General features: G+C 70.4%; 52 protein-coding genes (1 of these 52 cut by a window edge). 19 read left to right on the forward strand and 33 right to left on the reverse strand.

Translation table 11 applies throughout. From position 1 onward, the window contains the following. The 8 genes from NBZ83_RS00005 to NBZ83_RS00040 form a co-directional block, all read right to left on the reverse strand. Window positions 1-1,103: CaiB/BaiF CoA transferase family protein (locus tag NBZ83_RS00005; RefSeq protein ID WP_261574086.1), on the reverse strand; the 1,103-nt coding region annotated here is incomplete at its 3' end. Window positions 1,104-1,175: 72 nt separating this feature from the next. After that, window positions 1,176-2,471, reverse strand: coding sequence for an amidohydrolase family protein (locus NBZ83_RS00010; protein WP_261567338.1), 1,296 nt, complete (start codon window positions 2,469-2,471; stop codon window positions 1,176-1,178). A gap of 73 nt (window positions 2,472-2,544) precedes the next feature. Beyond that, on the reverse strand, window positions 2,545-2,967 hold the full coding sequence (locus NBZ83_RS00015) for a Zn-ribbon domain-containing OB-fold protein (protein ID WP_261567337.1): 423 nt from the start codon (window positions 2,965-2,967) through the stop codon (window positions 2,545-2,547). Between the two features lie 106 nt (window positions 2,968-3,073). Continuing rightward, complete coding sequence (locus NBZ83_RS00020; protein WP_261574087.1) at window positions 3,074-4,528, reverse strand: aldehyde dehydrogenase; 1,455 nt, start codon at window positions 4,526-4,528, stop codon at window positions 3,074-3,076. After that, entirely contained in the window at window positions 4,525-5,340 is an 816-nt protein-coding gene (locus NBZ83_RS00025) for a mycofactocin-coupled SDR family oxidoreductase (RefSeq protein ID WP_261567335.1), read from the reverse strand. The genes NBZ83_RS00020 and NBZ83_RS00025 overlap by 4 nt, the downstream gene beginning before the upstream one ends. A gap of 197 nt (window positions 5,341-5,537) precedes the next feature. Beyond that, window positions 5,538-6,188 carry a TetR/AcrR family transcriptional regulator gene (locus NBZ83_RS00030; RefSeq protein ID WP_261574088.1) on the reverse strand — a complete coding sequence of 217 codons (651 nt, stop codon included), beginning with the start codon at window positions 6,186-6,188 and terminating at the stop codon, window positions 5,538-5,540. Window positions 6,189-6,320: 132 nt separating this feature from the next. After that, window positions 6,321-7,535, reverse strand: a complete 1,215-nt coding sequence (locus NBZ83_RS00035; protein ID WP_261574089.1) for an ABC transporter substrate-binding protein — start codon at window positions 7,533-7,535, stop codon at window positions 6,321-6,323. Between the two features lie 896 nt (window positions 7,536-8,431). Beyond that, a complete protein-coding gene (locus NBZ83_RS00040; RefSeq protein ID WP_261567332.1) occupies window positions 8,432-9,139 on the reverse strand; it encodes a GntR family transcriptional regulator in 708 nt (235 codons plus the stop codon). A 365-nt stretch (window positions 9,140-9,504) separates the two neighbouring features. Here NBZ83_RS00040 and NBZ83_RS00045 point away from each other — a divergent pair, with 365 nt between their 5' ends. Next, window positions 9,505-10,317, forward strand: coding sequence for an enoyl-CoA hydratase-related protein (locus tag NBZ83_RS00045; RefSeq protein WP_261574090.1), 813 nt, complete (start codon window positions 9,505-9,507; stop codon window positions 10,315-10,317). A 66-nt stretch (window positions 10,318-10,383) separates the two neighbouring features. Here NBZ83_RS00045 and NBZ83_RS00050 read toward each other — a convergent pair whose 3' ends face one another. After that, window positions 10,384-11,496: an acyl-CoA dehydrogenase family protein gene (locus NBZ83_RS00050; protein WP_261567330.1), complete on the reverse strand. Its 1,113-nt coding sequence runs from the start codon at window positions 11,494-11,496 to the stop codon at window positions 10,384-10,386. Between the two features lie 250 nt (window positions 11,497-11,746). Here NBZ83_RS00050 and NBZ83_RS00055 point away from each other — a divergent pair, with 250 nt between their 5' ends. Both NBZ83_RS00055 and NBZ83_RS00060 read left to right on the forward strand, forming a co-directional pair. After that, the gene (locus NBZ83_RS00055; RefSeq protein ID WP_261574091.1) at window positions 11,747-13,099 is read left to right on the forward strand and encodes a thiamine pyrophosphate-binding protein; all 1,353 of its coding nucleotides are present in this window, start codon (window positions 11,747-11,749) and stop codon (window positions 13,097-13,099) included. 65 nt (window positions 13,100-13,164) lie between these two features. After that, entirely contained in the window at window positions 13,165-14,838 is a 1,674-nt protein-coding gene (locus tag NBZ83_RS00060; protein ID WP_261567328.1) for a FadD3 family acyl-CoA ligase, read from the forward strand. Between the two features lie 84 nt (window positions 14,839-14,922). Here NBZ83_RS00060 and NBZ83_RS00065 read toward each other — a convergent pair whose 3' ends face one another. From NBZ83_RS00065 to NBZ83_RS00090, 6 genes are read right to left on the reverse strand one after another with little or no spacing between them, the layout of a single operon-like run. Continuing rightward, window positions 14,923-16,503: a class I adenylate-forming enzyme family protein gene (locus NBZ83_RS00065; protein WP_261567327.1), complete on the reverse strand. Its 1,581-nt coding sequence runs from the start codon at window positions 16,501-16,503 to the stop codon at window positions 14,923-14,925. Further along, complete coding sequence (locus NBZ83_RS00070; RefSeq protein WP_261567326.1) at window positions 16,500-17,345, reverse strand: enoyl-CoA hydratase/isomerase family protein; 846 nt, start codon at window positions 17,343-17,345, stop codon at window positions 16,500-16,502. Before NBZ83_RS00070 ends, NBZ83_RS00065 begins: the two co-directional genes overlap by 4 nt. Continuing rightward, complete coding sequence (locus tag NBZ83_RS00075; RefSeq protein ID WP_261567325.1) at window positions 17,342-18,253, reverse strand: enoyl-CoA hydratase/isomerase family protein; 912 nt, start codon at window positions 18,251-18,253, stop codon at window positions 17,342-17,344. The genes NBZ83_RS00070 and NBZ83_RS00075 overlap by 4 nt, the downstream gene beginning before the upstream one ends. 1 nt (window position 18,254) lies before the next feature. Then, a complete protein-coding gene (locus NBZ83_RS00080) occupies window positions 18,255-19,589 on the reverse strand; it encodes an acyl-CoA dehydrogenase family protein (protein WP_261574092.1) in 1,335 nt (444 codons plus the stop codon). Window positions 19,590-19,592: 3 nt separating this feature from the next. Next, on the reverse strand, window positions 19,593-20,405 hold the full coding sequence (locus NBZ83_RS00085) for an enoyl-CoA hydratase/isomerase family protein (protein WP_261574093.1): 813 nt from the start codon (window positions 20,403-20,405) through the stop codon (window positions 19,593-19,595). Beyond that, window positions 20,402-21,721: a hotdog family protein gene (locus tag NBZ83_RS00090; RefSeq protein ID WP_261574094.1), complete on the reverse strand. Its 1,320-nt coding sequence runs from the start codon at window positions 21,719-21,721 to the stop codon at window positions 20,402-20,404. The genes NBZ83_RS00085 and NBZ83_RS00090 overlap by 4 nt, the downstream gene beginning before the upstream one ends. A 270-nt stretch (window positions 21,722-21,991) precedes the next feature. On the opposite strand from NBZ83_RS00090, the gene NBZ83_RS00095 reads away from it, so the two are divergent. The 4 genes from NBZ83_RS00095 to NBZ83_RS00110 all read left to right on the forward strand — a co-directional run bounded on the left by NBZ83_RS00095 (window position 21,992) and on the right by NBZ83_RS00110 (window position 27,305). Then, complete coding sequence (locus NBZ83_RS00095) at window positions 21,992-23,209, forward strand: acyl-CoA dehydrogenase family protein (RefSeq protein WP_261567321.1); 1,218 nt, start codon at window positions 21,992-21,994, stop codon at window positions 23,207-23,209. Window positions 23,210-23,212: 3 nt separating this feature from the next. Beyond that, a complete protein-coding gene (locus NBZ83_RS33165; RefSeq protein WP_261574095.1) occupies window positions 23,213-24,211 on the forward strand; it encodes an acyl-CoA dehydrogenase family protein in 999 nt (332 codons plus the stop codon). Then, window positions 24,208-25,068 carry an enoyl-CoA hydratase/isomerase family protein gene (locus NBZ83_RS00105; RefSeq protein ID WP_261567319.1) on the forward strand — a complete coding sequence of 287 codons (861 nt, stop codon included), beginning with the start codon at window positions 24,208-24,210 and terminating at the stop codon, window positions 25,066-25,068. The genes NBZ83_RS33165 and NBZ83_RS00105 overlap by 4 nt, the downstream gene beginning before the upstream one ends. A 74-nt stretch (window positions 25,069-25,142) precedes the next feature. Beyond that, window positions 25,143-27,305, forward strand: a complete 2,163-nt coding sequence (locus NBZ83_RS00110; RefSeq protein WP_261574096.1) for an acetate--CoA ligase family protein — start codon at window positions 25,143-25,145, stop codon at window positions 27,303-27,305. Between the two features lie 153 nt (window positions 27,306-27,458). On the opposite strand, the gene NBZ83_RS00115 is transcribed toward NBZ83_RS00110, so the two are convergent. From NBZ83_RS00115 to NBZ83_RS00150, 8 genes are all read right to left on the reverse strand, one after another. Continuing rightward, window positions 27,459-28,124: a GntR family transcriptional regulator gene (locus NBZ83_RS00115; protein ID WP_261567317.1), complete on the reverse strand. Its 666-nt coding sequence runs from the start codon at window positions 28,122-28,124 to the stop codon at window positions 27,459-27,461. Between the two features lie 184 nt (window positions 28,125-28,308). Continuing rightward, window positions 28,309-29,580, reverse strand: a complete 1,272-nt coding sequence (locus tag NBZ83_RS00120; protein ID WP_261567316.1) for an amidohydrolase family protein — start codon at window positions 29,578-29,580, stop codon at window positions 28,309-28,311. Next, window positions 29,577-30,509 (reverse strand): SDR family oxidoreductase, encoded by a 933-nt coding sequence (locus NBZ83_RS00125; RefSeq protein ID WP_261567315.1) that lies wholly within the window; start codon window positions 30,507-30,509, stop codon window positions 29,577-29,579. The genes NBZ83_RS00120 and NBZ83_RS00125 overlap by 4 nt, the downstream gene beginning before the upstream one ends. 1 nt (window position 30,510) lies before the next feature. Beyond that, on the reverse strand, window positions 30,511-31,716 hold the full coding sequence (locus NBZ83_RS00130; RefSeq protein ID WP_261567314.1) for a cytochrome P450: 1,206 nt from the start codon (window positions 31,714-31,716) through the stop codon (window positions 30,511-30,513). A 187-nt stretch (window positions 31,717-31,903) separates the two neighbouring features. Then, the gene (locus tag NBZ83_RS00135) at window positions 31,904-32,362 is read right to left on the reverse strand and encodes a cupin domain-containing protein (protein WP_261567313.1); all 459 of its coding nucleotides are present in this window, start codon (window positions 32,360-32,362) and stop codon (window positions 31,904-31,906) included. Window positions 32,363-32,390: 28 nt separating this feature from the next. Next, entirely contained in the window at window positions 32,391-32,774 is a 384-nt protein-coding gene (locus NBZ83_RS00140; RefSeq protein ID WP_261567312.1) for a nuclear transport factor 2 family protein, read from the reverse strand. Window positions 32,775-32,891: 117 nt separating this feature from the next. Then, window positions 32,892-33,578, reverse strand: a complete 687-nt coding sequence (locus NBZ83_RS00145) for a GntR family transcriptional regulator (RefSeq protein WP_261567311.1) — start codon at window positions 33,576-33,578, stop codon at window positions 32,892-32,894. Between the two features lie 187 nt (window positions 33,579-33,765). Further along, window positions 33,766-35,049, reverse strand: coding sequence for an ABC transporter substrate-binding protein (locus NBZ83_RS00150; protein ID WP_261574097.1), 1,284 nt, complete (start codon window positions 35,047-35,049; stop codon window positions 33,766-33,768). Window positions 35,050-35,418: 369 nt separating this feature from the next. Here NBZ83_RS00150 and NBZ83_RS00155 point away from each other — a divergent pair, with 369 nt between their 5' ends. From NBZ83_RS00155 to NBZ83_RS00180, 6 genes are all read left to right on the forward strand, one after another. Further along, window positions 35,419-35,601: an ABC transporter ATP-binding protein C-terminal domain-containing protein gene (locus NBZ83_RS00155; RefSeq protein ID WP_261567309.1), complete on the forward strand. Its 183-nt coding sequence runs from the start codon at window positions 35,419-35,421 to the stop codon at window positions 35,599-35,601. A gap of 9 nt (window positions 35,602-35,610) precedes the next feature. Then, window positions 35,611-38,505, forward strand: a complete 2,895-nt coding sequence (locus NBZ83_RS00160) for an ABC transporter permease subunit (RefSeq protein ID WP_261574098.1) — start codon at window positions 35,611-35,613, stop codon at window positions 38,503-38,505. Window positions 38,506-38,545: 40 nt separating this feature from the next. Beyond that, the gene (locus tag NBZ83_RS00165; RefSeq protein ID WP_261567307.1) at window positions 38,546-39,418 is read left to right on the forward strand and encodes an LLM class F420-dependent oxidoreductase; all 873 of its coding nucleotides are present in this window, start codon (window positions 38,546-38,548) and stop codon (window positions 39,416-39,418) included. A gap of 10 nt (window positions 39,419-39,428) precedes the next feature. Then, entirely contained in the window at window positions 39,429-40,358 is a 930-nt protein-coding gene (locus tag NBZ83_RS00170) for a DUF7064 domain-containing protein (RefSeq protein ID WP_261574099.1), read from the forward strand. Next, complete coding sequence (locus NBZ83_RS00175; RefSeq protein ID WP_261567305.1) at window positions 40,355-41,257, forward strand: LLM class F420-dependent oxidoreductase; 903 nt, start codon at window positions 40,355-40,357, stop codon at window positions 41,255-41,257. The genes NBZ83_RS00170 and NBZ83_RS00175 overlap by 4 nt, the downstream gene beginning before the upstream one ends. Before the next feature lie 163 nt (window positions 41,258-41,420). Next, window positions 41,421-42,965 (forward strand): acyl-CoA synthetase, encoded by a 1,545-nt coding sequence (locus tag NBZ83_RS00180; protein ID WP_261574100.1) that lies wholly within the window; start codon window positions 41,421-41,423, stop codon window positions 42,963-42,965. A 58-nt stretch (window positions 42,966-43,023) separates the two neighbouring features. On the opposite strand, the gene NBZ83_RS00185 is transcribed toward NBZ83_RS00180, so the two are convergent. Beyond that, window positions 43,024-44,172, reverse strand: coding sequence for a thiolase C-terminal domain-containing protein (locus NBZ83_RS00185; RefSeq protein ID WP_261567303.1), 1,149 nt, complete (start codon window positions 44,170-44,172; stop codon window positions 43,024-43,026). Between the two features lie 94 nt (window positions 44,173-44,266). Here NBZ83_RS00185 and NBZ83_RS00190 point away from each other — a divergent pair, with 94 nt between their 5' ends. From NBZ83_RS00190 to NBZ83_RS00200, 3 genes are read left to right on the forward strand one after another with little or no spacing between them, the layout of a single operon-like run. Then, window positions 44,267-44,692: a MaoC family dehydratase gene (locus NBZ83_RS00190; RefSeq protein WP_261567302.1), complete on the forward strand. Its 426-nt coding sequence runs from the start codon at window positions 44,267-44,269 to the stop codon at window positions 44,690-44,692. After that, entirely contained in the window at window positions 44,689-45,105 is a 417-nt protein-coding gene (locus NBZ83_RS00195; RefSeq protein WP_261567301.1) for a Zn-ribbon domain-containing OB-fold protein, read from the forward strand. Before NBZ83_RS00190 ends, NBZ83_RS00195 begins: the two co-directional genes overlap by 4 nt. Window positions 45,106-45,143: 38 nt before the next feature. Continuing rightward, window positions 45,144-45,632 carry an FAS1-like dehydratase domain-containing protein gene (locus tag NBZ83_RS00200; protein WP_261574101.1) on the forward strand — a complete coding sequence of 163 codons (489 nt, stop codon included), beginning with the start codon at window positions 45,144-45,146 and terminating at the stop codon, window positions 45,630-45,632. A gap of 92 nt (window positions 45,633-45,724) precedes the next feature. On the opposite strand, the gene NBZ83_RS00205 is transcribed toward NBZ83_RS00200, so the two are convergent. Beyond that, window positions 45,725-47,356: an AMP-binding protein gene (locus tag NBZ83_RS00205; RefSeq protein WP_261574102.1), complete on the reverse strand. Its 1,632-nt coding sequence runs from the start codon at window positions 47,354-47,356 to the stop codon at window positions 45,725-45,727. A gap of 207 nt (window positions 47,357-47,563) precedes the next feature. On the opposite strand from NBZ83_RS00205, the gene NBZ83_RS00210 reads away from it, so the two are divergent. Continuing rightward, the gene (locus NBZ83_RS00210) at window positions 47,564-47,704 is read left to right on the forward strand and encodes a hypothetical protein (protein WP_261566011.1); all 141 of its coding nucleotides are present in this window, start codon (window positions 47,564-47,566) and stop codon (window positions 47,702-47,704) included. Between the two features lie 37 nt (window positions 47,705-47,741). Here the strand turns inward: NBZ83_RS00210 and NBZ83_RS00215 are convergent, their stop codons facing one another. The 7 genes from NBZ83_RS00215 to NBZ83_RS00245 all read right to left on the reverse strand — a co-directional run bounded on the left by NBZ83_RS00215 (window position 47,742) and on the right by NBZ83_RS00245 (window position 54,750). Next, window positions 47,742-48,395: a GntR family transcriptional regulator gene (locus NBZ83_RS00215; protein WP_261566012.1), complete on the reverse strand. Its 654-nt coding sequence runs from the start codon at window positions 48,393-48,395 to the stop codon at window positions 47,742-47,744. Window positions 48,396-48,786: 391 nt separating this feature from the next. Continuing rightward, on the reverse strand, window positions 48,787-50,088 hold the full coding sequence (locus tag NBZ83_RS00220; RefSeq protein ID WP_261574103.1) for an ABC transporter substrate-binding protein: 1,302 nt from the start codon (window positions 50,086-50,088) through the stop codon (window positions 48,787-48,789). 239 nt (window positions 50,089-50,327) lie between these two features. Beyond that, window positions 50,328-50,585 carry a ferredoxin gene (locus NBZ83_RS00225; RefSeq protein WP_308203290.1) on the reverse strand — a complete coding sequence of 86 codons (258 nt, stop codon included), beginning with the start codon at window positions 50,583-50,585 and terminating at the stop codon, window positions 50,328-50,330. Between the two features lie 233 nt (window positions 50,586-50,818). Then, window positions 50,819-51,505 carry a GntR family transcriptional regulator gene (locus NBZ83_RS00230; RefSeq protein ID WP_261574104.1) on the reverse strand — a complete coding sequence of 229 codons (687 nt, stop codon included), beginning with the start codon at window positions 51,503-51,505 and terminating at the stop codon, window positions 50,819-50,821. A 117-nt stretch (window positions 51,506-51,622) separates the two neighbouring features. Further along, window positions 51,623-52,612 (reverse strand): phosphotransferase family protein, encoded by a 990-nt coding sequence (locus NBZ83_RS00235; RefSeq protein ID WP_261566015.1) that lies wholly within the window; start codon window positions 52,610-52,612, stop codon window positions 51,623-51,625. A gap of 41 nt (window positions 52,613-52,653) precedes the next feature. After that, the gene (locus tag NBZ83_RS00240) at window positions 52,654-53,448 is read right to left on the reverse strand and encodes an SDR family NAD(P)-dependent oxidoreductase (protein ID WP_261566016.1); all 795 of its coding nucleotides are present in this window, start codon (window positions 53,446-53,448) and stop codon (window positions 52,654-52,656) included. 15 nt (window positions 53,449-53,463) lie between these two features. Next, window positions 53,464-54,750, reverse strand: a complete 1,287-nt coding sequence (locus tag NBZ83_RS00245; protein ID WP_261574105.1) for an acyl-CoA dehydrogenase family protein — start codon at window positions 54,748-54,750, stop codon at window positions 53,464-53,466. 252 nt (window positions 54,751-55,002) lie between these two features. Here NBZ83_RS00245 and NBZ83_RS00250 point away from each other — a divergent pair, with 252 nt between their 5' ends. Then, complete coding sequence (locus NBZ83_RS00250) at window positions 55,003-56,460, forward strand: class I adenylate-forming enzyme family protein (RefSeq protein WP_261566018.1); 1,458 nt, start codon at window positions 55,003-55,005, stop codon at window positions 56,458-56,460. 24 nt (window positions 56,461-56,484) lie between these two features. Then, on the forward strand, window positions 56,485-57,228 hold the full coding sequence (locus NBZ83_RS00255) for an NIPSNAP family containing protein (RefSeq protein WP_261566019.1): 744 nt from the start codon (window positions 56,485-56,487) through the stop codon (window positions 57,226-57,228). An 80-nt stretch (window positions 57,229-57,308) separates the two neighbouring features. On the opposite strand, the gene NBZ83_RS00260 is transcribed toward NBZ83_RS00255, so the two are convergent. Beyond that, window positions 57,309-57,472, reverse strand: the 3' portion of a protein-coding gene (locus tag NBZ83_RS00260; RefSeq protein WP_308203292.1) for an enoyl-CoA hydratase/isomerase family protein. 694 nt of this gene lie beyond the right edge of the window; only the last 164 of its 858 coding nucleotides appear in the window; its start codon lies beyond the right edge, outside the window; it ends in the stop codon at window positions 57,309-57,311.

Consider the following 57,472-nt stretch of genomic DNA (forward strand, 5'->3'; position numbering starts at 1 on the left):
GCGCCCGTGTCGGCGCCGACCTCCGGGGCGGGCTCCAGCGCGCGGCCGCTGAACTCGCCGATCCGGTAGGGCACCCGAGGCTGCTGGAAGGTCCCGTCGGGATGCGGGATGAACGCGCCGCGCGCCACGAACTGATCGATGGAGGTGACGGTGTCCGGCGCGCCGATGGGCGCGACCGGAATCCGCAGTGCGGAGGCGCTTTCGATGATCTCGTCTGTGGTGTGTTTGAGGGTCCAGGCGTGGACGGCGGCGAGGAACTCCTCGCGCCGGGCCGTCCGCCCGGGCATCGTCGCCAGGTTCTCGTCGGCGAGCAGGTCGGGGCGCTCGATGAGGATCAGGAAATCCTGGAACTGCTGCGCGGTGATCGTGCAGAAGCCGACCAGTCCGTCCGAGGTCGGCTCGATCGAGGGCAGCTCGAGGCTGCGCGGCGCCGGCCGGCTGCCCATGACGGCGGCGCCGACGGCGGTCAGGCCGCCCATCGTGACGACCATGCACTCGAACATCGAGATGTCCACCAGGTCGCCCCGGCGCTCACTGTGCTCGCGCTCGTCGCGGCGCGCACCCCGCAGCGCGGCCAGTCCCACGGCGGCGCCGTAGACGCCGGTGACCCACTCCCCGGGCCGCCCGCCCGCCTGCAGCGGCGGTGTGCTGCGCAGGCCCCGCCAGGCGGTCGAGCCGCAGATCGCCTGCAGGACGAACTCGGTGGTCGGGAGATCGGCGTCCGGCCACGGCCCGGTCAACCCGAACGGCGTCAGCGAGACGACCACCGCGCCCGGGTGGGCGGCGTGCAGTTCCCGGATGCGTCCGGCCTCGACGCCGCCGTCGACGATGATCAGATCGGCGGCGGCGGCGAGCTCGTCGACGGCCGGGGTGTCCAGGTCACCGACGACGGAACGCTTCGAGGTGTTCAGGAACCGGAACAGGGCCCCACGACCCGACGTCGGCGCGCCCGACGCGCTCCACGAGCGCAGCGGATCGCCCGCCGCGGGCTCGACCTTGACCACGTCCGCGCCGGCGTCCGCGAGCAGCTTGCCGCAGTACGGGCCCGAGATTCCCGTGGCCACCTCGAGAACGCGGATGCCGGCAAGGGGGCCGGAGTCCATGGCGATTCCTTCCTGGGACGGTGCGTGGGCCGGGCGCGGCGCCGGCGACGGTTGTGGAGGCCGGCCGTCCACTCAGCTCGACGTCCGCCGGCCGGCCGAGGTCATGGCCTTCCACGCCTGGAGGTCACGCTCGCTGGCCTCGTGGCCGACCCGGGTCACGACGTCGACGTCGGTCGCCTCGGCCCGCAACGCGCCGGCCGTGCACGCCTCGCGGGGTCGGGTCGAGAAGGGGTCGAACTGGTAGAGCTTCATCGCGTTCTCGTGGGTGATCTTGTTGATCAGTTCGTCGGGGAGGTGGCCGAGATTCGCGATGACATCCTCCGGAGCCGACGGCCAGTTGGTGTCGGAATGGGGGAAGTCCGACTCCCAGCAGACGTGGTCGGTGTTGAACCAGTCGAGGAGGCGAGGGCCGACCGTGTCACTGATGAAGCAGGTCAGGATGTGCTTGCGGAAGACATCGCTCGGGCCGTTCATCCCGGCCGGGAAGGTCGCCTTCGTCCAGCCGGAATGGCGGCGCTGAACGTGCTCGGAACGCCAGAGGAAGTATGGTATCCAGCCGATGTCGCCCTCCGTCAGCGAGAACCGGAGGTCCGGGAACTTCTCCCAGAAATCGGCCCAGATCAGTTCGATGAGCGAGAACGTCGACATGAGCGACGACATCGACATGGCGACGCTCGGCGGCGCGTCGGTCGACGCCATGGACGACGTCGACCGGGATGACGATCCGACGTGCAGGCAGAGCACGGTTCCGACGTCGCTCGCCGCCTTGAACAACGGGTACCAGTAGTCGGTGTGGATGCTCGGCATCTGCAGCGCCTCGGGGTTCTCCGAGAACGTCACCGCATGCACGCCCTTGCCGGCCAGCCGGTGGATCTCCTTGGCTGCCTCCTGGACGTCGAACAGCGGGAGGATGCCGCAGGGGATGAACCGGTCCGGGTAGGCCCCGCACCATTCGTCGACGTGCCAGTCGTTGTACGCCTTGATCATGACGAGATTGACGTCGCGGTCCGGCCCCTGATTGAGAACCTGTCCGGAGAACCCCGTCCAGTTCGGGAAGTTCAGGCCCGCCAGCTGACCGCCGGCGCTCATGTCCCGGACCCGCTCGTGGACGTTGAAGCAGCCCGGTCGCATCTCGTCGTAGCTGCTTGCGTCGATGTTGAACATCTCCCGCGGCTTGCCCGCGACCGCGTTGAGACCCAGGTTCCGGCCGCGCCGGTCACCGTAATACCACTGCTGGGTGCCGTTCGACTCCTCGACGACCCGCGGCGTGAACTGCTTGTACTTCGCCGGCACGTGGGCGTCGAACATATCGGCCGGCTCGGCGATATGATCGTCCACGCTCACCAGGATGAGATCCTCGGGGTTCATCGGTTCCTCCAGACTGGATGTGATTGAGCTGGTGACGCCAGGCGCGACGCGGGGCGTCGACGGGACGGCTCGGTCAGGCTCGGGCCCTCGGCATGAAGTACGGCAGCGTCAGCGCGCCGTCCACCCGGTGAAACGTGACCTGTAGCGGCATAGCCGCGACGATGTCCTCGAGTTCGAGCCCGACGAGATTGGTCAGCATCTGAAAGCCCTCGTCGACGTCGACGATCGCGGGGACGTACGGCGCCTCGAAGGCCTTCGTCACCGGTCGCCAGACGACCGTCCAGCTGTAGAGCACCGCATGCCCGCTGCTGGCGACCCACTGCAGGTCGCCACCGAGACAGGATCGACAGTTTCCCGAGGGCGGAAAGACGGCGGCGCCACATCCGTCGCAGCGCTGGAAGCGCAGCTCGCCTGCGTCGCAGCCGGTCCAGAAGGGACGACTGCGTTCGGTTGCCGCCGCGCTGGGAGCTGCGGCCACCTGGGGTTTCAAGATCACGAACCGGTTCCCCTCTACGCAATGTGGCCGCAGGACGGCAGGCTGGCGGCCACCCGGCCCGGGGGCAACGGCTGCGGGAAGGGCTCGGGAAGCAGCGCGGCCGTCATCAGTCCGGGACGCCGACAATCGTCTTGATCTCCACAAAGTGGTCGAGCGCCTCCGGCCCGAACTCACGGCCGATACCGGACTGTTTGAAGCCGCCGAACGGCGCTGCGAGATCGATCCCCACCCGGTTGATGCCGAAGTTCCCGGTCCGGACCCGGCGGGCCACCGCCAGGCCGCGATGCGGGTCGGCGGTCCAGACCGAGCCGGCCAGCCCGAACGGCGAGTCGTTGGCGATCCGCACCGCCTCGGCGTCGCCGCCCTCGTAGCTGATCACGCTGAGCACGGGACCGAAGATCTCCTCGCGGGCGATGCGCATGTCGTTGGTCACCGAGGTGAAGACCGTCGGCTCGACGAACCACCCGCGCTCCAGGTAGGCGGGCCGCCCGCCCCCGACGGCGAGCCGCGCTCCCTGGGACAGCCCGCTCTCGACGTAGCCCAGCACCTTGCCCCGTTGACGTTCGGTGACCAGCGGCCCGATGTCGGTGGCCGGGTCGAGCGGGTTCCCGACCACCAGGTTGCCGACGGCCTTCACGAGCGCGTCGACCACGGCGTCGTGCCTCGCCCGCGGCACGAGCACCCTGGTCGCGGCAGCGCAGGCCTGGCCGTTGTTGGTCATCCCCACGTCGAGCAGACCCGTGGCGATCGCGGCGGGGTCGGCGTCGTCGAGCACGATCGAGGCCGACTTGCCGCCCAGCTCGAGCACCACCCGGCGCAGGTCCGCGCCGCACAGGGCCGCGATCCGCGCCCCGACGGCGGTGCTCCCGGTAAAACTGATCTTGTCGACCCCCGGGTGACGGACGAGATGCTCGCCCACCTCCGCGCCCCCGGTGACGATGTTCAGCACGCCCGGCGGCAGCCCGACCTCGACAGCGGCGTCGGCAAGCAGGAACAACGACAGCGGTGCTTCCGGTGGGGCCTTCACCACCACGGTGCAGCCGACGGCCAACGCGGGCGCAAGCTTCGCCACCGCGATCATCAACGGCACGTTGAACGGGACGATCGCCCCCACGACGCCGACCGGCTCCTGGCGGACCGTGATGGTGGTGCCACGGCCTGGCCGGGTGGCCTCGCCCTCCCGGTCGGCGAGCGTCCCGTAGTAGTCGAGAAGCGCGATCGGCGAGTAGGCCTGGCCGCTCATCGCCCAGGTGATCGGCGAGCCGTTCTCCCCGGCGACCGTCGCCGCGATCTGCGCGGCGCGCGGTTGGAGGGCGGCGGCGAGGCGACGGAGGTAGCCGCCGCGCTCGGCACCGGTCAGCGCCGGCCACGGGCCCTCGTCGAAGGCCCGGCGGGCCGCGGCGACCGCCGCGTTGACGTCGGTCGGAGAGCCGGCCGGCACCCAGCCGACCGGCTCCTCGGTGGCGGCGCCGACGACGGCCACCAGGTCGTCCGACGCGGGGGCCCGCCAGGCCCCGTCGATGTAGAGCCGGGTGCGGCGGGCCGGCTCGACGGCGGTCATCGGGCGAGGGTGCCGAAGTCGACGGGAAGAGCGACGCCGGTGATGTGCCGGGCCTCGTCCGAGAACAGGAACGAGCTCACGCCGGCCACCTCCTCGGTGGACATCGGCGTGCCCGACAGCGACGACGTGAAGATCGGGCCCAGGTGCGGATTTTGCGCGACCATCGTGTGCAGGGCGTGGTCACCCTCGCTCATCCCGCTGTGGACCCCCCAGGGATGGATCGTGTTGACCCGGATGTCGTGCTCCCCCAGTTCGTTGGCCAGCACCTGCGCGAGACCGACGACGCCGTACTTCGACGCCGCGTAGTGGCCCATGAACGGCAGGCCCTTGCCCCCGGCGACCGAGCTGGTGATGACGATCGCGCCCCCGGTCTTCTGCTCGATCAGAGTCGGTATCGTGGCCCGCACGGTGTGCCACACGCCGGTGAGGTTGATGTCGACGACGGTTCGCCACTGTTCCGGGGTGAGTTCCCAGACCCGGCCGTAGCTGATGACGCCCGCGTTCGCCGCGACGTAGTCGATCCGGCCGAGCGCCTCGACGCCGTCGCGGACCGCCTCCTCCACCCCGGTGAGATCGCGGACGTCCACCGGCCGGGCGACGATCTCGCGGCCCAGGTCACGGACGAGCTTCTCGGTCTCGGCCAGGTCGTCGGCGGTGGCCACCTCGTACGGCAGCGACCCGACCGGGGCACAGATGTCGAGCGCGATGATGTCGGCGCCTTCCCGCGCCAACCGTGCGGCGAGCGCCCGGCCCTGACCTCTGGCCGCGCCGGTGATGACGGCGACCTTGCCTGCGAACCGCTGCTGTGCCACGTCTTTCACACTCCAAAAGGGCGACGGGGTGACCGGACCGAGCGGGCCAGCACCGTCCGCCCATCCCGCCGCCGCTCCGACGCCGCGGTACCGGTCTTCACACCCCTCTCGACTGCCAAGTCGAATATATCATGTATATAACATCCGCGATTCTGCGTGTAGTGAATCCTGCCCAGGCACGGTGCGGAGCTGGTGGGTCAGCACCGACCCGGGTCAAGACGCACCTCGGCCAGAGCGGAGACGGCCCAGGCGACCTCCGCCGGAGGCAGCGGACTCAGGATGTTGCGCTGCACCGCACCCAGCAGGTAAAGATGGATGGCCCGGGCTCGCTCGGCGCCGCCGGCGACCTCGCAGCGGGCGAGCGCCGCCTCGAACAGCGCACCGAAGGTGTCGAAGCAGGTGACGACCGCGGCGCCGGCGCCCCGCGACCACGCGTGCGTCGTGTAGTCGGACCACAGCATAGGGTTCTTCAGCGGGGTGGGTTCGGACAGCGTGACGGTGTGCGCACCGCGACCCATGAACATGCGTACCAGGACGCAGAGAGCTTCCGGGCCATCGGGCGCCTCGTCCATGCGCGCCTTCATCTGGTCGGCGAGCTGCTGAAGAAGGGTGAGCACCGCGAGGTCGACGAGTTCGTTGGAGTCGCGGACGTAGTAGTGCACGGTGCTCTTCTTGAGCTCGGACTCCTCGGCGACCGATCGGATCGTGCAGGCGGACAGGCCTTCCCGGGCCACCAGGCGCGCCGCCGCATGTGCGATACGCAGCCGCACCGCCTGCTGGTTCGGTGACCATGGAAACGTCTGGTAGCCGTCCGCAGTGGGCACGGCTGCCGCCGGCGCGTCGGTCATGGGGTGGCTCAACTCCGATCCGGACGTCCGTCCGAGATTACTGGACGTGTGTCCGACAAGGATGCCACAGTTCGCCGCACGCGGTGGGACTCCGGTCCCGGTGGCCGCCCCCACCCAGCAAATCGCCTGGTCCTACAGGGCAGACCCGCACCACTGCGTCTGCGACGGCCGTGTTGCATTGGGCGGCGGTACGATGTCGAAACCATTTCCCTGCTGATTGACCCGAACGAAGGAGTAGCACAGGCCAACCTTCTGGTTTCCCTGCGCCAGATTGATCGGGCCGGGCAGTATTCCCCCCGCGTCATAACCTTTAAGTCCGCTTAGCGCGGTCATGAAACTTTTCCGGGTCGGACACGGACCGGCCGCCTGCAGACCCGCCACGAACATGTCGGCGACGACATAGGAGAGCAGCGCGATCTCATCATCGGCCGACGTCATTTCCGGGGCGTAGCGGGCTATGGCCTCGAGATAGCGCTGATGGCCACTCGTGTGCGCCTCGAACGGCACATAGTTGAGGAAAATGGAGACACCGGCCAGCGCCCGACCGGACTGGTCCAGCAACGCACGCGTGTATCCCGTCGCCCCGAGGACGACCTTCAACTGAGACCGCGCGGCTCCCATGCTGCCCAGGATGTCCGCCCATCCCTGACCCGAAATCGCACCGACGGCGGCATCGGCGCCGGAGTCACGTATCTTTCTGGCCAGTCCCACCAGATCGGGTACGGTGTGGTTGTAAAGGAAGGTGCCGGGGATGAGCTGTACCCCGGCCGCGGCAAGACTCTCCTTCAGCTTCGCACTGATTCCGGTCGCCGCCGCGTCGAGGTCGTTTCCGATGATGACGGCCTTGGTGCCGCCCTGGGCCGCGACATAGCGACCGAACGTGTCGACCGAGGGGCCGGCGCTGGTGAGGTAGACGGGCGCGAACATGTTCGGCTTCTCGGTCCAGACGTTCTCGGCCGGCAGCCCCACCACCGGCACCTGTTCACCGGCGAGGTACTGCGCTCCGCCGGAGGCGGCCGTCGTGGCCTCGAGCAGGCCGAAGACCCCGCTGTGGGCGACGAGATCACGGGAGACCTGGGCGTTGGAAGCCGGATCACCCACGTCGTCGCGCCAGTCGAGGGCGAGGCGCCGACCATGTACGCCGCCGGCCGCGTTGGCCTCCGCTATCCGCGCATCGACACCGCTGCGCGCCGAGCCCAACGCCTTCGCGAGCACTCCGGAGTCGGGATATACGAAGCCGATTTTCACCGTGTCGGCACTGAAGCCCGGAGTCCCGCACGCCGCGGCGCCGACGCTGTCCGATGCCGCCGAGCAGCCGGCGCCGAGCAGCACGGACACGACGACCATGGCGACCGCCCTGGTCTTCCGCCGCCGGGCCGTGCCCGCCTTCGCTCCACACCGGAATCCCGGCTCGCAAATCGGACATAATCGCATCACGAATCTATTCCCAAGGCGGTCAGACGGGTTTCGCCGCATGCGGCCTCCCAGAATTCCGGCTGGCTTCCGCACAGCGCAGTCAGGTCATTATGGACGACTCTTCCGGATCCTAGGGTCCTCGCGAACATGCCAACCGGAAATTGTTTTGATGTAGTCAGAGGTTGCCGACTTCCCGAGCGTCGCGGGCACTAACTGCGGGATCGTTATTACTGTCTGCTGAAATCGCTATGACCGTATGAGAAAAAGCGATAGTTTCACAACTGCGCGGACGCCTCCGCATCAGGCCGGCGGCCCGGCGTCGCCGAAGTCAGCCAGCGCGGTTCCCGGGCCGCTTCCCGGGCCGCAGTTCCCGGGCAAAGGCGGCCGTCGATGCTCCATGAACGCCGTCACCACCTCATGATGATCCGCGGCGGCCAGCGCGACGCCTCTGGCCAGGCTTCGGACGGGCGCGGTCGCCTGATCCACGGCCTGGCCGACCGGCACGGCGCGGTTCACCGGTCCGGGCCGCCCGGCATCGATCCGGGAGCGGGCTGCGGGACACCATCATCCGGTCCGGCCCGGCCCGTCGGCCAACCATGTCTGTCCACATCGTCCCACCCAGAGGGTTCCATCGCCGGGACCGCCGACGTCACGACCAACTGGTTGAAATATATATAATATTCAATACCCGCGCCAGCAGGCTCCTGGGCACCCGCGGTCCTGACCGCAACCGGGTCACCGCCGGATGGATCGCGACGAGCTCCCGCCGCGGGGCCACCGGCTCCGCGGCCCCGCGGCGGTATCCCCGCGAGAGCCGTCGGGGCCGGTCAACCAGCCGCCCGGATGCCACTGTCGGCGGGGAACATGCCGCGTTCACGGAACAGCGCGATCACCCGTTCGCCATGACCACGCATCATCGTCACGTACGCCTGCGCGGCCCGGTCCCCGTCGCCACGGCGCAGGGCCCGAACGATCGCCGCCGAGCCCTTCTTCTCGAGGTCCATGGAACCGGGCACCAGTTCGAAGAAGTTTCCCGGCACCACACCGGACAGAGCACCCAGCAGCGGACGTAGGCGCTGAGACCGGGCCATGTCCACGACTGTGCCGTGGAAGGCGCAGTTGAGCCGCCAGGTGGTCAGCGGACCAGCCGCCGCCATGATCTGCCTCTGCAGTTCGATGAGTCGATCAAGCTGCTCCGGGGCGCCCCGCTCGGCGGCTCGGATCACCGTGAAGCTGTAGAAGCGCCCGTAGAGCTCGTAGTGATCCCGGATGGTGCCCTCGTCCAGGGCCCCGATGAAGGCACCCCGGTGCGGCCTGATGGTGACCCACCCTTCCCGTTCCAGGCTGAGCAACGCTTCTCGTACCGGGATGCGACTCAGACCCAGCTTCGCCGCAATCGCGTCCTGGGGAATGCGATCGCCCTGGCGCAGCAATCCGTCGAAGATCAGGCGACGAATGTAGAGCGCGACCTGCTCGCCACTGCTCAGACGCACGAGCGCATTGTCGGGGGCGGGTAGCGAGCCGGGCCCGGTCACGGCAGTCATCTTGGCGGCTCGGGCCACCCCGGAACCATGGCGCGCTTTCGAGCTGCGGCTGGACGTCGGGCTCACATGGTTATCATATCTTGTATCCAAGCACTTTCCGTGTGCTTGGCGTCACCTTCGGAGCCGGCCGCACCCGGTCGGCGAGTCGCCACCCGACCTGAAGGCACAAAAGCAGCACGAAGATCCGCGGCTTCTCGGACTGGCCGGAGAACACCCCGTGACGCAACGCGCTCAGCTTCCGCTCCGGCATCCGACATCGTTCTTCTCGACGTGGCCCGTCGAGAAGAAGTCCTCGGGCCACGCCGCAGACCAGGCGAATATATATATTCGATACATAGTGAGACTCGATCCCGCCCATGGAGGCCGCCCTGACCACCCAGCACGCAGACAACCCGGCGGGCACTGGCGAGCCCGGGGCGCTGGTAACCGTGGAGCACACCGGCGAGGTCGCGATCCTGCGCCTGGATGACCCGAAGCGTCGCAACGCACTGTCGCCCGCGATGAGCTCCGCGCTCGCCGGGGCGGTCGACACCGCCCTGGCTGCCGGGGCGGGGGCGATGGTCCTGACGGCCAGCCCGCCCGTCTTCTGCTCCGGCGGCAGTCTGGACGATCTGATCAGCCCGGTCGTCCCGCTCCGGGACTCCTACGCCGGCTTTCAGCGGCTGGCGGATGCTCCCGTGCCGACGATCGCCGCGGTGGCCGGGGCGGCCATCGGTGCCGGCGTGAACCTGCCGCTGGCCTGCGACGTCGTGCTCGCCACGCCGTCCGCCTCGTTCGACCCGCGTTTCCTCGACGTCGGCATCCATCCGGGCGGTGGGCACCTGTGGCGTCTGGCCGGTCGGGTCGGCGAGCAGGGCGCGGCCGCGCTCGTGCTGTGTGGGGATCGGCTGACCGGCGAGGAGGCCGCCGCCGCGGGGCTGGCCTGGCGCTGCGTCGACGACGACGATCTGCTGGAGACGGCGCTGGTCCTCGCCCGGCGCGCGGCGGGTCGGCCACGTGACCTGGTCATCCGGACCAAGAGCACGCTGCGCGCCGGCCGTGCGGTGACGAGCCCGGCGCAGGCGGCGGAGCTCGAGCTCGCCGCCCAGGAGTGGTCGGTCACCCGACCTGGATACACCGAGCACCTGATCGAACTGCGCGACCGTCTCCGGTCCCGCGGTCGCGGCTGAAACCCCGGCGGAGCGTCGCCGACCTCGACGCGCGGCGGCCCGGGGACGGCCGGCCGCCGGGCAGGCTCAGACCGGCAGGAGACGGGCCACCCGTTCGCGATGCGAGGCGGGATCACCGAACATCAACCGCGAGCTCGTCGCCCGCTTGTAGAACAGGTGGGCGCTGTGCTCCCAGGTGAAGCCGATTCCGCCGTGAATCTGGATGTTCGCGGCAGCGGCATGCACGTAGGCGTCCGAGCAGTACGCCGCGGCCAGGCTGGCGACGAGGGGCAGCTCGGGGTCGCCCGCCGCGGCGGCCGCGACCGCCTGGTACGCAGCGGACCGCGCCGACTCGACCTCGATCAGCACGTCGGCGCACGTGTGTTTGATCGCCTGGAAAGAGCCGATCGGGCGGCCGAACTGCATCCGGGTTCCGGCATATGCCACGGCCATGTCCAGCACCCGGGCGGCGCCTCCGGCCTGCTCGGCGGCGAGCGCGACCACGGCGAGCTGGCGCATCTGCTCCACGACCGCGGCGCCCTGGCCTTCGGCCCCGAGCAGGCGGGCGCTGACGTGGTCGAAGTCGACCCGGGCCTGCTTACGGGTCTGGTCGAGAGTGGCCAGCGGCGTGCGGCGCAGCCCCAGCGCGGCCGCGTCGACGGTGAACAGGCCCACCCCGGCCCCGGTTCGGGCGGCGACGACGAGCAGATCCGCGGCGCAGCCGTCGAGGACGAACATCTTGGTCCCCTCGATCCGCCAACCGTCGGCGCTGGCCGTGGCCCGGGTCGTCCCGGCGGCCTCGTCCCAGTCTCCGTTCGCCTCCTGGACGGCAAGCGTCGCGATCGTCTCGCCGCTCGCGATCCCGGGCAGCAGATCGGCGGCGGCGCGGTCGTCCCCGATGCGCAGGATCGCCTGGCCGGCCAGCACCGTGGCCAGGAAGGGCGAGCCGAACACGACCCGGCCCATCTCTTCGAACACCACCCCCAGCTCCGCGAACCCGAAGCCGGCCCCGCCGTACTCCTCCGGGAGGGCGAGTCCCTGCAGGCCGAGCTGCCCGCCCATCACCTCCCACGCCCGCGGGTCATACCCGTCGGCCGTCTCCATCAGCGTGCGGACGGTGCTTTCGGGTGAGGATGCCTCGAGGAACGAGCGCACGACCGCGCGCAACTCCTCCCGCTCCTCGCTGAACGACAGGCTCACAAGACCTCCACACGCAATGGCTGACGGACCGCGGCCGAGGTGCACGGGCGGCCGTCGCGTCTGCGGCGGCGTGCCCGGATCACGAACGGGCCGAGGCGGACGGTGACGGCGATGGCGATGGCGATGGCGCTCCTTCGGTAGATCCAGCCGCCCTTCGGCGGGTGAACGGAAGTCCCGTCGCCAGTCGATCGGGTGTCATAATGGATTTTATATATAAAGTACTTGTCACGCTACGGGAGGCGGAGCCCAGATGGCCTTCGGAGACCTGCTGCGCCGACTCGGCGTCCCCTACCTCGTCACACCGCACGGCGGCCCGGACGGGCCGGCGACCGGCCTGCCCTGCTACAAGGCGCCCGACCTGGCCAGCGCGTTACTCCTCGCCGAGGCCGAGGGCTCCATGGGCGCCGGGCTCGGCGCCGTGCTCGACGGCGAGGTTCTCACCCTCCTCTCCCGGCCGGTCGTGCTCGGCGAACCGACCGGGGTCGCATCCGCGGAGGCGCTCCTCGCCGCGGTGGCGGATGCGCGCCGCCGCGGCGCGGGCGGACTGGCCGTCAGGCTCGAGTTCGACCTTTCCGACCTCGTCGGCGCCCGCCACGACAGCGCTGACGACCACGCGGACCCCTCCCTGGCCGCCCGCCTGACCCCGAGTGGCACCGCCGGTCCCTGCTCGGACGTGACGCTCGTCGACTTCGCCCTGGTCGGCCGCGGGGTCTTCCGCACCGGCGGCGCCCCGGCGGTGCGCGCCTTCGCCGAGCGGACCGGCGTCGGGGTGCTCAACACCTTCACCACCAAGGGGCTGTTCCGCTGGGACAGCCCCTTCCATCTCGGCACCGGATGTCTCCAGGAGCAGGACCTGGTCCTCGCGGGGGCCCATCCCGACGCCGTCATCCTGACTATCGGGGTCGACGCCGACGAATGTCCCGACGCGCTGTTCGCCGCCGCGGGCTTCGATCCCGGACGCGCCATCGGCGTGGCCGTCGACGGCCTGGGTGAAGCGGCACGCACCTTCCGGGCCCGGGTACCGGTCGGGGGGGAACGCGGCCGCCTCTACCGTGAGCTTGGAGCCGTCGCGCAACCGCTGTACCCGTTGGAGAACGCTCCGCTGAATCCCGCGCGGGCGGCAGCCGACATCGCCGCGGTGCTGCCGGAGAACGCCTCGGTCTGGGTGGAACCCGGTCCCGCCGGCATGTGGCTGGCGCGGGCACTGCCCACCACCCGCTTCGGCAGCGCGCGGGTGCCGGCTGCCGGCACTGCCGGGGTGGCGGTGGCGGGCGCGCTGTCCGCGGCCCTGCGCCCGGGTGGGGTCGGGGTCGCCGTGCTGGACGAACCACCCCGCTCCGGCGCCGTGGCGACCCTGCTGGAGTGGGCCTCGTCCGCGCCCGGCACGGTGGTCGTGGAGGTCTGGGGCGGGCGCGGCGGCCTGCGTTGCGCCCAGGAGCACCGGGAGCGCCTGGCCGCCGTGCTGGCCCGGCCGGGGGTCAGTGTGCTCGAGGTACCCGTCGACTACTCCGCGACCACGGCGCTGCTCGAGGCCGCCGGCCCGGTCGTCGCCTGGCGAGGACCGGCCGCGGCGGCGAGCTCCACCAGCCCCGATATCCGGTGACTGCGGTGCCGTTCCCGGCCGACGGCCGTCGGCGCCCCCACCCACCCGACGAAAGGCCACAGCGGATGACCAGCGCGGCGACTCCCCGAGCAGCCGATCCCCGAGCAGCCGACACCGCGGAGCCGCTGGCGGCGGCGTCCGCCCAGGCGGTCCCGCCGACGATTCCGGCCGCTCTCGCGGCCGCGGCCCGCCGCTGGCCCGGCGACGAGGCGATCGTCGACGGCGACATCCGCCTGACGTTCGCCGGCCTCGCCGATCAGGCCGCGCGCGTGGCCGCGGCACTGGTCGCGAGCGATGTCCGGCCCGGCGACCGGGTGGCGATCTGGGCCCCGAACATCCACGAGTGGGTGTCCACCGCGCTGGGGGTCTACCAGGCGGGCGCGGTGCTGGTGCCGGTCAACACCCGGTTCAAGGGGCCCGAGGCCGCGGCGGTCCTGCGCTCGTCCGGGGCGGAGATCCTCTTCACCGTCGGCGACTTCCTGGGCGTCGACTACGTGCGGATCGTTCAGAACGAGCCGGACCTGCCGGCGCTGAGGAAGATCGTGGCCCTGCGCGGCGAAGGCCGACCCGGCGTGCCGAGCTGGTCGGCTTTCCTCGATCTCGCTTCCGGCGACCCGGCGCTCAGCCGCGAGGTGCAGTCCCGGGCCCAGGCCCTGGGCCCGGCGGACCTGAGCGACATCGTCTTCACCTCGGGCACGACCGGGGCGCCCAAGGGAGCGATGCTGACGCACGGCGCCTCGACCGGCGTCTACACCGCGTGGGCGGAGGTGGTCGGCCTGCGGCCCGGCGACCGCTACCTCCTGGTGTACCCGTTCTTCCACTGCGCCGGGCTCAAGTCGGGGCTGCTCGCCTGCCTACTCGTCGGCGCGACCCTCGTGCCGCACCCGGTGTTCGACGTCCCCTCGGTCCTGCGCCGGGTGACCGAGGAGCGCATCACGATGCTGCCCGGGCCACCGGCGGTCTACCAGACGATCCTCGCCGCCGACCGGTCCGGCTACGACCTGTCGAGCCTGCGACTGGCCGTCACGGGGGCGGCCGCCGTGCCGGTCACGCTGGTCCGCCGGATGCGCGCGGAGCTGAACCTCGAGACCGTCCTCACCGGCTACGGCCTGACCGAGACCACGGGCACGGCGACGATGTGCCGGCACGACGACGATCCCGCCACGGTCGCGCGCACCTCCGGCCGGGCCATCCCGGGCGTCGAGGTGCGTGTCGTCGACAACGACGGCAACCCGCTGCCGCCCGGCGAACCCGGCGAGATCCTCATCCGCGGCTACAACGTCATGCGCGGCTACCTCGACAACCCGGACGCGACCGCGCAGACCATCGACGCCGACGGCTGGCTGCGCTCGGGCGACATCGGCATCCTCGACGAGGCCGGCTACATCCAGATCACCGACCGCAAGAAGGACATGTTCATCGTCGGCGGATTCAACGCCTACCCGGCGGAGATCGAGGCGGTGCTGGGGCAGCGGCCGGACGTCGCCCAGATCGCGGTCGTCGGGGTGCCCGACGACCGGCTCGGCGAGGTCGGCCTGGCCTACCTCGTCCCCCTCGCCGGGGCGACCATCGACCCCGACGAGTTTCTCCGCTGGGCCCGGGAACAGATGGCCAACTACAAGGTCCCCCGGTACCTCGAACTCGTGGACGCCCTCCCCCTCAACGCGACCGGCAAGGTCGACAAGGTCGCGTTGCGCATCCGCGCCCGGCTGGCCCGCGGCCCATCGGCGGGCGCCTGACCGGCCGCCGGGCCGCCGCCCGATCCTCCATCGGCCCGCGGCCCGGTGAGTTTGCTGGGAGCGGGATTGGAACTCGCAGTCAGGTCACTGGGCGGCGGCCAGGGCGATGAGGTCGGTGGCGCGGACCTTGCCGACCTCCGTCCGCGGCAGCTCGTCGACCAGGACGAAACGAACCGGGATCTTGTAGGGCGCGAGATGGGCGCGGCCGAACTCCGCGAGCGCCGCGGAATCGTGCGGCGTCCCGGGCTCCGCGACGACGAACGCCCAGGGCACCTCGCCCAGCCGGTCGTCCGGGACCCCGACGACGGCGCATTCGGCCACCCCGGGAGCGAGCCGCACGACCTCCTCGACCTCGGCGGGGAAGATCTTCAGGCCACCCCTGTTGATCATGTCGGAGACGCGCCCCTCGATCCAGAGGAATCCCTGCGGGTCGACCCGGGCGATGTCGCCGGTCCGGAACCAGCCGTCCGGCGTCAGCCGGTCCGCCAGCGTCGCTCCGCCGGCGTACCCGGCCGAGAGAGCAGGGGTCCGGACGAAGAGCTCACCGGACCGGTCCGGGCCGAGCTGCGTGCCGTCGGCGTCGAGCACCCGCAGTGTCACGCCCTCGTGCGGTCGGCCCACCGCGCCGAGCTTGCTCTCCCCGTACTCCCGGGAGTCGGCCGCGTTCCAGCCGACGATCTCACCGCCGATCTCCGTCTGCCCGTAGCAGTTCAGCACGGTGACGCCGAAGCGGTCTCGGAAGCGCCGGGCCTGGAAGGGTGACAACGGCGCGGCGATACCCCGGACGTAGCGCAGCGGCGCCAGGGACTCCACCGCCGGGTCGTCGGTCAGCATCGTCATCGCCGCCGGGGGCAGCACCGTGGACCGGATTTCGTGGCGGGCCACGGCCGCGGCGAACCCGCTGGTCGTGAACGTTGGCATGATCACCACCGCCGCGCCGACCCGGAACGCGAACAGGACGTTGTAGATCCCGGCCGACAGGGCCATCGACGTCGGGATCAGGTTCGGCATCGGAGCCCGCCGGGCGGCGACGGTGTCCGCCGACGTCCCCAGCAGCTTGCGCAGGACGGGCTCCAGCAGCTTCAGGTAGCCGGTGTGGCTCAGCAGCACCGGCTTGGGTCGTCCCGTGGTGCCGGAGGTGAACTGCACCAGGGCGATGTCGAGGCCGTACTCGGCCGGCCGCGCCGGTTCCGCGTCGCCAGCCCCGGCGACATCGCCAGCCCCGGCTACGTCGCCAGCCCCGGCTACGTCGGCTCCGGCCGCGGGGGCCCAGGCCATGTCTCCACCGGTCGAGATCACCGGAAGGGCGCGGGCGCTCTCGGCCGGGCCGCGGAACCGGGGGGCCGTGGTCGTGTCCGTGACGACCGCGGCCGGACGGACCGTCTCGGTGAGATAGGCGATCTCGTCGTCGGTGAGCCGCGGGTTGAGCGGCACGAGGACGGCGTCGGCCATCCAGACGCCGAACATCGCCGCGACGACCTCGGGGCCGTTGGGCAGCATCACGCCGACGGCGTGACCGGGGCGCACGCCGGCCGCGGTCAGGTCGGCCGCCAGCGATCGCGCGCTCGCCCGCAGGCCGGCGCGGGTGACCTCGCGGTCGCCGCAGAATACGGCGACGGTGGTCTCGTCGCCGGGACGCTCGTCGAGCAGGTCGGTGAGCTTCACGCGCGGCCTCCGGCATCACCCGTGCGGTCGACGAGGTCGGTGAGTTCCGCCCAGCGCGGCTCGCGGCGCTCGGCGAAGGCCGCCGGGCCCTCCCGCTGGTCGGGATGGCCCCACACGGAGACCAGCTCGGCGGCGCCGGCCCGGCACGCCTCCGTCAGTCCGCTCTCCAGGGCGCCCCACAGGGCGCGTTTGGTCGCCCGCATGGCGACCGGCGAGTTCCGCGCGATGTTCTCGGCGATCTCGCCGGCGCGTGCGCGCAACCGCTCCGGCGGGTCGACGACCTCGCTGACCATGCCGAGCTCGTAGGCCCGCGAGGCGGGCATCCGTTCGTGCCGGCCGATCAGCGCCATCCGCATCACCGGCTCGAACGGCATCTTGCGCAGCAACGCGATCGCCTCGAACGCCACCACCTGGCCGGCGGAGACGTGCGGGTCGAAGAACTGGGCGTCGGAGGCGGCGATGACGATGTCGGCGTCGGCGACGAAGTGGAAGCCGCCGCCGGCGCACAACCCGTTCACCGCGGCGATCACCGGTTTGCGGACCTTCTGGTGCCAGGCGGTGAAGTGCAGGTCGAAGGTCTCGACGGAGGCGCGGTAACGCTCCATGCCGACTCCGTCGGTCGCGAGTTCGGTCATGTCGGCCCCGGTCTGGAAGGCGCGTCCCTCGCCCGTCTGGACGATGACCTTCACCTCGGGGTCGGCGTCGAGCTCGGTCCAGGCGGTCGCGAACTCGTCCCGCATCGCGTTGTTCATCGCGTTGAGCTGCCGGGGCCGGTTGTTGATCAGCCAGCCGACCCGCCCCCGCCGTTCGACGACCAGGGTCTCGTAAGAGGAGTAGTTCATCGGTCCTCGTCTCCCGCGGACGGATCGGATCGGTGCGGCCGCGCCGACGCGCCAGAAGCCGCCGGAACAGCCGCCGGAACAGCCGCGGACACGGCCCCAGGCACGGCCCGCGGGTCGCCGGAATCGCCCCACCGCGGCTCGCGCCGCTGCGCGAACGCGGCCGGGCCCTCGAGCTGGTCGGGGTGCCCCCACATGGACACCAGCTCGGCGGCGCCGGCGTGGCAGGCGTCGGTGAGCCCGGCCTCCAGCGCTCCCCACAGGGCCCGCTTGGTCGCGGCCATCGCCGCCGGGGAGTTGCGGGCGAGCGTCTCGGCGAGCTCCTGCGCCCGGTCGCGCAGCGCCGACGGCGGGTCGACCACCTCGCTGATCATGCCGAGCTGGTACGCCCGGGCCGCGCCGAGGCGCTCGTGCCGGCCGGACAGCGCCATCCGCATGACCGTCTCGGCGGCGATGCGCCGGCTCAGGGTGATGCCCTCGAAGGCGGTGGCCTGCCCGACCGACACGTGGGTGTCGGTGAACTCGGCGTCGGAGGCGGCGATGACGATGTCGGCGTCGGCGACGAAGTGCAGGCCGCCGCCGACGCACAGCCCGTTCACCGCGGCGATCACCGGCTTCGACACCCCGTTCTGCCAGCCGGTGAGCCGCAGCTGGGCCCGCCTGGTCTGGCGGGACTGCTCCCGCAGCGCCGCCGGGTCCCGGCTGAGCTGGGCCAGGTCGAGCCCGGTCTGGAAGCGCCGGCCCGCCCCGGTGTTGACGATGACGCCGACGGCCGGGTCGGCGTCGAGCTCCGCCCAGGCCCGCGGCAGCTCGGTGAACATCACCGCGTCCATGGCGTTCCCGGCGGCGGGACGGTCGAAGATCAGCCAGCCGACGGGGCCGCGCCGTTCGACGAGAAGGGTCGAGTACATGTCAGCTCCGGGGGACGTCGCGCCAGGGCCGGCCGCGGTAGGGGTCGGGTTCACGGGGCAGGCCCAGTACCCGCTCGGCGAGGATGTTCTTGTTGACCTCGGTCGTCCCGCCCTCGATGGTGTTCGCCCGGCTGCGCAGCATGCCCCGGACCTCGTGCGACAGCGACTGCGCGTACTCCTGCGCGTCGCTCTCCCACGCCGCGCCGAACGGCCCCAGCAGATCTACCGCGAGTGCCTGCATCCGCTGGTTGAGCGTGCCCTGGTGCACCTTGCCGATCGAGCTCTCCGGGCCCGGCGGCAGACCCGCCCGCAGCCGGTCGCGGACCCGCTCGTTGGTCCAGCCGCGGATGCGCTCCTCGCTGTAGAGCCTGACGATCTCCTGCCGGACGACCGGGTCGTCCCAGCCCCCGGGCCGGCCCTCGGCGCTGATCCGCCGGGCGAGCCGGATCAGGTACTGGATCCCAGAACCGCCGATCCGGTCGACGCCGCCGGAACCGGCACCCGAGACCATTTGCCGCTCGCCCGACAGGGTGGCGCCTGCGACCCGCCAGCCGTCGCCGACCCGCCCGATCCGCTGACTGTCCGGGATCACGGCGTCGTCGAGGAAGACCTCGCAGAAGTCGATCTCACCGGTGATGTGCCGCAGCGGGCGCACGTCCACGCCGGGCTGGTGCAGGTCGAGCAGGAAGTAGGTGAGGCCGGCCCGCTTGGGCTGGTCGGGATCCGTGCGGGCCAGCAGCACCCCGAAGTCGGCCTTGAAACCCCAGGTGGTCCAGACCTTCTGCCCGTTGACGATCCACGAGTCGCCCTCCTGGACGGCCCGGGTCGCCAGCGAGGCGAGGTCCGAGCCCGCGCCCGGCTCGGAGAAGAGCTGGCACCAGAACTCCTCGTTGCGCACGATCGGTGGCAGGAACCGCCGGCGCTGTTCCTCGCTGCCGTGCGCGAACAGCGCCGGCGCCGCGTTGGACAGCCCGAGCGGGTTGAGCCGGCCGAGGTTGAACGGGCGCAGCTCCGCCTCGGCGGCCCGGGCGAGCTGCGCGCTCAGCCCCAGCCCGCCGTACTCCGGCTCCCAGGTCGGCGCGACCAGCCCGGAGGCGCCGAACACCGGGTACCAGCGTTCGTAGTCCTCCCGGGACCGCACGGCGCGGATCGCTGCGGCCCCGCCCCGGCCGGCCGCCTCCCGCCAGGCGGCCGGCACGTGCCGGCCCACCCACGCCCGGACGGCCTCGCTCACCTGCGCCGCGGTGGGACCCTCGGGCAGCGCCAGCCGGCCGGCCGCGCCGACACCCATGCCTGCGCCGACACCCATGTCCGCGCGGGACTCCGTCTCGGTCATGCGTCACCGTCCCTTGAACCGCGGCGGGCGCCGCTCGGAGAAGGCGGCGAGGCCCTCGCGGAAGTCCTCGCTGCGCGAGGACAGCTCGAGCCCGAACGCCTCGTCCCGGAGGTGATCGTCCAGCCCCGACGCCACGCCCGCGTGCAGCAGCCACTTGGTCAGGCCGAGGGCGACGGTCGCGGACGAGCCGAGCGCGTCGACGACCTCCCCGACCGCCTTGTCGATCTCCTCGGGGGGCGCGGCCCGGTCGATGAGGCCCCAGTCGGCCGCGGTCCGCCCGTCCAGCTTCTCCCCGAGCAGGAGCATCCGCCGGGCCCGGACGTCGCCGATCCGCCGGGGCAGCATCCAGGTCAGCCCGCTGTCCGGGGTGAACCCGCGGTCGGCGAACGGCGCCCAGAAGGTCGCGTCCGTGCTGGCGACGGTGACATCGGCCGCCACGGCGAGCGCCAGGCCGATGCCCGCCGCCCAGCCCTGGACGGCGCACACCACCGGGGTCTGGACCGTGGCCACCAGCGGGATGAGCCGGTGGGCGGCCGCCGGCAGCCGCCGCTGGATGCTGCCCGCCCGCGGCCGGGGGCCGGTCGCGTTGTTGCGGGCCACGATGTCGGCGCCGCCGCAGAAGTGCTCCCCGGCGCCCGAGAGCACGATCACCCGGACGGCCTCGTCCTGGCCGGCCTGTTCGACGGCGTCGGCGAGGCCCGCCATCATCGCGTCGCTGACCGCGTTGCGCTTGTCCGGCCGGTCGAGCCGCAGCCGCAGCACGCCGTCGACCAGGGCCACGTCGAGGCCGGCAGTGCCGGCGTACCCGCCGCTCACGGGCGCGCGAAGCGGTCGATGACGGCGTCGAGCGTCTCGGCCAGCGTGCTCGCCCCGCCCGGTGGATCGGGCAGCAGTACCGGCCCGCGTTCCCGGCTCGGCAGCAGAATCGTGGCGCTGCCCGGGGTGGTGACCTGGCCGCGCTGGTTGGTCGCGGTGAGCTCGACGTCGACCGCCGGGCGGTCCCCCTCGGCCAGGTAGTGCCGCACGACGGTGCCGCGGATCCACTGGGTGTCACCGACGTAGTTGAAGGCCCGGAACTCGCATCGCAGCTTCCACAGCCAGGCGTCGTCGCCCATCCAGTCGGTGCACAGGTGGATCAGCCACGTCTCGCGCATCCGGCCGTAGTCGAAGGTCGTGGGATTGCCGGACCGGCGGGCGAACTCCGGGTCCCAGTGCACCCGCTGCATGACGTCGGGGACGTTGAGCTCGTCGCGGTGGAAGAAGCGCGGGATCCGGGTCCGGTTGCGGGCGGCGAGCCGCAGCGCCGACACCCCGTAGATCCCCATGCCCATGCCGACGTGCCAGCAGACCATGTCGGTGACGGTGAGCGGCCCCTTCACCAGGGAACCGAGCTCGTCGCCGACCGCCACGTCCTCCCAGTACCGCGGGGTCGCCCCGCGGGGCGCCTCGACCGCGTAACTCGCCTCGATCTCGTCGATCTGCTCGTCGGTGTAGGGACTCAGCTTGATGCCGGCGTACTTGCCGCGTTCCCGGGCCTTCGACCGCTCGGTGCGGATCATGAGCTTGTACTGGCCGGCCAGCGGCCGCCCGGCGCCGTCCGCGAACACCTGGCCGGTCCACTCGTGCACCGCCCGGCCGGCGAACTCGCTCTGCTTGTCGTGCACGCCCACCAGGGCGTTGCGGCGGCGCACCCGGCCGTCCGGGCGCAGCGGCGCCCACCACTCCCGGGAGCTGGCGGAGTAGAAGGCGTGCACCCCCCGCAGCGGATCGCCCCGCATGAGCTCGCGCTTGTCCGCCGGGACTGCGGTGACCTCGTCCTCACCGACGATCGTGTCGCCGCCCACCATCGGCGGCGGGGCGATCAGCCCGTTCCAGCGGGTGCCCGCCGCGTACTCCTCGTCGCACCACAGCGGGTTGTCGTCGCCGTAGGACATGGCCACCTGGCGGAAGGCATCCAGCCCCGGCCGCCGGTAGTGCGGCGGCACCGGGTTCGGCTCGGGGATGCCGATGCGGGAGCGCAGCCGGGCGATGCCCTCGTCGGTGATCTCCCGGGCGGCCCGCGGGGCCTTCGCCCCGGCCGGCGCGGAGCCTCCGTCCCTGGCCTGACCGGCGGCGGCCGTATCGGTCACCATGGGAACTCGGTCACCATGGGAACTGCCTGGGTTGGCCTGGCCTCATCAGGACTGCCTCCGATCGGCCGCGGCGTCGCGGCGGAACACGTGGAGCGGGGCGGGCCGCAACGGCGACGCGGTGGGACCGGGCAACCCGTCACCACCGTCGTTGCCCCCGTCCACCGCCGTCACGGTGGAGAATGACGACGACCGCTCACATCATAATGTATATTGTATTTTCTGCCAACCGGACGAATCCATCGCCGGACGACCCATCAAGGAGGTGGACGGATGCGGCTGAGGGACTCCGAGTCGGACTCTCGGTTCCGCAAGGAGGTGCGTGCGTGGCTCGCCGGCGCGGTCAGCGACCTCGGACCGGCGCCCGCGGATGTCGACGACTGGGCGGCTCGCCGAGCGTATGACCGTCGCTGGCAGAGCAGGCTCCAGGATGCCGGCTTCGCCGGGATCGACTGGCCGCGCGCCTACGGCGGCCGCGGGGCCACGCCCACCGAGCATCTGATCTTCCTCGAGGAGTCGGCCGCGGCGGGCGCCCCCGACCTCGGGGTCTTCTTCGTCAGCCAGCTCCACGCCGGGCCCACCCTCATCGCGGAGGGGACGGAGCGGCAGCGGGCGTTCCACCTGCCGAAGATCCTGGCCGGCGAGTCCGTCTGGTGCCAGGGCTTCTCCGAGCCCGGCGCCGGCAGCGACCTCGCCGGGCTGCGGACCCGGGCGGTGCGCGACGGCGACGAGTACGTCATCACCGGCAGCAAGATCTGGACCTCGTTCGCCTTCGTGGCGGACTACTGCGAACTGCTCGTCCGGACCGATCCGGCCGCCCCCCGCCACCGCGGCATCAGCTGGCTGATCATGCCGATGGACGCGCCGGGCATCGACGTCCGACCGTTGCGGACCATCGAGGGCGAGAGCGAGTTCGCCGAGATGTACCTCGACGAGGTCCGGGTGCCGGCGGAGAACCTGGTCGGGGCCGAGAACGACGGCTGGCGGGTCGCCATGGTGACCTTCAGCTTCGAGCGGGGCACGGCGTTCGTGCGCGAACTGCTGGACGCGATGAGCCTCGCCCGCGGGCTGGCCGCGATCGCCCGCCGGGTCCCCCGCGGCACCGCCACCGCCTGGGACGACCCGGGTATCCGCCGCGACATCGGCACGGTCGCCGCCGAACTCGACGCGCTGTGGGCGCTGACCAAGCGCAACGTCAGCCGGGCCGAGGGGGACGGGACCGACGGCGGCGGCCCGGTGCCGGTCGCCGGCGGGTCGGCGTTCAAACTGTCCTACGCCGAGGCCCTGCACCACCTCGGCGAGGTCACCATGCGGGTACTCGACCGGTACGCGATCAGCCTGGACGACCTCGCCGGCGCGGTGGACCTGCCACTGGGCCGCCACCTCCAGGGCCAGCTGCACGCCTTCGCGATCAGCATCGCGGCCGGCACCTCCCAGATCCAGCGCAACATCCTCGCCGAGCGTGTGCTCGGCCTGCCCAAGGAGCGCTGAGCAGTGCGTCTCGAACTCGACGACGACCAGCGGGCGCTGCAGGCAAGCGTCCGGGCGCTGTGCGCGGAGCACTTCCCGCTGGAACGCACCCGGACCTGGACCGACCGGGACAGCTTCGACCGGCGGGCCTGGCGGACGCTGGCCGAACTGGGCACGTTCGTCATGACCCGGTCCGCCGACGAGGGCGGGGCGGAACTGGCGACGGTCGACGCCGGGCTCGTCTACCAGGTGCTCGGCGCCGAGCTCGTACCCGGCCCACTCGTGGCGGCCGCGCTGGCCAGCGATCTGATCGACGAGGTCGGTACCGGGCAGCTGCTGGCCACGGTGGTCGAGCGACCGGCCGACGGGCAGCCGGCCGTGCTGCGTCACCTGGGCCTCGTCGACGTCGTGCTGGTCCTCGACGCCGCCGGGATCTGGCGGGTGGAACCGGCGGACGTCGACGCCCGACCGGTGACCAGCCCGTTGGACCCCACCACCCCGGTGTGGCTCGCGACCCGGCTGCCGCAGGGCGAGCGGGTCGGCGACGCGGCGCTGGCCGCCCGCTGGCGCCAGCGGGGCGACGTGCTCACCTCCGCTCTCCTGGCCGGCATCGCCGTGAAGGTGATCGAGGTCGCGGTGGCCTACGCGGCCCAGCGTGAGCAGTTCGGCCGGGTCATCGGCGGCTTCCAGGCGGTCAAGCATCTGCTCGCCGACGGGTTCGCCCGGGCCGAGGTCGCCCGCGCGGCGGTGGACGCCGCCGCGGTGACCATCGACGAGCCCGGGGGCGGACCGGACGGGACCGCGGCCGCACGAGCGGTGGCCGGGGCACGGGTGGTGGCCGCGCGGGCGGCGGTCGCCAATTCCAAGACCGCGATCCAGGTTCACGGCGGCATGGGCTTCACCTGGGAGGCCACCCCGCACCTCTATCTCAAGCGCGCCTGGCTGGAGGAGAACGTGTTCACCACCCCCGACGAAGCCGCGGAGCTGGTCGCGCGCACGCTCACGGCCGGGGAGGCGGCATGACCACCGTCGCGTCCCCGACGCCGCCGGCGGAACCGACTCCCGACGGTGACGCGCCGGACATCACCCTGACCGTCCTGGACGGGATAGCGACGATCACGCTGAACCGCCCGCGGGCCGGGAACGCGATCACCGCCGCGCAGCGGGAGACGCTGATCGGCTGGCTGGACCAGGCGAGCGCCGACGTGTCGATCCGCTGCGTCGTGCTGGGCGCGACCGGCCGCCACTTCTGCACCGGAGCCGATCTACGCCAGTCGGGGCCAGGACCGGACCGCCCGGAGGGTGTCCCGGAGCCGGTCGTCGGCGACATCCGCCGACGCATGCTGCGCGGCACCCACCGGCTGATCCACGCCGTCCTGGACTGCGAGAAGCCGGTGATCGCGGCCGTGGGGGGCGCCGCGGCCGGCATCGGCGCCCACCTCGCCTTCGCGTGCGACATCGTCATCGCCTCCCACGAGGCGAAGTTCATCGAGGTGTTCGCCCGCCGCGGCCTGGTCGTCGACGGCCTGGGCACCTGGCTGCTCCCCCGGCTCATCGGACTGGCCCGGGCCCGCGAGCTGGCGCTGCTCGCCGAGGACGTGTCCGCCCGGCGGGCCGAGCAGATCGGGCTGATCACCCGGGCGGTGCCGGCCGACGTCCTCGACGCGACCGTGGCCGACCTCGCCGCGAAGCTGGCCGCCGGCCCCACCCGGGCCCACAGCGCCAGCAAGTGGCTGCTCAACCGTTCCCTCGACGTCGACCGCCACACCCACGCCCAGGAGGAGGCCTGGGTGGTCGAGCTGCTGTCCGGCAGCGTCGACGCGACCGAGGGCGTGGCCAGCTACGTCGAGCGTCGCCCCACCCACTTCCTCGGCTTCTGAGCGACCGGCGCGGGCCAACGCCCCATCCGAACCGACCCGACCGCGCCGCGCCGCGGCGTTCCTGGAGGTCAGCCATGCCCGAACCCGCGCGCGGCACCGGCCGCTCGAGGCGGACGCTCCGCCCGATCGACTGGTCCCGGTTGTTCACCCCGAAACTCGTCGCCGTGGTCGGCGCCACCGACACCGACGGCACCCCCCAGCGGGCCCAGTGGCTACAGGTCCGCGACCGCCTCGGCGCGGTCGGCGCGACCGTCGTCCCGGTGCACCCGAAGAAGACCGAGATCCTGGGCACGCCGGCCGTGGCCGGCCTGGCCGACCTGCCCGGAGTCCCCGACGTGGTGATCGTGCTCGTGCGCGAGCCCCTGCCCGCGGTCGAACAGGCCCACGCCGCCGGCGCCGGCTTCACGATCGTGTTCTCGGCCGGCTTCGCCGAGCTCGGCACCGCGCAGGGCGACGCGGCGGAGGCCCGGCTGCGCGAACTGGCCGGCGGCGACATGCGGATCATCGGCCCGAACACGAACCTGAACATCTTCGAGCCGTGGCAACAGGACCTGCCCGGCCGCCGGCTCGCGGTCATCACCCAGTCCGGCTACCAGGGCCGGCCGATCACCCAGGGGCAGACCCTGGGCATCGGCATCGAGATGTGGGCCACCCTCGGCAACGAGACCGACCTGGAATGGGCCGACGTCGCCGCCCATCTCGTGGGCCGGCCCGAGGTCGGGGCCATCGCCACCTACATCGAGGGGTTCAAGGACGGCCGGACCTTCATGCTCGCCGCGGACGCCGCGGCCCGCGCCCGGGTCCCGATCGTGTGCATCAAGGTCGGCCGCAGCGAGCAGGGCCGGGCGATGGCGCAGGCCCACACCGGCCATCTCACCGGCTCCGACGCCGTCCACGACGCGGTGTTCGAGCAGTACGGCCTGATCCGGGTGGACGACATCGACGAGATCATCGAGATCTCCGGGATGTTCTGCCACACCCGCCTGCTCGACGGCCCGGGTGGCGTCGCCATCTACGCGATGTCCGGCGGCACCGCCTCCCACGTGGTGGACCTGTGCGGCGCGGCCGGTGTGCCGGTACCCACCTTCACCCCGCAGACCGTCGAGGCGCTCGGCGAGTACGTGCCGTGGTACCTCAAGAAGGACAATCCCATGGACTCCGGCGGGGTGATCACCGCCCGGCCGGAGAACCGCAAGGTGCTGGACCTGATGCTCGCCGATCCCAACATCGACGTGCTCTTCGCGCCGATCACCGGGGTCTTCCCGGGGATGAGCGACGCCCTGGCCCGCGACCTCATCGCCCTGCACGAGGCCGCCGGCCACGGCGGCAAACCGGTCGTCACGGCATGGACCTCCCCGATCCACGACGACCCGGCCTACCGGGCGCTGTGCGCGGCCGGGGTGCCGCTGTTCCACTCGTTCGGCGCGGCCGTCCGCGGCCTGCGTGCCCTCGGCCGCTACTCGACGTTCGCCCGCACCTACACCAGCCCCTTCGTCGACCCCGCGACGGCCACGGCGAGGGCGACGGCGACGGCCACCGCCGCGGACGCCGGGCGGGCGCTGCTGCGGGCTGCCGACGGGCCGCTGAACGAGGTGGAGTCCAAGCGCCTGCTCGCCGGCTACGGCATCCCCGTCGTCGCCGAGCGGGTCGCGACCAGCGCCGACGAGGCCGTGGCGGCCGCCGCGGAGCTCGGGCTCCCGGTCGTGCTGAAGATTCTTTCCAGCGACATCGCGCACAAGTCCGACCTGGGCCTGGTCGCCGTGGGCGTAGCCGACGAGGAGTCCGTCCGGTCGACCTTCACCCGGCTGCTCGACCGCGCGACGGCACTCGCCCCGCGGGCACACCTCGACGGCGTCGTCGTCCAGCAGATGGTGGCGGACCCGGTGGCCGAGGTCATCCTCGGGCTGTCCCACCAGCCGCCGTTCGGCCCGACCATCACCTTCGGCCTCGGCGGGATCTTCACCGAGATCTTCAGGGATGTGGCGTTCGGCGTGCCACCGTTCGACGAGGCCAGGGCCCGCGCGATCGTGGAGTCGACCAAGGGCGTCGCGCTGCTGCGCGGCGCCCGCGGCCGCCCGGCCGGCGACCTCGACGCCGTCGTCGACACCATCATGAAGCTGCAGGCCCTCGCCGTGGACCTGGGCGACGACCTGGCCGAGCTCGACATCAACCCGATCATCGTGCGGCCGGCCGGACAGGGCGTCGTCGCCGTGGACGCCCTCGCCATCCCCCGTTAGAAGGGCCCCCTCCCGCTGCTCGCCCGGGGTCGTGCCCGGGCGAGCAGGCCCCGGCGCGCCTCAGGCCCGTGGGGCGCGCTTCGTCGTCGCCATCGAACGGGATCACCACGAGATGCCCCGATCAGACGTGGCGGAAGTCAGCGCCGGGCGCGGTCAGAGCTCCGCCGTCGGGTCCGGGACCCAGAGGATCTTCCGGGCCGCCAGCAGCGCGACCACCCGCTCGCCCTGGCCGTCCAGCAGGCTCACGAACGCGGTGCTGGCCCGGGAGCCGTCGTGGTCGCGGATGGCCCGCGCGATCGTGGTGATGCCCGTCTTCTGAGCGGCGATCGTTCCCGGAACGAGTTCGAAGAAGTTGCCGGGGATGATGCCCGTCATCAGCCGGCCGAGGGAGGCGAGCCGGGAGGAGCGGGCCATCGCGAAGATCTGGCGGAGGAAGGCCTCGTTCGCGTGGAAGACGTCCTCCGGCCCACTCGCCTCGCGCAGTTCACGGGCGGCGACGCGCAGGCGGGCGACGCCCTCGTCGTCCCCACGCTCGGTGGCGCGCAGCGCGGCGAGCCCGTAGAGCATGCCGAGCAGCGCGTAGTGGTCGCGGACCGAGTTCTCGTCGAGGCCGTGCACGAAGGCGCCCCGGTGCGGCTCGTTCGTCACCCAGCCCTCATGATCGAGGGTGATGATCGCCTCCCGGACCGGGATGCGGCTCATCCCGAGCGTTTCGGCGATCTCGTCCTGCCGGACGTGGTCCCCCTGACGCAGCGCGCCACTGAAGATCATGCCGCGGATGTAGGCCGCGACCTGGGAGCCGCTGCTACGGCGATCCATCACGACGTACCGGTTGGCAGCGACGTCCGCGGATCGGGGCGCCGCTGTGCGACGGTTGGGGGGGATCGCGCCACTCCTCACGTGTTCGGCGGACCGCGTGCATGCGGCGCGCCGGTGGCCGCCGGTCGGGTCCGGTTCACGCACCCGACCGGCCGCCGGCCGGATCAGACCATCGGAACCTGTCTCAGGCCGTCGGGACCAGCCGGCTGAGATCGGCGCCGCCGCCGAGATGGCGGCCCCGGTCGTAGGAGCGGACCGACACGTCGCGGCCGGCGGCCTTCGCGCGCAGGGCCCCCACCGTGCACTCCGCCTTCGGTAGCACCGCGAAGGGGTCGAACGAGTACCACCGCATCGCGTTCTCGTGCGAGATCTTGCGGACCTCGGCGTCGGGCAGCCCGCCGGCGTCGGCCAGGAATGTCTCCGGGGCGGTCGGCCAGGTCGAGTCGATGTGGGGGTAGTCGCACTCCCACGCGATGTTGTCGATGCCGATGCTGTCCCGCAGCGTGACCCCGACCGTGTCCTCGATGTAGCAGGTGAGGAAGTGCCGCCGGAACACGTCACTGGGCAGCAGGTCGCCGAAGTCCTGCCCGGTCCAGGAACGGTTGAGCTTGTAGACGTGGTCCACCCGCTCGAGAAAGTACGGGATCCAGCCGGTGCCGCCCTCGGAGAGGGCGATCTTCAGATCGGGAAACTTCCGCGGGACCCGCGACCACAGCAGATCCGCGGCCGCCTGGCACACGTTCATCGGCTGCAGCGTGATCATCACGTCCATCGGAGCATCCGGCGCTGTGGTCACGAGCTTGCCCGACGATCCGAGATGGACCGAGAGCACCATCCCGGTGTCCGCCAGCGCCGCCCAGAACGGGTCCCACGTCTCGCTGTGGAAGCTGGGGTAGCCCAACGTCGCGGGGTTCTCGGTGAAGGTGATCGACTTCGCGCCCTTGGCCGCCACCCGGCGGGCCTCGGCGGCGGCGAGCTCCGGGTCCCACAGGATCGGCAACGCCATCGGGATGTGCCGGCCGGGGTAGGAGCCGCACCACTCGTCGATGTGCCAGTCGTTGTAGGCGCGGACGACGGCCAGCGCGAGATCCTTGTCCTCGGCGGCAGCGAACAGGCGACCGGAGAACCCCGGGAACGACGGGAAGGCGAGCGAGCTGAGCAGCCCGTTCGCATCCATGTCCTGCACCCGCTCATGGATGTCCCAACAGCCCGGACGCATCTCGTCGAAGGCCGTCGGATCGATGCCGTACTCCTCCGGCGGACGCCCCGCGACGGCGTTCATGCCGATGTTCGGGATGACCGTGTCGTTGAAGACCCAGACGTCGGAGCCAGCGGAGTCCCGGACGACCTTCGGCGCCTGATCGGCGTAGCGAGCCGGGATGTGCCGTTCGAACATGTCCGGCGGCTCGATGAGATGGTCGTCGACGCTGATCAGGATGAGGTCGTCGATGTTCACTGCGTCGAACCTTCCCGTGTCCGCCCGGCCGCCTGCCCAGATCCCACCGACGTCTCGCCAGCAGGGACACTCGTACCGTCAGCGGCACTATTGGATGAAGTATACTTTGCATCGCCGCTCGGTTCCGCCTCATCGCGGGGCGCGGGCGTGCCCAGCAGGGCCTGCAGCTCCGCCGCCGACATCGTGCGGATGGGCGGTTTGAGGACGATGTCCTCGACGACGATCGCCGGGTGGGCCAGGATCCAGGCACAGGCCTCGGCCACCGCGGTGCCCACGTCCTCGACCGCCATGAAGCTGGCCTCCAGCAGGCCGTGCTCGGCCCAGCTGGTCATCACCCGGCCGAGCAGTTCGCCGTCGAAGTCGCGGTAGATGTCCGTCGGCAGGACGGGCCCGACCACCAGGCGCATGAACCGGACGTCCATGTGCTCCAGTCGCCAGGTCCTGATGGTGTGCTCCAGGGCCGCCTTGCTCGCGCCGTACGCCCCGACGCCATGCATGGTCTTGTCCACGTTGGTGGAGGACACGAACCCGACGAAGCCGCCCTCGGCCAGGACCGGCAACGCGAACCGGGTGACCAGGGTCGGCGCCACGACGTTGGTGGCGAACGTCTTGTGCCAGTTCTGCGCCTCCGAGTCGGCCATCATCTCGAGGTACGACCAGGCCAGCGTCAGCAGCACGACATCGATCCCGCCGAGACCCGCGACCGCCTCGTCGACCGCCCGCCGGGCAGCGGACTCGTCACACACGTCGGCAACGATGCCCACCCCGCCGGCCTCGGCGGCGACCTCGTCGATCAGCGTCTTGCGCCGTCCGACCACGGCGACCTTCGCGCCCATCCCCGCGGCGGTCAGCGCGACCGAGCGACCGAGCCCGGAGGACCCGCCGACCACCAGCACCCGCTTGCCCGCCAGATCGGCGTTGATGGTCATCTCACACCCCCGCGGTGGCCGGCGTACCGGCCCGGTCGACGACCAGCGGCAGGTGACTGACGCCCCGCACATTGGTCGACACGTGATGCACGGCGCGATCGACGTCCACGTGGAACTCCTCGTATCGCTGGAAGATCTCCTCGAAGGCGATCTTCATCTCGAGCCGGGCGAGGTGCGCGCCCAGACAGCGGTGTATTCCGAAGCCGAAGAACAGCGTTGAAGGATGTTCCGTCCGGCGCAGGTCATAGGTGTCGGGCCGCTCGTAGACGCTCTCGTCGCGCAACGCCGAGCCGGTGATGAGCATGACCCGCTCCCCCGCGGGGATCGTCACCCCCTGCACCACCACCTCCCGGGTGGTGATGCGCCCCTGCAGCTGGGACGGCGGGTCGAAGCGCAGGGTTTCCTCGACCGCCTTCCCGGCGAGCGAGAGGTCGTCGCGCAGGAGCCGGGCCTGGTCCGGGAACCGGGTCAACGCCATGAGCCCGTTGGGGATGCCCTTGGCCACGGTCTCGTGGCCCGCGAAACCGAGCTCCAGGAACCGGAAGGCGATCTCCTCATCGCTCATGCTCCGGGTGCGGCCGTCCTCGTCGTCGATCACCTCGGTGTTCATGATCATGCTGATGATGTCGTCCTGCGGGTTCCGGCGCCGTTCGGCCACCAGTTCCAGGTACAGGGTCAGCAGGCCGGCGCCGGCCTCCATCGCGGCGGTCGGGTCGGTGTCGGGGCCGCGAGCGGCGAGCCGGTCGGAGAGCTCGCTGACGGTCGAACGGCGCTCGGCCGGAATGCCGAGCAGCTCACTGATGACGTCCAGCGGGAGCTTGATGGCGAACTCGCCGACCACGTCGAACTCGCCGACATCCCGGTGCCGGTCGAGCAGCTCGCCGGCGCGGGCCCGGATGAACGGTTCCAGCGCCATGATCCGGCGGGGGGTGAAGACCCTGCCGATGATCTTCCGGTGCCACCGGTGCTCGGGTGGGTCCTTGAGGATGAGCATCGGGGCGCCCCTCTCCGCGCCCTCGATCGTCACCCCACCGGTACTGGAATAGGTGTCCCAGTCGTTGTGCGCGGCGAGGACGTCGGCGTGCCGGGCGAAGGCCCAGAAGCCGAGCTCCTCGTTACGGTGGACCGGCTCCTCGGCCCGCAGCCTGGCGTAGATCGGGTAGGGATCCCGCCACGTCACGGGGTCGTACGGGTTGAAGACGACCATTCTGTTCCTCCGAGCGGCGAAGTACGCGGGCTGGGGACGCCGAGATGCGCCCGGGTGGCGGTAGCACCATGATCGAAGAATAGATATTATATCCAACTTTGATCCACGGACAAGTCCCGGGCCACCGAACACCCGAAGCGCGGGCCGCCCCCCGCCACCACCGGGCGCGATCTCACCGCACTGACGCCTACGGCAGGGAACTCATCACCACCAGCAGCCGGACTGGAACGTCGTTGCGGTTGCGCCACGCATGGTTGGTCCCCCGCTGGACGACACAGTCCCCGGGATGGAGCAGGACCTCGCCCTCCTCCAGTTCCAAGGTGAGGTCACCCCCGTCGAGGACGTAGACGAAGTCCACCGTCCTCGTCTGGTGGAAGAAGGCTTCGTCACCCACCTCGAGGCCGTCGCCGGCATGCTCGGCGATCATCTGGCGCAGCGCCTTGTCGGGGGGGACGGAGAACAGCCGCCAGCGCAGCCCCCCGGGCGGAGGCTCGAGGTCGCCCGCCTCGACCGGGTCGTGTCCGAGCGGGTCACCCGCACCGGTGATCCACAGGTTCTCCCAGATCGCCGAGCTGGGGGGAGGACCGTCCGTCAGGATCGTGGACCGGCCCTCGACCTCTCCGGTCACCACTCGCCGCACACCCATGAGAATCTCCTGTCCGAAAGTTTACCGATTACCGATTACCGGTCGGGAGGATCTGCTCGCCGAAAGTGGGATCAACGTAGTCGTCGATTCTCGTGATTCCGGTGTCGTCGGTGGTGAGCACAATGCAGTTGTGCGCCTCCAGCGGGCGGCCGGTCGCCCGGACGGTCCCACGAACGAGGATCCGAATCAGCTGGCCGCCGGGAAAGATCTCGTGCTGGACGATGTCCGCGCCCAGATCGGACACCAACTGCTGGAGGGCGGCGGCCCCGGAGAACCCCGCGGCGGGAACTTCGGCCTTGTCGCTGTTGTGCCAGTTGATGCAACCCGGCGCGAAGAGCGCCTCGAATCGGCTGCGGTCGCCGGTGTCGAACGAGTACTTGAGCGCGTCGGCAGCCGACGCCAGTCCACTCACAGCATTCTACCTCTCATGGTGATTCCACCTCTCACGGTGGTTTCAACTCGTTTCCGGGAGCTCTGGACCACGAAATCAGGTGTCCGGGCCGGATAGCCACTAGAGCCCGGATAGCCACTAGAGTGTCGTCGTGATCTCGTATCGGTCGGCGGGGTGAATGTGGATGCCGACGCTGGCGATGCGCCCCCGTGCATCACTGTGGCGGCGGATGATCACAAGAGCGGCGGCACCGGCGGTGGCGCCCAGCGCCCTGGCTATGTCGCCGTCGAGCAACGCGGCGGAAATCGTCTGTATGACGCCCTTGTTCGTCACGTTCTCAATCTTGAAGGGATCATGGAGCAGTGACTGGTTGGGCGTTCCCGAACGGAGGTAGTGCTCGCTCCAGCAGAACGGGGCATCCGGCCGGGTCCGCCATGCTCGTGGGCCTCGGAGCACAAACCATCTCGAGCCCACCTGGGCACCGAGGCGATAGGCCAGCGCGGCGTCGGCGACGATGTCCGCGGTCTCAGGCCCGACGATCCTGCTCTCGGCGGCGAGCTCGGCGATATCGGCCGGAGAATGAGCGAAGGGCTGATATGAGGCGACCGGCGCGGTGGCGATGACCGTCGTGCCGGATCCTCGCCGGCGTTCGATCACGCCGAGCTGCTCAAGGCGCCCGAGGGCCCGCCGAACCGTTCCCCGCGCCAGCCCGTGGGACTCACAGAGCTGGTCCTCGGTGGGGAGCCGATCACCGACCGCCAGAGATCCGTCGGCGATCTGCTCAAGCAGCTCGCTGGCAAGCTGTTGGTGGCGCGGGATGGACATCTCGTCATTCTCCATGGGATCGCGGACATCGCGATCGTAGTCTTTGCGTAGCCATCTGGATGCTCAGTGTTATCGGCCTATCTCGGCGGCGACCCGGCAGTCCCGACCACGCCCGTCACCACCAACCTCCCTTCCGGAACATGCGCACCGCGGCTGGAGACCACTGGTTGAGGTACGGGGGTGCCCGTCATCCCGTGAACCGTGGATTGATCTTGTACTGCTTGGTGGAACACGCATAGGTACCGAGGGAAGCGAAGCCTGAACCGTCGGGCTTGGCCTGGAGAAACTGGCTGCAGGACGGCGTCGGGGCGACGGTCGAGGCGGGGTAGGTGGTCGGGCCGACCAGACCCGGGATCTCCCAGGTCTGCGTGGCCAGTGCGTGCTGGACCGCTTCGCGGGTGGGCTTGCCCTTGACCTTCTTGAGGGCCTGCACGAACATGTCGGCCGCGAAATAGGCGGGCACGTTCGAGTACCCCACCGCGGCGGTTCCGGATTTGAACGCCTGAAGGTCGGCCTTGAGCTGCGTGAGACCGGGACTGGTGTCGGTGTTGTAGAACGCGAAGGTGTAGCTGCCGGCCAGCGGCTTGGCCAGGAGGTCCACCGGGCCGAGCGGCGTCTGGAAAGCCCCCCTGAATCCCGCGGCCTTCACCGCGTCGTAAATAGGCAGGCACTGCGTTGTCAGCGCGCAGGTAATGACATCCGGCTGTTTTCCACGATTCGCGCTGAGCCACTTCTGCACATAGGGGGTGAAGTCAGAGGTCACCGTCGGGACGTTGCCCCTGGCGTCGACCACCGTGAAGCCGGCTCCCTCGGCCGCGGATGCCTGGAACCGGGCCACGTTTTTCCCCGCCTGGCTGTCGTCGGAGACCAGAACGAGCGAGGGATGAGGTGTCCCCGCCTTGGCGCTGAGATACTTGTACGCCCGCGCGTAGGTATCGGGAATCACCTGGGGACTGGCCGGCACCCAGCAGCCGTATATCCCGAAGCCCCAGAGCGACGTGGATGGCTTGTCGGTGCAGTAACTGTCGTCGTAGCCGCCGCCCACATAGAGGACCTTCTGGGCCGCGAGGAAGGGGCCCGGGTTGACCGCCGACATGTCAGGAACGATCGCGAAGACCCGCTCCGCGTTGACGAGGCGCCGTACCTCCGAGGTCGCCGTCGCAGGGTCGCCCTTGTCGTCGGCGAACTCCGAGAAGTCGATCTTGACGCCGGGAACCTCGTTCGTGTCGTTGAACCGCTTGAACCGGGCTTGCGCTCCGACGGCCGCGTCTCCAAACTGCGCCAAGGGCCCGATCCCCGCCACTTTGATCGTCGTGCTGGACGCGCCGCCGGATACGCCGCCGGACTGGCCGGTGGCCGAGCCGCCGCCACTGCTGCTGCTGCTGCTGCTGCTGCTGCCACAGGCCGCCACCGCCATCAGGGTGGCGACGGCGCCAGCTAAGCCGATCTTCGAACGGATCGTGAACGTCATCCGAGTCCTCTCTTTTGTATAGACAAATAATCCGGGTACAGGCTTAGCAGAGGCCTCCGCTCTTTGCAACAGGCTGGACACCTCCGTCGGTCGCCGAGCATCCCGCCAAGGCGGGTCTTAGCCGGTCACCACAGGTAGAAGGCCCCCAGATCGGTGAAGGTCAGGCAGCCGCACCCCACCGGGCTCCGCGGGCCAGGCTGACGCGAAGATCGGCATCGATGCCTATCCCTGATGCCCGAGCCGTGATATATGTCTATACAAAATTGATCCAGTCGGCTCTGATGGCGACGCCATGGGTGGCGATGCGCTCGATCCGTCAGGTGGCCCGTTCCCTCTGCGGCCGACTCCGGACATCCGCGGACCAGGCCCATGACGGGAATCCCTGGCGATGAGGGAGAGCGGGATGTGAACGTCATGGAGCACTGCGACCGGGTCGTCGTGCTGGCCCTCGGGTCCGTCCTGGCCGGCGGCTCGCCGGCCGAGATTCAGGCGAATCCCACGGTGCGAAAGGCGTACCTGGGCGAGGGCCCGAGCGTCCCCCGCAGGAAGTAGGGCAACACCGTGGTCAAGTTTCTCAACCTGGTGCTCTCCGGGTCAGTGACCGGGGCGATCTATTCGATCATGGCCTCGGGACTGGTCCTCACCTATACGACGTCGGGACTGTTCAACTTCGCCCACGGGGCGATCGCCTTCACGACGGCATACCTCTACTACCAGCTGCACTCGGGCCTGGGGGTGCCCATCGTCCCCGCCCTGCTGATCTCGGTGTTCCTCTTCGCCCCCCTGCTCGGTGTGGCGCTGGACCGCCTGCTCCTGCGCCGCCTGGCCAAGGCGCCCGTCTACGCGCGCATCGTCGGGACGATCGGACTACTGGTAGCCCTGCCGAACCTGGCCAAGTGGCTGGTCGTGACGATCGGTATCAACGTCCTGCAGCTGGGGCTGCTGGGGGACGCGGCGGTCGATCAGGGCGCCCGAGTGCCCGGCATCGGTCCGACCCCCGCCGACGTCTATCACCCGCTGCACGGCGTGGCCCTGACATCGGATCAGCTGGCGGTCTTCGTGGTCGCCGCCCTGGCCGCCTTCGGTCTCTGGTTCATGCTCGGGCGAACCCGGGTCGGTCTGGAGATGCGCGCGGTCGTCGACAGCGAGACCCTCGCCGGTCTGCGGGGCGTCAACGCGGCCCGCACCTCCGCCACCGCCTGGTTCCTCACGACGATCCTCGCCGGTCTCGGCGGCGTTCTGATCGCCCCGCTGTTCAGCCTGAACGATTCGGTCTTCACCCTGGTCGTCCTCGGCTCGCTGGCCGCGGTGGTGCTGGGTGGGATGCGGTCGCTGCCCATCGCCTTCGCCGGCGGGCTGGGAGTCGGCATTGTGCAGAACCTGGTGGCCGGCTACAACGAGCTGCTTCCCGACGACATCGCCAACCTGACCGGCCTGCGGTCGGCGGTGCCCTACCTGCTGGTCCTGGTCCTCGGGCTCGTCATCGGGCGGGATCGTTCGCGGCAGGCGGGTTCGGTCGCCGACGACCGTCCGCCACTCGACCACCGCCGAGGGATGTCCGCCCTTCGACGTCGATTACCGTGGGCCGCCGCCACCCTGGCGCTCGTCGTGTTCTCGATGGGGTGGATCGACGTTGCGCACCTGCAGGCGAGTTCCTACGCCCAGACAGTGATCGCCCAGAGCCTCGCGACCGGCATCATCTTCCTGTCGTTCGTCGTCGTCACGGGCATCGGCGGCATGGTGAGCCTCGCGCAGGCCTCCTTCGTCACCGCGGGGGGGTTCGCGGCCGGATGGGCGCTCAACCGCGACTGGCACCTGAACATCCCCCTGATCGCCAGCCACGGACACCTGAACTTCGTCTGGGCCGCGCTGATCGCGACGCTGGTCGCGGCGGCGCTGGGCGCTCTCATCGCGCTGCCGGCAACGCGGCTGGGCGCGGTTTACCTCGCGATCTGGTCGCTCGCCGCCGCGTTCTTCCTGTCGCTCGTGCCGTTCGCCTGGGACCCGATCGGCAAGGGCCAGACCGGCTGGACCATTCCCGCGCCGACCCTCGACGTGCCGGGCCTCAACTGGTTGCACCATCTGCTCACCCGCGGGGGCGGGCACTTCGACTTCAGTCTCCTGCCCGACCAGATCCTGCTCTTCCTGATGCTGTTCGGGCTGGTCACTGCCATGATCCACGCTCTGGGCCGGTCCGCGTCCGGACGGGCGATGCTGGCCGCGCGCAGCTCCCAGGTCGCCGCCCAGGCCGCGGGAATCCGAACCAACCGCGTCAAGATCATGATATTTGCCCTGTCGGCGGGGATCGCCGGCTTCGGCGGGGTGATGCTCAGTACGTTCTCGTTCGCCGCCAGCAACAGCACCGCCCCGCCGCTCATCGGCCTGTTCTGGTTGGCCCTCGCCGTGATGTTCGGCATCCGCCGACCTGGCGGTGCGCTGCTGGCCGGTTTCGCGCTCGCGGCGGGCACCGCGATATTCCACTGGCTCGCGGCCGACATTCTGCCCGGCGGGACGGTCAACCAGCTCGTCACCTCGGCCTACTTCGTCCCGCTGCTGTCCGGGCTCGGCGCCATCGGACTCGCGCAGGAACCGGACGGCATCCTGTCCATGGCCGGCCATCAGGCTCTGCGCAGGCGACAGGCACGACAGCGCCGGGCCAGCATCGCCGCGGTCGAGTCCGCCGCGCATGCCGGCGTCGTTCCCGACCACGAACTGATCCATCTCGACGTCGTCGAGGTCCGGCAACCCGAACCAGACACCGCTCTCGCCGTCACGGGCATCGTGGCCGGCTATGGCGGCGTCGAGGTCCTCCACGGCGTGACCATCGATCTTCGCCCGGGACGTGTGGTCGCCCTGCTGGGCGCGAACGGCGCGGGAAAGTCCACCCTCTGTGCGGTCTGCGCGGGCCTGCTCGCGCCCACCGCGGGCACCGTCTCCCTCGGGGGCGCCGGCATCACCGCCCTCCCCGCCTTCCAACGCGCACGGTCCGGCCTGCTGCTCGCGCCGGAGGCCCGCGGGGTGTTCCCGGGTCTGACGGTCGAGGAGAACCTGACCATCCTGCTCGGCCCGCCCGAGCTACGGGCCCGGGCCTACGACCGGTTCCCCGCCCTCGCCCGGCGCCGCCGCCAGGCCGCCGGGCTGCTCTCCGGCGGCGAACAACAGCTCCTCAGCCTGGCACCCGCCCTCATCGACCCGCCCGCGGTTCTGATCGCCGACGAACCCACCCTCGGTCTCGCCCCGCTGGCCACCGAAGAGATCATGCGAGCCATCCTCGAGCTGCGCGACCTCGGTGCCGCCGTCCTCATCGTCGAGGAACGCGCCGAGAACGCCCTTCAGGTCGCGGACACCCTCGCGTTCATGGAGCTCGGCACGATCAGCTGGTCGGGGCCACGCGACGAGGTCGACGTCGAACAGCTCACCGCCGCCTATCTCGGCGGCACCCCATCCCCGTCATGAGGAGCCCGATGCACGAGGAGCCCGATGCACGAGGAGCCCGATGAAGGTCGGAGTCCAGTTCCCGAACGAGTCGTTCGTCAGCGAGCCCTCCGCCGTCCGTGACTTCGCCCAGACCGCCGAGGGCCTGGGCTACTCCCATCTTCTGGTGTATGAGCACGTGCTCGGGGCCGAGCACGTGCGACGCGACCCGCCGCTGACCGTCCCCTACAACGAATCGACGGTCTTTCACGAGCCGATGGTGCTCTTCGGGTACCTCGCGGCCGTCACGACCTCGATCGAACTGGCTTCCGGGATCCTGGTCCTCCCCCAGCGGCAGACCGCCCTGGTCGCCAAGCAGGCCGCGGAGGTCGCCTACCTTTCCGGCGACCGACTCCGACTGGGGGTCGGGGTCGGCTGGAACCACGTCGAGTACCTCGGCCTCGGCGCGGATCACTCGAATCGCGGCATCAGGTCGGAGGAACAGATCGAGGTGCTCCGCCAGCTCTGGGAGCGACCGGTCGTCGACTTCAACGGGCGATGGCACCGGATCGACCGGGCCGGCATCTCGCCGCGGCCACGGACCCGCATCCCGATCTGGATGGGCGGGTTCAGCGATGCCGCCTACCGCCGGGCGGCCCGACTCGCCGACGGCTTCATCTACTCCCTCCATGGTCCGCAGGGTCCGGATCCCGATCCACGCGGAACCATCGAGCGGCTGCGGACGGCCGTCGCCGAGGCCGGGCGGGATCCGGCCGACTTCGGCATCGAGATGCTCGCCCCGCTCCCGCTGACCCCGCGGGAGTTCGCGGACCTCGTCTCGACCTGGCACGACACTGCCGTCACCCATCTCACGCTGCACCTGTTCGGCGGCTCCACCACGCCGAAGGAGCACATCGCGGCCCTGCGCGACTACCGCAACGAGCTCGGATCATGAAGGAGCACCGATGACGTCCGATCATTTGCCGCAACTCACCCCCGAGGATGATCTCTTTCACGGCCAGCCCGGGGATGATCTGTTTGTCACCGAAACCCGCTGGTTCGGCTTCGCGGTACCCGAACGCCGGCTCGCCGGGGTGCTCTATCCGGTGGTCCGACCGAACCAGTCGATCTGCTCGCTGGGGGTGCACCTGTGGCATATCCCGATGCCGCCCGACCTGCGCGACTTCGAGCTGCTGGGCGGATTCTCGCATCGCTGCCTCGACCCGCTCCAGACCTACGAGGTCAGCTACGACGACGGCGTCGAGCTACGCCTCCACCTGCGCTACCAGGGCCTACATGATCCCGTCGGCCGGGGCCATGGGGGCCCGGTCTCCGGCTTCACCCAGATCTGCCGGGTAACCGGCACGATCTCCCTGAACGGGGACGACCTCCGCGTCGACTGTCACGAACTGCGGGCCGGTTTCTGGGGCAGCCGCTCCGATTTCCGGTTCCCCCCGCTGCTGACCGAGCCCGAACACCGGGCGAACTACAGCGACACCTATGCCGCCTCGGCCCGGTCCGCCTTCCTGATCGGCACCGCCGGCCAGGAACCGACCACGACCGCCCACTCCGGCTACCTTCTCCGGGATGGCGACCTGCAACCCATCGTCGAGGGGACCCGGACGGTGACCCGCCGCTCGTCCCAGGGTGTCGTCGAGGAGCTCGAGGTCGACGCGGTGGATGCCGCCGGCCGCACCCTGCATGCCGTCGGGACGTGCGTCAACCACCTGTTCATGCAGTCGACGCCGAGCATCGGGCTGTGGAACAACGCCACGCGGTGGACGGTCGACGGCGAACGGATGTGGGGGCAGGACCAGGACGTGCCCGGCGGACGGCCCGCCCGTCACCCACACCCGCGCCCGGCGGACAGCGCCCCGGCGCCGGTCGGGGCGTGAGCGCGGTGAAGCTCGGTGTGATGCCCCCGCTTGTTCCCGCGCTCGTGACCTCCCGGGACTTCATGTGTGCATGGGTCGCCCTGGTCGAGGACTGCGGAGTCGAATCGGTCTGGGCGGTCGAGCACGCCCTGGCCGTCGAGGATCACGCGCCGAACTACCCATACACCGAGGACGGGCGAATGGGCGACGCCTTTACCGGTCTTCCCATCCTGGATCCGTTGGAACTACTGACCTTCGTGGCGGCCCGCTCCGACACCCTCCGTCTGTCCACCTGCGTGATGATCGCGCCGCTGCACAGCGCCGCGATCCTCGCCAAACGGATCGCCTCCGTCGACATCCTCTCCGGCGGTCGGCTGCAGATCGGCCTGGGCATCGGCTGGCAACGGGAGGAGTACGAGGCGGTCGGCGCACCGTTCACCAACCGCGGGCCGCGGCTGGAGGAAATGATCCTGGCCATGCGGGAGCTGTGGACTCACTCGCCGGCCAGCTTCCACGGCAGGTACATCAACTTCGACCGCGTCCACTCCCACCCGCAGCCGGCCGGCCACGACGTGCCGATCCTGCTCGGCGGCAACAGTGACGCGGTCCTGGACCGCGTCGGACGCATCGGGAACGGGTGGCTGCCCTTCACCATCGGGCCGGACGAGGTCGCCTCCGCCGCGGCCCGGATCCGGACCGTCGCGGTCGGAGCGGGACGTGACCCGGAGGGGATCGAGATCACGGCCTGGCCCGGCAGCCTCGATCCCGCCGCGGAACGGGACGTCGACTTCGTCCGACGTTACGTCGCCGCCGGCGCGACCCGGGTTCTGCTCTGGCCCCAGGTGGCCACCCCCGACGAGCTGCCGCTGCTGCGCCATCAGATCGAGAGCTACCAGGATCAGGTGATCGGCAAGCTCTGAGCCCGGCGAGAAGCCGGCCCGACCGGCTGGCCGTTGCCGGCCCGACCGCCCCCGTCACGAACGGAGCCGCACCTGTGGGGTCCGATCCGCAGGGAGCGGGTGCGCGTCACCGTCGTCCCTAGTTGACCCGCCTACTCTTCGCAGATTTCCAGGAGGCACGGCCATGCATCCCGGCGTTTTCAGCGCGATCACTCCCGACAAGCCGGCCGTCATCATGGGCAGCACCGGCGAGCGCGTCAGCTACCGCGAACTGGACGACGGGGCAAATCGCCTGGCTCGGCTCTTACACGACCGAGGGCTGCGGCCGGGCGACGGGATCGCCCTGCTCGCGGAGAACCATCGACGGTATTTCGAGGTCTACTGGGCGGCGATACGCTCCGGCCTCTATCTGACCGCCGTCAACCGCCACCTGTCGTCGGAGGAGGCGGCGTTCATGGTCAACGACTCCGGTTCGACCGCCTTCATCAGCACGAAACAGCTGGCGCCGACGGCCCTCCAGATAGCCGGCGTCCTCCCCAGGGCGCGGGTCCGGCTCATGATGGACGGCACTGAGGAGGGCTTCGACAGCTACGAGGCGGCCGTCTCGGCGCAGCCCGCGACGCCGCTCGCGAAGCGACCCCGGGGCGACGTGATGCTCTATTCCGCCGGGACGACGGGCCGGCCCAAGGGAATCCAGCGCCCACTCACCGGCACGGACATCGACGATCCGGGGTTCGTGGGAATCTCCGGCGCGGAGCGCGGCCTGTTCGGGATGAGCGAGACGTCGGTCTACCTCTGCCCGGCGCCGCTGTACCACTCCGCGGCGCTGCAGTGGTCGGCCGGCCTGCACGAGATGGGCGGCACGCTCATCATCATGGAGAAGTTCGACCCGGCCCAGTTCCTGGCCCTGGTCGAACGCGAACGGGTGACGCACACGCAGGTGGTGCCGACAATGCTCGTCCGGCTCCTCAAACTGCCCGAGGCGCAACGGCTGGCGGCCGACGTGTCCAGCCTGGAGTGTGTCATCCACGCCGCGGCGCCGTGCCCGCCCGACGTGAAGCGCAGGATGATCGACTGGCTCGGCCCGATCGTCAGCGAGTTCTACGGCGGCACCGAGGGCGTCGGCCTGACCTTCCTGACCGCCACCGAGTGGCTCTCGCACCAGGGTTCGGTCGGCCGTGCGATGCTCGGCATCCTCCGGATCTGCGATGACGACGGCAACGTCCTGCCGACCGGTGAGATCGGCACCGTCTATTTCGAACGGGACGCCCCGCCGTTCGAGTATCACAGTGACGCCGAGAAGACGCGCGAAAGCCGGCACCCCGGTCACGACCGCTGGGCGACCCTCGGCGACATCGGCTATCTCGACGAGGACGGCTACCTGTACCTCACCGACCGGCGGGCCTACACCATCATCTCCGGCGGGGTGAACATCTATCCGGCCGAGATCGAATCGCTCCTGATCATGCATCCAGCGGTCAGCGACGTCGTCGTCTTCGGCCTGCCGCACGAGGAGATGGGTGAGTACGTGCACGCCATGGTGCAGGTCGCCGAGGGTGTCGCGGAGTCCGCCGAGGTCGCCGACGAACTTCGCGCATACGCTCGGGCCCGTCTCGCGGGCTACAAGGTTCCGCGCGTCGTGACCTTCCGGTCCGAGATCCCGCGGCTGCCCACCGGGAAGCTCCTGAAGAGCCAGCTACGCGACGAACTCCTGCGGGCCGGCGCCTGAACAGGCCGCACGCCGGTTCGCCGGACCTTCATGGGTGATGAACGGCGACCGATTCCGGTCAGTCGACCCCGAGCAGAACGGTGGACGCGGAGGAGAACCAGCCGCCGGTGCCGTTGACGCATGCCGTCCTGGCCCCGTCCACCTGGCGGCCCTTGGCCTCGCCACGAAGCTGACGAACGGCCTCCACCAGCAGGAACATGCCCCGCATGCCCGGATGGCAGGCAGACAGCCCGCCGCCGTCGGTGTTGGTCGGCATCCGGCCGCCCACCCGCATCGTCCCGCCCTCGAGGTAGGCGCCGGCCTCCCCTCGGCCGCAGAAGCCGAGCGCCTCGAAGGTCAGCAGCACCGTCGAGGTGAACGAGTCGTAGAACTGGCAGACGTCGATGTCCGCCGCGGTCAGACCGGCCCGTTCGAACGCGAGACGGCCGGAGACCGCCGCCGGCGACACCGTGAAGTCCTCCCATTCGCTGAAGGTCGTCACGTTGCTGACCGAACCGGTGCCCAGCACCCGCACCGGCGGCCGGGCGAGATCCTTCGCCCGGTCGGCCGAGGTCAGGACCACGGCACCGCCACCGTCGCTGCGGATGCAGCAGTGCAGCTTCGTGAAGGGTGTGGCGATCATCGACGCCGCGCCGACCTCCTCCACCGTGATGGGGTCCTGGTACATCGCCTCCGGGTTGAGGCCGGCGTTGTACCGGGTGTCGACGGCGATGTTGGCGAGCTGCTCGATCGTCGTGCCGAACTCGTGCATGTGCCGACGAGCGGTCATCGCGTACTTGGCGATCAGCGTGTGCCCCCAGGGCACCTCGAACTGGCTCGGGCCGCGCGAGGATAGCGACAGGTTGGCCGTGCGCAGTCGGCGCTTGAGGTCCGCCCGCGCCGTCGACCCGTACACCAGCAGGACGGTGGTCGCGGTACCGGCACGGATGGCGTCGACCGCATGCTCGACCATGACCTCCCAGGTGGAGCCGCCCACGCCGGTGGAATCGACCCAGGTCGGTCGCAGCCCGAGGTACTCGGCGACCTCCACGGGAGCGAGGACGCCGGTGCCGGTGGACCCGAACCCGTCCACGTCGGTGTGGCGCAGGCCGGCGTCCGCCAGCGCGCGGGCCGCGGCCTGGTGGTGCAGGGTGAACGGCGTCGCCGCATCGACCCGGCCGCAGTCGGACAGCGCCGCTCCGACGATGGCGACATCCCGACCCGTCATGAGCTCCTCCAACAATCCGCCGATACAATATTATATATAGTATCCTAACTGGATACGAGTAGTCACTGGATACGAGTAGTCAGCGGGAGGACGGATGAGCGATCGCGGAGAGTTCTTCGAAGATATCGAGGTGGGTGCCCACGCGCCGGCCCGAGAGCATCGATTGACCCGCACGGATCTGGTGATGTACGCGGGAGCATCCCAGGACTACAACCCCCTGCACCACGATGACACCAAGGCCCAGGCGGCCGGGATGCCGAGCGTCTTCGGACACGGCATGTTCTCCGCCGGCCTGCTCGCGACGGCCCTGACCGACTACGTCGGCATCGGCAACCTGCGCCGCTTCCAGGTCCGGTTCACCCGCCAGTCCTGGCCCGGCGACGTCCTGTCCACGGAGATCGTCGTACGGAGCAAGGACGAGACCGAGCGGCTCGTGGAGCTCGACTGCCGGCTGCTGTCCGACTCCGGCGCGGTCGTCGTCGAGGGGTCGGCCACCGCCGCCCCGCACCGGCGCCCATGAGCAGCCCCCGCTTCGACCTGCCGACGGTCGACGACGAGACCGCCAGCTGGTGGGACGCGGCGCGGGCGAACCGCCTGCTGGTGAAGCGCTGCGCTGACTGCGGCCGCGCCCATCTCTACCCTCGACCGTTCTGCCCGACCTGCTGGAGCGAGAACGTCGCGTGGGAGAAGGCCAGCGGCGACGCGACCCTCTACACGTGGTCCACGGTCCTCACCAACGACCTTCCACCGTTCCGGGAACGCCTCCCCTACGTCGCCGCCATCGTGGATCTCGACGAGGGCCCGCGACTGGAGTCCATCATCGTCGGGGCCGCCGAACCGGACCTGACGATCGGCATGCGCCTGCGGGTGGACTTCGAGCACTCCGGCGAGCTGAGCCGGCCCGTCTTCCGCGCGTTCCCCACGAGCCCCTGACCCCCACGAGCCCCTGACCTCCGCAGAACAGGAACCCCATGCACCCCACCGATTTCATCGGACGCAGCCTGCCTCCCCTGACCGTGGTCGTCGAACGGGGGCCGGTCGCCGCGTTCGCGCGGGCGGTCAAGGACAACTCCGAGGTCTACCAGCGGCCGGCGGCAGCCCGGGAGGCCGGGCTCAACGGACTGCCCGTCCCACCGACGTTCTCCTTCGTGATGCGCTGGTGGGGAGCATTCGGCGAACTGCAGCCCGAGGTTCCCGCGGGAACCGTCGAGCTCGACGACCTCATCGGCGCGCTGCGCGCCGACGGTGGCCTGATCCTCCACGCGGATCAGCAGTTCGTCTACCTCGCGCCGATCGTCGTCGGCGACGTGCTGCAGGTGAGCCGAGTCGTCGAAGACGTCTACACCCGGCCGAGTCGAGGCGGCCAGACGATGACCTTCGCCAGGATTCGGACCGACGTGCGCGACGACGCGGACCACCTGGTCCTCACCGAGACGATGACGCTGCTGCACCGCCCGTGACGCGGGTGGGGTGGGGTGGCCCGTCGGGCCGCCCCACCCGCGTGCTCTCGGCGCGGGCGTTCGACCGGGCTCCGGTCGCCGGTGACCCGCCCTCATCGCTTCTCGTAGGTGACTCCCGCCGCCTCGGCGTCCCAGGTCTGGTCGTTGACGCCCTCCGCGCGCAGCTCCCGCTTGAGCACCCGACCGACCGGGTTGCGGGGCAGTTCGGCCCGGAACTCGATGTAACGCGGCAGCACGAAGTACGGCAGCGCGTCGACACACCAGCGGAACAGCTCCTCCTCGGTGACGGTGGCGCCCTCCTTGCGGGTCGCGGTCACCTTCACATCGTCTTCGGTGAGCTTGCTGGGCACCGCGTGGACGGCGACGTCCGCGATCTGACCGTGGCCCATGATGATCCGCTCGACCTCGAAGCTGGCGATGTTCTCGCCACGGCGCCGCAGGTAGTCGGCCTTGCGGTCGACGAAGTAGAGATAGTCGTCCGCGTCGATCCGGCCGATGTCGCCGGTGTGGTACCACCAGTTCCGGCTGGTCTCCACGGTCGTCTCGGGACGGCCCCAGTAGCCCTCGAACATGACGTGCGGCCGCTTGGGCCGGATCACGATCTCGCCGTCGGTCCCCCGGGGCAGTTCGTCGTCGTTGTCGTCGAAGATCCGGACGTCGAAGTACTCGGTGTTGATGACGCCGGCGGAACGGGGCCGCATCGGCACGCCCGGGGGCTGCCAGGAGATGAGGCTGGCCTCCGTCACTCCGTAGGCGCCGGAGAACGTCTGGATGCCGAACCGCCCCCGGATCACGTCGTCGACCTCGGGCGGCAGCGGTGCGGCCCCCATCATCCGCAGCGAGGTGTTCGCCTCCGGCGCCCCGGAGCGGGGCATCTCGGGTCGGTCGACATCGTGGGCGAGCAGGTAGGCCATGGTGCCCAGGGTCGAGGTGAGGGTGGCGCCGGTGCGGTTCATCTCGGGCCAGAAGTTCGACACCGAGAACCTCCGGTAGATCGCTGCGCGGCCGCCATACACCAGGGCACCGACCACCGCCGTCACCAGCGCGTTGTAGTGGAACATCGGCAGCGGCGTCCACAGCACGTCCCGCTCGGTCCGCCCCCAGGAGTAGCCGATCTGCCTCGCGAGCGCCTCGTGGTAGTTGTGGCTGAGCATGCAGCCCTTGGACAGCCCGGTCGTACCTCCGGTGTAGACGAAGGTGGCGAGGTCCGACGGGTGCCGCTCGACGGGTGCCGGTAGCGCGGAGCCGGCGAGCAGATCGGCGAGCAGATGGCCGTTCAGTCCCCCGAAGGTGCGCCGCCGCGGTCCGGTGACGACGACATGCCGCAGATCCTCGAGTCCGGCGACGACGCTCTCGAGCCGGTCGGCCAGATCGTCCGCGACGACCAGCACCGACGCACCCGAGTCCCGGAGCTGGTGGCGCAGGTACTCGCCCTTGTAGGCGGTGTTGATCGGCACCGCGACCGCGCCCGCCCACTGCGCGGCCCACCACCCGATCAGGGCCTCCGGCGAGTTCTCCAGCAGGGAGGCGACCCGGTCACCGGGGCGGACGCCCAGTTCCACGAGCGACGCGGCCAGCCGGGAGGCCTGATCCACCACCTCGGCCGCGGACAGCCTGGTACCGCAGACGTCGAGATACTCCGAGTCGGGGTCGGACTCGGCCCGGCCGAGCAGCAGAGAGGTCGTCGTGTGCCGTGGGCCGGTCCGCCAGATTCCGTCGCTCACCCATTGCCTCCGTCGGTCCTTGTCAGGTCACCGGCCGGGCGACGGCCAAGGCAGGACACTGCGTCCGTCCGTGGCCGCGGCCCGAGGGCCGACGCAAAGCGGGCACCGAACGGCGACCACGACGCGCTCCCGCTCCCGGTGGCGACGGGCCGCCCATCACCATCGTAAATTGTATATCTTATTCAAGATATGACTAGGAGACGGCCCATGAAGATCCCGACCACCGAGGCCGAAGCGACCGCGCAGGGACTACCCGCTCCCGCTGGGCCCAACGCCGATCCACCGGTCGGCGCGGCCGACGCCCTGGTCGGGTTGCCGGTGCCCCGGCTGGGAGCCGCCGGCGGCTGACCGTTCACCGGCCGTTCGGGCGTCGGCCCGCGCAGAGCTACGCCGACGGCTGCCAGAGAACCTTGCGGGCCTCCAGGAGGACCACGACCCGGTCCCCCTGGCGCTGCAGCAGGGCCACGAACTCGGCGAAGGCCCGGTCCGCCTCCCCGGCCCGAATGGCCCGGGTCACCGCCGCGGTCCCGCGCTTCTGGTTCTCGATCGTTCCCGGGACCAGCTCGAAGAAGTTTCCGGGCACGACTCCCGTGATCAGGCGGGAGAAGGAGGACAGCCGCGGCGAGTTCGCCATGCCGAAGATGTGTCGCAGGTAGATCTCGTTCGCGCGGAGGAACTCGGCGGGCTTCGTCGCGGTGCGCAGCGCGCTCTGATACGACCGCAGCTGGCTGACACCCTCGTCGTCGCCGCGCTCGGTGGCACGCTGCGCCGCCAGACCGTAGAGCTGACCGATCAACGCGTACTGGTCACGCACGGAGTTCTCGTCGAGACCGTGGACGAAGGCGCCCCGGTGGGGCTCCATCGTGACCCACCCCTCACGCTCCAACGCGATGATCGCTTCACGCACGGGAATCCGGCTGACGCCGAGTGTCTCGGCGATCTCGTCCTGCCGGATGTGGTCATCGTGCCTCAGCTCGCCGCTGAAGATCAGGCTGCGGATGTACGCCGCGACCTGCTGCCCACTGCTCCTGCGCTCCATGACACCTGGCGCGTTCGCCCCGCCGTCGAACACATCGTTGATGGCCGTCGCGGTTCGGCGGTTCGGGGGTATGGCCGTGCTCCTTAGCCTGTCCGGAGGGTCAAACCAGCCGCCCCGGATCCGTCCTCCCGGCCGCACCGCACCACGCTGGTACCGGCGGGCGGAACGCGGCCGGCCGACCCGGCCCGGAGCATGCCCAGACTACGCCTCCTCCTTCGGCACCGCCGCGAAGGTATCGAACGGCAACAACCGCGTGATGACATCGACGAGGATCTCCCACACCTTCGCGTTCGCGGCGCGCCGTCCAGACCTGAGGCCCGGCGGACCAACGTCCGGGCGGACCGACGAAACCGGCGGGGCAGGGCCGGTCCGGAACGCCGAGCGTCGTCTGCTACTTGACCAGAGAACCGCAGGAAAGCTTGGTAATGATGTTGTACTGTTTGCCGACAAGCTGCGAGATCGACCCGCACGGCGTCGTGGCGAAATGACTGAGCGGCCACCTCGTCTCCGCCACCGCGCCGGGCACCGAGTAAGAATAGTTGCTGTTAAGCATCTTCAGTAGGCTGTTCACATTCAGATCGCGACCGGCCTTTGTCGCGGCCGTAACAAACATATCGGCCGACCAGTAGCCGGCCATCGCCGGCAGGCTCAGCACGGCGCTGGGAGCGTATTTCTTGAAGTCATCCGCCATCTGCCGGACGGCCGGGACGGCGTTGTCCACGCCGGGCTCCCACTGCATGAGAGTGTACGAGTCCTGCAGACCCGGGAAGCCAATGGCGGCCAGTCTCGGATCGTACCCGATGACGTTGAGATTCTTCCCCTTGAATCCTGCGGCCTTCAACGCCCCAGTCAGCTTCACCACGGAGTTGAAGTCGGCGACGTAGAGCACGAGATCCGGCGGCTGCCCGCCGTTTGAGGTCATGACTTTGTTCACGACTGCCGTGGTGTCGGTGATCCCGGCAATGGGTACCGAGTTCTCGTTGTACACGACCTTGATACCCACGATGCGCACCTGCTCGGCTATGTCCCGGTTGCCTCCCCGGGCGGTGTCGTTGTCGACTCCAACCAGCGCGACGGTCTTGCCGGTGGAGTTGCCACCGAACAGCGATTTGATCAACAGACCGTAGGTCGTGGTGGCGACCGTGCCGTCCGGCAACAAGCAGCCGGTGATGCCGAAGCCGATCGACGTGTTGCAGTATCCCGCGTTGAATCCCCAGCCGAAGTACGGGACCGTCTCGGCGCAGAAGGTGTCCAGATAGTTGGCGAAGCTGGTCATCAGTGGCACGGCGGCGAAGACGTGCTTCTGGTCCACCAGTACCTTCGCCTGCTGACCGCTGCGCGCGGGGTCCTGCCCGTCGTCAAGCGTTCCCACATAGTTTATCTTTCGACCGTTGATACCACCCTCGGCATTCGCGCGGTCGAACCGGGCTTTGGCGCCGAGCTCGGCACCGGCCATCGTGCTGCCGTTCGGGCTGGTGAGATAGGCCAACCCGCCCACGGTGATCTGAGTGTCGGTGATGCCGCGGGTCGGATCGGCCGCCGGCTTTGAGCACCGCATCTTGGAGGTGTCCGGTTTATAGCCGCCGTCGCTCCAGCCGACCGGCGGACCGGCTTTCACCGCCTGTGCATCGACCGTCGGTCGGGCGGGTTTACCGCTGCTGCTGCCGCCGCTGCCGCAGGCGGCGGCGAGCACCGCGACCGCGGCTAATATCACGACTGATCGAATGGGTCGCACCGAGCAACCTCCAGTACCGTAAGAACGATTTCGACATTGATATATGCAGCTCGAGAAGGGCAACCGAGGTCGACCTCGTGCACAGTCGGCCGAGGGCGTGTATCCGCTCGCGCGGCCATCCGTGAGTGGCGAGTCGAGCGTCGGTTCAGGGGCGGTCTCCGCACCGTCACCCGTTGATCAGCGGGCGGCGGCGCCCTTCAGGCCCCGTCGGATCTCCACGGCGCAGGAGGTGACGGCGGGGCCACGAGCTCCTCCTGGCTCGGATCGCGCACGATGCGCAGGGCCTGCTTGGGACAGGCGCGCGCCGCCGCCTCGACATCCGGCCAGTGGTCCGGATCCGGCTCCGCCTCAAGGACCGTCAGGAGGTCGTCGTCGCCGAGTTCGAACACCGCTGGCGCCAGGCCGACGCACAGGGCGTTGCCTTCACACACATCAACATCGAGCACAATACGCATTATCACCTCCATGAGAATATTGTATACTTCATCACACCGGCAGTCCCATCGCAAGCTTCGGGAGTCGGGCCGAACCGAACCACCGGGCGCCGGGAGTGGCCACAGCGCCCGATCTCCGGCGTGAGTAACGTCAACCGCCCGGGCCGGTTCTCACCCGGCAGCGCCAGCCGCCCCGCACGCGCCGGTGCCGTCGGCGGCCCGCGCGCCGGCGGTCCCCGGACCGGCCGCCGGCGTCAGAGCGTGGTGCTGATCTGGTAGCGATCGGCCGGATGCGTGTGGATGCCCACGCTCATGATCCGACCGTCCTCGTCATGGTGACGGCGGGTGATGACCAGCGCCGCCGTGCCGGGCTCCGCGCCCAACGCACCGGCCATCCGGGCATCGAGCAAAGCGGCGGAGATCGTCTGGTCCACACTCTGCTCAGGTACGTCCTCGATCGTGAACCGGCCCCGCAGCAACTTCTCGGGCTCCAGTCCGGACCGCAGGTAGTGCTCGCTCCAGCAGACCGACGTGGCGGGGCGCCCCCGACGGACCCGCAGGCCGCGGACGGAGAACCAGGCCGTGTCCTCCTCGACGCCGAGCCGCCGCGCCCCTTCGGCGTCGAGGACGACCTCACCGGTCTCCGGCCGCACCAGCCTGGTCTCCACCGAGAGCGCGACGAGGTCCGCGGCCGAGCGGGCCATGGGCCGGTAGTCGCCGACAGGCCGCGCGGCGAGCACGGTCGTCCCCAGCCCGGGACGTCTGGTGATCATGCCAAGATCCTCGAGCCGCCGCAACGCCCGCCGGACCGTCTCCCGGGCCAACCCGTGCGTCGCGCAGAGTTGTTCCTCGGTCGGCAGGCGAGAGCCGACCGGGAACGTGCCGTCGACGAGCTGACCGAGCAATGTCTCGGCCAGCGCCTCGTGCCGCCTGGCGGCCACCTGTCGTCCTTCCTCTCCCGGCGTCCCCGTGGGCCGGCGCCCAGCCGGCCCGCTCGCGTCAGGCCGGCCCGCTCGCGTCAAGGACGGCCCGCTTGCGTCAAGGACGGCCCGCTTGCGTCAGGACGACTGGGCCGCCACGACCTCGATCGCCCGGTCGAGGGTCAGGACGGCCCGCGCACCGGTCTCGACCATGTCCGGCCGGCTCGGGTCCTTCAGCGAACGCTGGTGGATCCCTTCCAGCAGGACCGCGAGCCGGAAGTTGTAGAGCACAGCGTAGTAGGCGAGATCCCCGATGTGGTCGAGTCCCCGGGCCCCCCGGTAGCGCTCGACGAGGTCGGCTCGGCCGGGCCAGCCCTGTCCTGTCGCGGCGCACCAGACCTCGCAGAAGCCGGCGAGGTCCAGCAACGGATCGCCGATCGTCGCGGTCTCCCAGTCCAGCACCGCCACCACCCGCCCCGGGGCGTCCGGGGCGACCAGGACGTTCAGCATGTGGTAGTCACCGTGCATCAGGGCCGGCGTGAAGGTCGTCGGCCGGTTCTCCTCGAGCCACGTCGTGACGATCCCCACCCCGGGCAGGTCACGACCCTGATAAGAGTGCAGCTGGCGGATCCATCGACTGGTCTGACGCTCGTGGAACTGCTCGGGCCGACCGAGATCGGCGAGCCCCCGCGCGCGCCAGTCGACCTCGTGCAGCGTCGCGAGGGAGTCCACCATCGAGTAGGCGATCTGGGCGTGCCCCGCCTCATCGTCGAGGGCGGCCGGCGCGGGCAGCGGGCTCACTCCGTCCACCTGCTCCATCAGGTAGAACGTGCGTCCGAGGACGGCGTGGTCGGCGCAGAACGCGACCACCTCCGGGTGCGGCACGGGCGTGCCGGCCAGCGCGCGCAGGATGCGGAACTCGCGGTGCATTCCGGCGTCGGCCCGCTCGACGGCGACCTGCGCGGGACGCCGCAGCACCCAGCGCGACGATGCCCGTTCGATGACGAACATGGCGTTCGACTGGCCACCGGCCAGCGGTCGCACCGTGATCGGAGAACCGGTTTCCAGTCCCCGCGCGTCGAGCCACTCCCCGAGGCGGGCCGGATCCACCAGCATCGTGCCTGTCATGCGAGCCTCCTACCTGCACCGTGTCGCGGAATCCGACGGCGTCATGCCCCACCCCCGTCGAGGCAGAGCAGGGCACCCGTCATGAACGCCGACGCGTCCGAGGCGAGATACAGGGCCGTCCCGACGATCTCGTCGGCGCTGCCGATGCGGCCCAGGGTGATCCGGGCCGACAGCGCCTGCGCGAGCTCGGCGGTCGGGACCGAGCGGTCGAAGCTGTCGGTATGGAACGGACCGCACACGATCGCGTTGACCCGGATGCCCCGGGGCCCGAGTTCCTGCGAGGCGGCCATGGTCAGCGCGTTGAGCCCGGCCTTGGCCGCCGCGTAGACCACGGTGTGCGGCGAGGGGCGCAGCGACGCCTTCGAGCTGACGTTGATGATCACCCCGCCGGGCGGCAGGTGAGCCGAGGCCAGTCCGGTCAGCCGCATCGGGCCCTTCAGGTTCACCGCGATCGTCTTCTCGAACAACTCCTCGCTGATCTCGGGCAGCGAGGGTGGGACGGGGGCGATGCCGGCATTGTTCACCAGCACGTCCAGCCGGCCCATCTCCTCGACCGTCCGGGCGATGAGACGCTCGCAGTCCGCCCAGTCCCCGACATGTGCGCCGACCGCCAGTGCCCGCCGCCCGCGCCAGCGAATCTCGGCGGCGACCTCCTCGCAGGCGTCGGCCCTGCGGCTGGAGACCACCACGTCGGCGCCGCTCTCGGCGAAGCCGAGCGCGATGGCCCGGCCCAGTCCCCGGCTTCCCCCCGTGACGAGCGCTACCTTGCCGTCAAGCCGGAACGACGGCGTGGTCACGACGCCGCCGTCGAGTGCCGCACCATCTCGGGTGGACACAGGTGGAACCCCATCTCAGACCTCCAGAAGTTCTGCGTAGTGGTCGCGCGCGGCGGCGCGGCGCTGCGGGAGATGCTCGCTGGGCCAGTCGCCCTCGGCCGGCCGGTAGCCCTTGAGCACCTCGCGGGCGACCGTCGTCTGGTGGACCTCGGTCGGGCCGTCGGCGATGCCCAACGCGACCGAGCCCAGCAGCATGTGCGCCAGCGGCATCTCGTTCGAGACGCCCAGCGCGCCATGGAAGTGCATGGTGCGCAGCACCGCATTGTGAAAGACCTTCGGTGTCGCGACCTTCACGCCGGCGATCTCGCGCCGCGCGGCCTGCGCGCCGTGGGTGTCGACGCACCATGCCGCGTGCAGCACCTGGAGCCGGAACTGGGTCAGCTCGATCCAGGCTTCGGCGATCTTCTCCTGGGTGAGCTGATGGCGGGCGAGGGACTGTCCGGCGGTCCGCCGACTCAACGCCCGCTCGCAGAGCATGTCCAGGCAGCGGGCGACGGAGCCGACGGTGCGCATCGCGTGATGCAGCCGCCCACCCCCCAGCCGAGTCTGCGCGATGACGAAGGCCTGCCCCTCGTCGCCGAGCATGTTCTCGGCCGGGACGACGACAGCGTTGTAGCGGACGTAGGGATGGTTTCCGGTGTCGTCGCGGTCGTAGCCGAGCCCGGTGCGCCGGACGATCTCCAGGCCCGGCGTCCCGGCCGGTACCAGGAACATCGACGTCCCCTGGTACACGGACACGTCCGGGTCGGTGACCGCCATGACGATGGTGAAGGCGGCCCGTTCGAAGCTGGAGGAGAACCACTTCTCGCCGTCGATGACCCAGCTGTCGCCGTCGCGCCGCGCGCGGGTGGTGAACAGCGACGGATCGCTGCCGCCCTGCGGCTCGGTCATCGCGTAGCACGAGGAGATCCGCCCGTCGAGCAGCGGCTTGAGGTAGCGCTCGCGCTGCTCCGCGTTGCCGTAGTGGGCCAGGATCTCGGCGTTGCCCGAGTCCGGCGCCTGGCAGCCGAACACACTGGGCGCGAATGCGGAGCGGCCCAGGATCTCGTTCATCAACGCGAGTTGGACCTGGCCGTAGCCCTGGCCGCCGAATTCGGGCGTCAGATGGCACGACCAGAGGCCTCGTGCGCGGACCCTGTCCTGCAGCGGCCTGATGTGTGCGTCGTGCACCGGGTGCGACTTGTCGTAGACGACCTGTTCGCTGCCGAAGGCAAGGTCGAGCGGCTCTATCTCGGTGGCGACGAACTCCTTGATCCATTCCAGATCGGCGGCGAGGGCCGGCTCGATGTCGAAGGCAATCATGATCAACTCCCATAGATTGTCTAGACAAAGTACCGCCCAGACCTGGGCTGGAGCTATCCACCGATCCGTCTCCGGGCCGGTGCTCAAACGAGGTCTCGGTCACACACTTACTAATAAATACAATATATGGCATCGTCCATGAGGATCGTCGGAGCAAGCCGAGCCGGCCGACGCGGGCACCGAGCGGCCGGCCGAGGCGGCTGCCCAGGGGGCTCCGACCGGGGCCGATGACCAGGAGAGAAGGGACGGCACATGCTCGCGAACACGGTGCGACAGGCGGCCCGCCGGTTCGGGGGCGCCGCGGCGTTCGTCGACCCCGACGGCACCCGGCTGAGCTTCGAGGAGCTGGACCGCCGGTCAGACGCCGTCGCGGCGGCGCTCGCCGGCCGGGGCATCGGCCTGGGCGACCGGATCGCGTTGCGGCTGCCATCCACCAGCCGGTACGTCGTCGCGTACGCCGCCGCCGCGAAACTCGGCGCGATCACCGCCGGCGTCAGTCCCGTCCTCGCTCCCGCCGAACAGGACGTGTTGGTGGATCTCGTCGATCCCACCATGGTCATCGCCGCCAACGAGCAGGTCGACGAGCTCGTCCGGACCGGACGAACGCGCCCCGCGCCGACGGCCCTGCCGACCGACGACGAACGACCGGCGGCGATCGTCTTCACCTCCGGAACCACCGGCCGGCCGAAGGCCGCCGTCTTCGCCGAGCGCCAGCTACGGGCGGTGGCGGTCATCGACACCGGTGGAGGCTGGGCGGCGGCACCCGGGGAGCCGATGCTCGCCGCGACGCAGTTCGCGCACGTGGGTTTCATGACGAAGCTCCCCTGGTACCTGCGGCGCGGGCTGCGCACGCACATCCAGGCTCGCTGGCGCGCGGCGGACACCCTGGCCCTGATCTCCGCCGAGCGGATGGCGACCGTGAACGCCGTGGCACCGCAGCTGGCGCTGCTCCTGCGCGTCCAGGACTTCGACTCGTTCGACCTCTCCGGCGTCCGTATGATCATCGCCGGTGCGGCGGCGTCGCCACCCGCGCTGGTCGAAGAGGCCCGGCGGAGGTTCCGCGCGCCGTACTGCGTGCGGTACTCGTCCACCGAGTCCGGCGGATGCGGGCTGGGCACCGCCGCGGACGGGGACGACGAGGAGGTCCTCCGGACGGTCGGCCGGCCGCGACCGGGCCTGGCGTTCGCCATCCGCGGGGACGACGGCCGCACGCTCCCGGTCGACGAGGTCGGCGAGCTGTGGCTGCGCACACCCACCGCCATGAACGGCTACTGGCGCGACCCGGCCGCGACCGCGCACGCCCTCGCCGACGGCTGGGTGCGCACCGGGGACCTCGCCCGGGTCGACCCCCGCGGGCTCGTCCGCCTCGCGGGCCGACGCACCGACATGTTCATCCGGGGCGGCTACAACGTCCACCCCGCCGAGGTCGAGGCGGTCCTCGGACAGCATCCCGCCGTCGGGCAGTGCGCGGTGGTCCCGCGCCCGGATCTCGTGATGGGCGAGGTCGGGGTCGCGGTGGTGGTGCCGCGCGGGCCGGCCACTCCCCCACCGAGCGTGGCCGACGTGCGGGCGTACCTCACCGGCAAGATCGCCGCCTACAAGATTCCGGCGGCGGTGCGGATCGTCGCCGAACTTCCGCTGACCGCGTCGCACAAGCTCGACCGCGCCGCACTCACCCGCATCCTCGACTCCCGCCCACCTCAGCCCTGACACGGCGCCCGGAGGTCGCTTTCCATGAACACCAAGGTCTACACGCACGAGTTCATCGACATCGTCGGTCCGAACCGGGCGAAGTACGTCCATCACATGACGGCGAACTGGAGCCCGATCGCCCAGGAGGAACGCAATCAGCTCTGCTACGGCGTATGGGGGGTGGTGGGAACGACCGGTCGTTGGCCGCAGGTCGTCAACATCTGGGAGGAGGACGGTTTCGACGGCCTCGCCGCCGGCCTGCGGCACGAGACCTCCGCGGCCTCGTTCCAGGACCCGAAGCTGGAGAAATGGTGGCTCGAGGCGTCGAACTACCGCCACGGCGGCCTCGACCGCGTTCTCGTTCCCGCTCCGTGGACGCGCACGATCTCGGAGCTGTGCGCGGAGGGTGTCCAGGGCGAGGTCTACGCCCATGAGATGGTCACGGTGCCGCGAGGTGAGGCCGATGCTTTTCTGTCCGTCGTCGCGGACGAAGGCGTTGCAGCGTACGCCGACCACGACTGGACGCTCCTCGGCGCCTTCCGGACCGCGCTCGGCGACGACTGCGAGTGCCTGCTGCTGTGGACGATCCCGACCTGGGAGGCCTGGGCCGAGCTGGAGAAGGCCAGTGCGGCGACCGGCTCGACGATGAACCGCTGGCAACGGCGGCGCCGGGAGCTCAGTGAGTCGTCGAACCGCTTCCTCATGCGGGACGCGCCGCTGTCGCCGCTGCGCATCGGCCGCCAGCCGAGCCGGTCCGACCGGCACGAGGGCTGGCAGGACCTCTGATCCACCTGTTCGACAAGCCCTGCCGGAGCCAGCCGGCCGGGCTTGTCGGGATCGGCCTCCGTCGGAGACGAGACCGAGTGCTACCGCAAACGCCAGGGAGGCCGCTTGCCGGCGGCGAAAACCGCCTGACCCGCGGCGAGGGACTCGTCGTCGGTCCCGACTTCAATCATGGTCTTCCCCACGTCGAGCGCCTGCCGGTAGCCGAGATCCGCCGCGTACCAGATGGCTCGGACGGTGGCCTGGA

Source organism: Frankia gtarii, from assembly GCF_025403375.1.
Taxonomy (GTDB): domain Bacteria; phylum Actinomycetota; class Actinomycetes; order Frankiales; family Frankiaceae; genus Frankia; species Frankia gtarii.

Coding starts and splice junctions, on each gene's coding strand:
- NBZ83_RS00045 (WP_261574090.1), top strand. CDS start 9,505: ATGGAGGCCGCCCTGACCACCCAGCACGCAGACAACCCGGCGGGCACT.
- NBZ83_RS00095 (WP_261567321.1), top strand. CDS start 21,992: ATGCGGCTGAGGGACTCCGAGTCGGACTCTCGGTTCCGCAAGGAGGTG.
- NBZ83_RS00145 (WP_261567311.1), bottom strand. CDS start 33,578: ATGTCCATCCCGCGCCACCAACAGCTTGCCAGCGAGCTGCTTGAGCAG.
- NBZ83_RS00155 (WP_261567309.1), top strand. CDS start 35,419: ATGACGGGAATCCCTGGCGATGAGGGAGAGCGGGATGTGAACGTCATG.
- NBZ83_RS00075 (WP_261567325.1), bottom strand. CDS start 18,253: ATGTACTCGACCCTTCTCGTCGAACGGCGCGGCCCCGTCGGCTGGCTG.
- NBZ83_RS00180 (WP_261574100.1), top strand. CDS start 41,421: ATGCATCCCGGCGTTTTCAGCGCGATCACTCCCGACAAGCCGGCCGTC.
- NBZ83_RS00195 (WP_261567301.1), top strand. CDS start 44,689: ATGAGCAGCCCCCGCTTCGACCTGCCGACGGTCGACGACGAGACCGCC.
- NBZ83_RS00150 (WP_261574097.1), bottom strand. CDS start 35,049: ATGACGTTCACGATCCGTTCGAAGATCGGCTTAGCTGGCGCCGTCGCC.
- NBZ83_RS00170 (WP_261574099.1), top strand. CDS start 39,429: ATGACGTCCGATCATTTGCCGCAACTCACCCCCGAGGATGATCTCTTT.
- NBZ83_RS00115 (WP_261567317.1), bottom strand. CDS start 28,124: ATGGATCGCCGTAGCAGCGGCTCCCAGGTCGCGGCCTACATCCGCGGC.
- NBZ83_RS00255 (WP_261566019.1), top strand. CDS start 56,485: ATGAACACCAAGGTCTACACGCACGAGTTCATCGACATCGTCGGTCCG.
- NBZ83_RS00235 (WP_261566015.1), bottom strand. CDS start 52,612: ATGACAGGCACGATGCTGGTGGATCCGGCCCGCCTCGGGGAGTGGCTC.
- NBZ83_RS00020 (WP_261574087.1), bottom strand. CDS start 4,528: ATGACCGCCGTCGAGCCGGCCCGCCGCACCCGGCTCTACATCGACGGG.
- NBZ83_RS00165 (WP_261567307.1), top strand. CDS start 38,546: ATGAAGGTCGGAGTCCAGTTCCCGAACGAGTCGTTCGTCAGCGAGCCC.
- NBZ83_RS00190 (WP_261567302.1), top strand. CDS start 44,267: ATGAGCGATCGCGGAGAGTTCTTCGAAGATATCGAGGTGGGTGCCCAC.
- NBZ83_RS00010 (WP_261567338.1), bottom strand. CDS start 2,471: ATGAACCCCGAGGATCTCATCCTGGTGAGCGTGGACGATCATATCGCC.
- NBZ83_RS00210 (WP_261566011.1), top strand. CDS start 47,564: ATGAAGATCCCGACCACCGAGGCCGAAGCGACCGCGCAGGGACTACCC.
- NBZ83_RS00090 (WP_261574094.1), bottom strand. CDS start 21,721: ATGGTGACCGATACGGCCGCCGCCGGTCAGGCCAGGGACGGAGGCTCC.
- NBZ83_RS00130 (WP_261567314.1), bottom strand. CDS start 31,716: ATGGTCGTCTTCAACCCGTACGACCCCGTGACGTGGCGGGATCCCTAC.
- NBZ83_RS00245 (WP_261574105.1), bottom strand. CDS start 54,750: ATGATTGCCTTCGACATCGAGCCGGCCCTCGCCGCCGATCTGGAATGG.
- NBZ83_RS00080 (WP_261574092.1), bottom strand. CDS start 19,589: ATGACCGAGACGGAGTCCCGCGCGGACATGGGTGTCGGCGCAGGCATG.
- NBZ83_RS00070 (WP_261567326.1), bottom strand. CDS start 17,345: ATGAACTACTCCTCTTACGAGACCCTGGTCGTCGAACGGCGGGGGCGG.
- NBZ83_RS00060 (WP_261567328.1), top strand. CDS start 13,165: ATGACCAGCGCGGCGACTCCCCGAGCAGCCGATCCCCGAGCAGCCGAC.
- NBZ83_RS00110 (WP_261574096.1), top strand. CDS start 25,143: ATGCCCGAACCCGCGCGCGGCACCGGCCGCTCGAGGCGGACGCTCCGC.
- NBZ83_RS00225 (WP_308203290.1), bottom strand. CDS start 50,585: ATGCGTATTGTGCTCGATGTTGATGTGTGTGAAGGCAACGCCCTGTGC.
- NBZ83_RS00055 (WP_261574091.1), top strand. CDS start 11,747: ATGGCCTTCGGAGACCTGCTGCGCCGACTCGGCGTCCCCTACCTCGTC.
- NBZ83_RS00185 (WP_261567303.1), bottom strand. CDS start 44,172: ATGACGGGTCGGGATGTCGCCATCGTCGGAGCGGCGCTGTCCGACTGC.
- NBZ83_RS00200 (WP_261574101.1), top strand. CDS start 45,144: ATGCACCCCACCGATTTCATCGGACGCAGCCTGCCTCCCCTGACCGTG.
- NBZ83_RS00035 (WP_261574089.1), bottom strand. CDS start 7,535: ATGGTCGTCGTGTCCGTGCTGCTCGGCGCCGGCTGCTCGGCGGCATCG.
- NBZ83_RS00135 (WP_261567313.1), bottom strand. CDS start 32,362: ATGGGTGTGCGGCGAGTGGTGACCGGAGAGGTCGAGGGCCGGTCCACG.
- NBZ83_RS00105 (WP_261567319.1), top strand. CDS start 24,208: ATGACCACCGTCGCGTCCCCGACGCCGCCGGCGGAACCGACTCCCGAC.
- NBZ83_RS00250 (WP_261566018.1), top strand. CDS start 55,003: ATGCTCGCGAACACGGTGCGACAGGCGGCCCGCCGGTTCGGGGGCGCC.
- NBZ83_RS00215 (WP_261566012.1), bottom strand. CDS start 48,395: ATGGAGCGCAGGAGCAGTGGGCAGCAGGTCGCGGCGTACATCCGCAGC.
- NBZ83_RS00030 (WP_261574088.1), bottom strand. CDS start 6,188: ATGACCGACGCGCCGGCGGCAGCCGTGCCCACTGCGGACGGCTACCAG.
- NBZ83_RS00125 (WP_261567315.1), bottom strand. CDS start 30,509: ATGACCATCAACGCCGATCTGGCGGGCAAGCGGGTGCTGGTGGTCGGC.